The organism is Pseudomonas sp. 10B238 (genome assembly GCF_000970615.1).
Taxonomy (GTDB): Bacteria; Pseudomonadota; Gammaproteobacteria; order Pseudomonadales; family Pseudomonadaceae; genus Stutzerimonas.
In genome coordinates this window covers 1-57028 of sequence record NZ_KQ033938.1, presented here as the reverse complement: position 1 = coordinate 57028, position 57028 = coordinate 1, and the positions used below count along the sequence as shown (strand labels likewise).

50 protein-coding genes and 2 pseudogenes (1 of these 52 cut by a window edge) are annotated in these 57028 nt (G+C 59.7%); 26 read left to right on the top strand and 26 right to left on the bottom strand.

Annotation, left to right across the window (positions count from 1 at the left end; genetic code table 11):
• Window positions 1–751: the 3' portion of a lipid A biosynthesis lauroyl acyltransferase gene (locus tag RT21_RS17645; RefSeq protein ID WP_046163767.1), read on the top strand. Its footprint begins 200 nt before the window's first position; only the last 751 of its 951 coding nucleotides appear in the window; its start codon lies beyond the left edge, outside the window; its stop codon occupies window positions 749–751.
• Here RT21_RS17645 and RT21_RS17640 read toward each other — a convergent pair.
• The 4 genes from RT21_RS17640 to RT21_RS17625 form a co-directional block, all read right to left on the bottom strand.
• The gene (locus RT21_RS17640) at window positions 741–1586 is read right to left on the bottom strand and encodes a pirin family protein (protein ID WP_046163766.1); all 846 of its coding nucleotides are present in this window, start codon (window positions 1584–1586) and stop codon (window positions 741–743) included. The two genes, RT21_RS17645 and RT21_RS17640, sit on opposite strands and share 11 nt — an antisense overlap.
• 91 nt (window positions 1587–1677) lie before the next feature.
• Complete coding sequence (locus RT21_RS17635; protein ID WP_156155731.1) at window positions 1678–2421, bottom strand: MlaA family lipoprotein; 744 nt, start codon at window positions 2419–2421, stop codon at window positions 1678–1680.
• A gap of 19 nt (window positions 2422–2440) precedes the next feature.
• Window positions 2441–3733: an alpha/beta fold hydrolase family protein gene (locus RT21_RS17630; RefSeq protein ID WP_045428273.1), complete on the bottom strand. Its 1293-nt coding sequence runs from the start codon at window positions 3731–3733 to the stop codon at window positions 2441–2443.
• Window positions 3734–4165: 432 nt separating this feature from the next.
• Window positions 4166–4390, bottom strand: coding sequence for a DUF2061 domain-containing protein (locus tag RT21_RS17625; protein ID WP_045428270.1), 225 nt, complete (start codon window positions 4388–4390; stop codon window positions 4166–4168).
• Between the two features lie 268 nt (window positions 4391–4658).
• Here RT21_RS17625 and RT21_RS17620 point away from each other — a divergent pair, with 268 nt between their 5' ends.
• The 5 genes from RT21_RS17620 to RT21_RS17600 all read left to right on the top strand — a co-directional run bounded on the left by RT21_RS17620 (window position 4659) and on the right by RT21_RS17600 (window position 9434).
• On the top strand, window positions 4659–4973 hold the full coding sequence (locus RT21_RS17620; RefSeq protein ID WP_045428267.1) for a DUF485 domain-containing protein: 315 nt from the start codon (window positions 4659–4661) through the stop codon (window positions 4971–4973).
• Entirely contained in the window at window positions 4973–6628 is a 1656-nt protein-coding gene (locus RT21_RS17615) for a cation acetate symporter (protein ID WP_045428263.1), read from the top strand. Before RT21_RS17620 ends, RT21_RS17615 begins: the two co-directional genes overlap by 1 nt.
• 191 nt (window positions 6629–6819) lie before the next feature.
• Window positions 6820–7626, top strand: coding sequence for an SDR family oxidoreductase (locus RT21_RS17610; RefSeq protein WP_046163765.1), 807 nt, complete (start codon window positions 6820–6822; stop codon window positions 7624–7626).
• Between the two features lie 108 nt (window positions 7627–7734).
• Entirely contained in the window at window positions 7735–8880 is a 1146-nt protein-coding gene (locus RT21_RS17605; RefSeq protein WP_046163837.1) for an MFS transporter, read from the top strand.
• A 131-nt stretch (window positions 8881–9011) separates the two neighbouring features.
• On the top strand, window positions 9012–9434 hold the full coding sequence (locus RT21_RS17600; protein WP_046163764.1) for a hypothetical protein: 423 nt from the start codon (window positions 9012–9014) through the stop codon (window positions 9432–9434).
• A gap of 3 nt (window positions 9435–9437) precedes the next feature.
• Here RT21_RS17600 and RT21_RS17595 read toward each other — a convergent pair whose 3' ends face one another.
• The 5 genes from RT21_RS17595 to RT21_RS17575 all read right to left on the bottom strand — a co-directional run bounded on the left by RT21_RS17595 (window position 9438) and on the right by RT21_RS17575 (window position 17572).
• The gene (locus tag RT21_RS17595) at window positions 9438–9668 is read right to left on the bottom strand and encodes a YheU family protein (protein ID WP_046163763.1); all 231 of its coding nucleotides are present in this window, start codon (window positions 9666–9668) and stop codon (window positions 9438–9440) included.
• 10 nt (window positions 9669–9678) lie between these two features.
• A complete protein-coding gene (locus tag RT21_RS17590; protein ID WP_046163762.1) occupies window positions 9679–12444 on the bottom strand; it encodes a hybrid sensor histidine kinase/response regulator in 2766 nt (921 codons plus the stop codon).
• A 187-nt stretch (window positions 12445–12631) separates the two neighbouring features.
• Window positions 12632–13831, bottom strand: a complete 1200-nt coding sequence (locus tag RT21_RS17585) for an osmoprotectant NAGGN system M42 family peptidase (protein WP_045428247.1) — start codon at window positions 13829–13831, stop codon at window positions 12632–12634.
• Between the two features lie 142 nt (window positions 13832–13973).
• A complete protein-coding gene (gene ngg / locus RT21_RS17580; protein ID WP_046163761.1) occupies window positions 13974–15716 on the bottom strand; it encodes an N-acetylglutaminylglutamine synthetase in 1743 nt (580 codons plus the stop codon).
• 83 nt (window positions 15717–15799) lie between these two features.
• Complete coding sequence (locus tag RT21_RS17575) at window positions 15800–17572, bottom strand: N-acetylglutaminylglutamine amidotransferase (protein WP_046163760.1); 1773 nt, start codon at window positions 17570–17572, stop codon at window positions 15800–15802.
• A 221-nt stretch (window positions 17573–17793) separates the two neighbouring features.
• On the opposite strand from RT21_RS17575, the gene RT21_RS17570 reads away from it, so the two are divergent.
• On the top strand, window positions 17794–18267 hold the full coding sequence (locus RT21_RS17570; protein WP_045431930.1) for a MarR family winged helix-turn-helix transcriptional regulator: 474 nt from the start codon (window positions 17794–17796) through the stop codon (window positions 18265–18267).
• A gap of 28 nt (window positions 18268–18295) precedes the next feature.
• On the opposite strand, the gene RT21_RS17565 is transcribed toward RT21_RS17570, so the two are convergent.
• Window positions 18296–19150: a LysR substrate-binding domain-containing protein gene (locus RT21_RS17565; protein ID WP_045428240.1), complete on the bottom strand. Its 855-nt coding sequence runs from the start codon at window positions 19148–19150 to the stop codon at window positions 18296–18298.
• Window positions 19151–19245: 95 nt separating this feature from the next.
• Between RT21_RS17565 and RT21_RS17560 the strand changes: the two genes are divergently transcribed.
• A complete protein-coding gene (locus RT21_RS17560) occupies window positions 19246–19485 on the top strand; it encodes a DUF1127 domain-containing protein (protein WP_046163759.1) in 240 nt (79 codons plus the stop codon).
• A 52-nt stretch (window positions 19486–19537) separates the two neighbouring features.
• On the opposite strand, the gene mnmC is transcribed toward RT21_RS17560, so the two are convergent.
• On the bottom strand, window positions 19538–21511 hold the full coding sequence (mnmC, locus tag RT21_RS17555) for a bifunctional tRNA (5-methylaminomethyl-2-thiouridine)(34)-methyltransferase MnmC2/FAD-dependent 5-carboxymethylaminomethyl-2-thiouridine(34) oxidoreductase MnmC1 (RefSeq protein WP_046163758.1): 1974 nt from the start codon (window positions 21509–21511) through the stop codon (window positions 19538–19540).
• 183 nt (window positions 21512–21694) lie between these two features.
• On the opposite strand from mnmC, the gene pap reads away from it, so the two are divergent.
• A complete protein-coding gene (pap, locus tag RT21_RS17550) occupies window positions 21695–23176 on the top strand; it encodes a polyphosphate:AMP phosphotransferase (RefSeq protein WP_046163757.1) in 1482 nt (493 codons plus the stop codon).
• Between the two features lie 138 nt (window positions 23177–23314).
• A complete protein-coding gene (locus tag RT21_RS17545) occupies window positions 23315–24499 on the top strand; it encodes a thiolase family protein (protein WP_046163756.1) in 1185 nt (394 codons plus the stop codon).
• A gap of 394 nt (window positions 24500–24893) precedes the next feature.
• Here RT21_RS17545 and RT21_RS17540 read toward each other — a convergent pair whose 3' ends face one another.
• Window positions 24894–26285 carry a class II fumarate hydratase gene (locus RT21_RS17540; RefSeq protein WP_046163755.1) on the bottom strand — a complete coding sequence of 464 codons (1392 nt, stop codon included), beginning with the start codon at window positions 26283–26285 and terminating at the stop codon, window positions 24894–24896.
• Window positions 26286–26433: 148 nt separating this feature from the next.
• On the opposite strand from RT21_RS17540, the gene RT21_RS17535 reads away from it, so the two are divergent.
• From RT21_RS17535 to RT21_RS17505, 8 genes and pseudogenes are all read left to right on the top strand, one after another.
• The gene (locus RT21_RS17535) at window positions 26434–26943 is read left to right on the top strand and encodes a DUF2059 domain-containing protein (RefSeq protein ID WP_046163836.1); all 510 of its coding nucleotides are present in this window, start codon (window positions 26434–26436) and stop codon (window positions 26941–26943) included.
• A 13-nt stretch (window positions 26944–26956) separates the two neighbouring features.
• Complete coding sequence (locus RT21_RS17530; RefSeq protein WP_046163754.1) at window positions 26957–27256, top strand: BolA family protein; 300 nt, start codon at window positions 26957–26959, stop codon at window positions 27254–27256.
• Between the two features lie 134 nt (window positions 27257–27390).
• Window positions 27391–28326, top strand: a complete 936-nt coding sequence (locus tag RT21_RS17525) for an oxygen-dependent tRNA uridine(34) hydroxylase TrhO (RefSeq protein ID WP_046163753.1) — start codon at window positions 27391–27393, stop codon at window positions 28324–28326.
• Window positions 28327–28384: 58 nt separating this feature from the next.
• The gene (locus RT21_RS17520) at window positions 28385–29017 is read left to right on the top strand and encodes a DsbA family protein (RefSeq protein WP_046163752.1); all 633 of its coding nucleotides are present in this window, start codon (window positions 28385–28387) and stop codon (window positions 29015–29017) included.
• Window positions 29010–30791 (top strand): ABC transporter ATP-binding protein, encoded by a 1782-nt coding sequence (locus RT21_RS17515; RefSeq protein ID WP_046163751.1) that lies wholly within the window; start codon window positions 29010–29012, stop codon window positions 30789–30791. Before RT21_RS17520 ends, RT21_RS17515 begins: the two co-directional genes overlap by 8 nt.
• A 159-nt stretch (window positions 30792–30950) precedes the next feature.
• A pseudogene (locus RT21_RS24470) lies at window positions 30951–32042 on the top strand (methyl-accepting chemotaxis protein); the annotation flags it as partial.
• On the top strand, window positions 32028–32900 hold the full coding sequence (locus RT21_RS24465) for a methyl-accepting chemotaxis protein (RefSeq protein WP_371263624.1): 873 nt from the start codon (window positions 32028–32030) through the stop codon (window positions 32898–32900). The pseudogene RT21_RS24470 and the gene RT21_RS24465, both read left to right, overlap by 15 nt.
• A gap of 181 nt (window positions 32901–33081) precedes the next feature.
• Complete coding sequence (locus RT21_RS17505) at window positions 33082–34410, top strand: APC family permease (RefSeq protein ID WP_046163749.1); 1329 nt, start codon at window positions 33082–33084, stop codon at window positions 34408–34410.
• Here RT21_RS17505 and RT21_RS17500 read toward each other — a convergent pair.
• Window positions 34397–35437, bottom strand: coding sequence for a metal-dependent hydrolase (locus tag RT21_RS17500; RefSeq protein ID WP_046163748.1), 1041 nt, complete (start codon window positions 35435–35437; stop codon window positions 34397–34399). The two genes, RT21_RS17505 and RT21_RS17500, sit on opposite strands and share 14 nt — an antisense overlap.
• A 136-nt stretch (window positions 35438–35573) precedes the next feature.
• On the opposite strand from RT21_RS17500, the gene arfB reads away from it, so the two are divergent.
• A complete protein-coding gene (arfB, locus tag RT21_RS17495) occupies window positions 35574–35987 on the top strand; it encodes an alternative ribosome rescue aminoacyl-tRNA hydrolase ArfB (protein ID WP_045428199.1) in 414 nt (137 codons plus the stop codon).
• A 132-nt stretch (window positions 35988–36119) separates the two neighbouring features.
• Here arfB and RT21_RS17490 read toward each other — a convergent pair whose 3' ends face one another.
• The 3 genes from RT21_RS17490 to RT21_RS17480 all read right to left on the bottom strand — a co-directional run bounded on the left by RT21_RS17490 (window position 36120) and on the right by RT21_RS17480 (window position 41414).
• On the bottom strand, window positions 36120–37430 hold the full coding sequence (locus tag RT21_RS17490; protein WP_046163747.1) for an MFS transporter: 1311 nt from the start codon (window positions 37428–37430) through the stop codon (window positions 36120–36122).
• A gap of 836 nt (window positions 37431–38266) precedes the next feature.
• Window positions 38267–38674 (bottom strand): PA2817 family protein, encoded by a 408-nt coding sequence (locus tag RT21_RS17485; protein ID WP_046163746.1) that lies wholly within the window; start codon window positions 38672–38674, stop codon window positions 38267–38269.
• Between the two features lie 292 nt (window positions 38675–38966).
• Window positions 38967–41414 carry an acyl-CoA dehydrogenase gene (locus RT21_RS17480; RefSeq protein ID WP_046163745.1) on the bottom strand — a complete coding sequence of 816 codons (2448 nt, stop codon included), beginning with the start codon at window positions 41412–41414 and terminating at the stop codon, window positions 38967–38969.
• Window positions 41415–41673: 259 nt separating this feature from the next.
• Here RT21_RS17480 and RT21_RS17475 point away from each other — a divergent pair, with 259 nt between their 5' ends.
• The 3 genes from RT21_RS17475 (at window position 41674) to queF (ending at window position 44317) form a co-directional block, all read left to right on the top strand.
• Window positions 41674–42606 carry an ABC transporter ATP-binding protein gene (locus RT21_RS17475; RefSeq protein WP_045428189.1) on the top strand — a complete coding sequence of 311 codons (933 nt, stop codon included), beginning with the start codon at window positions 41674–41676 and terminating at the stop codon, window positions 42604–42606.
• Window positions 42603–43382, top strand: coding sequence for an ABC transporter permease (locus RT21_RS17470; protein ID WP_046163744.1), 780 nt, complete (start codon window positions 42603–42605; stop codon window positions 43380–43382). The genes RT21_RS17475 and RT21_RS17470 overlap by 4 nt, the downstream gene beginning before the upstream one ends.
• A gap of 104 nt (window positions 43383–43486) precedes the next feature.
• Entirely contained in the window at window positions 43487–44317 is an 831-nt protein-coding gene (queF, locus tag RT21_RS17465; protein ID WP_046163743.1) for an NADPH-dependent 7-cyano-7-deazaguanine reductase QueF, read from the top strand.
• A 58-nt stretch (window positions 44318–44375) separates the two neighbouring features.
• Here queF and RT21_RS17460 read toward each other — a convergent pair whose 3' ends face one another.
• Window positions 44376–44645 (bottom strand): DUF4404 family protein, encoded by a 270-nt coding sequence (locus RT21_RS17460; protein ID WP_045428181.1) that lies wholly within the window; start codon window positions 44643–44645, stop codon window positions 44376–44378.
• Between the two features lie 288 nt (window positions 44646–44933).
• Here RT21_RS17460 and RT21_RS17455 point away from each other — a divergent pair, with 288 nt between their 5' ends.
• The gene (locus RT21_RS17455; protein ID WP_231108069.1) at window positions 44934–45572 is read left to right on the top strand and encodes an MlaA family lipoprotein; all 639 of its coding nucleotides are present in this window, start codon (window positions 44934–44936) and stop codon (window positions 45570–45572) included.
• Window positions 45573–45661: 89 nt separating this feature from the next.
• Here the strand turns inward: RT21_RS17455 and RT21_RS17450 are convergent, their stop codons facing one another.
• Window positions 45662–45961, bottom strand: coding sequence for a PilZ domain-containing protein (locus tag RT21_RS17450; RefSeq protein WP_046163741.1), 300 nt, complete (start codon window positions 45959–45961; stop codon window positions 45662–45664).
• Between the two features lie 204 nt (window positions 45962–46165).
• Here RT21_RS17450 and rssB point away from each other — a divergent pair, with 204 nt between their 5' ends.
• Both rssB and rssC read left to right on the top strand, forming a co-directional pair.
• Window positions 46166–47350 (top strand): two-component system response regulator RssB, encoded by a 1185-nt coding sequence (rssB, locus tag RT21_RS17445; RefSeq protein WP_046163740.1) that lies wholly within the window; start codon window positions 46166–46168, stop codon window positions 47348–47350.
• Window positions 47347–47829 (top strand): anti-sigma factor antagonist RssC, encoded by a 483-nt coding sequence (rssC, locus tag RT21_RS17440; protein ID WP_045428169.1) that lies wholly within the window; start codon window positions 47347–47349, stop codon window positions 47827–47829. The genes rssB and rssC overlap by 4 nt, the downstream gene beginning before the upstream one ends.
• A 1-nt stretch (window position 47830) precedes the next feature.
• Here the strand turns inward: rssC and tal are convergent, their stop codons facing one another.
• Entirely contained in the window at window positions 47831–48757 is a 927-nt protein-coding gene (gene tal / locus RT21_RS17435; RefSeq protein WP_046163739.1) for a transaldolase, read from the bottom strand.
• Between the two features lie 123 nt (window positions 48758–48880).
• The gene (gene dusA, locus RT21_RS17430) at window positions 48881–49885 is read right to left on the bottom strand and encodes a tRNA dihydrouridine(20/20a) synthase DusA (RefSeq protein ID WP_082082175.1); all 1005 of its coding nucleotides are present in this window, start codon (window positions 49883–49885) and stop codon (window positions 48881–48883) included.
• 543 nt (window positions 49886–50428) lie between these two features.
• Between dusA and RT21_RS17425 the strand changes: the two genes are divergently transcribed.
• On the top strand, window positions 50429–50632 hold the full coding sequence (locus RT21_RS17425; protein ID WP_046163737.1) for a hypothetical protein: 204 nt from the start codon (window positions 50429–50431) through the stop codon (window positions 50630–50632).
• A gap of 117 nt (window positions 50633–50749) precedes the next feature.
• Here the strand turns inward: RT21_RS17425 and RT21_RS17420 are convergent, their stop codons facing one another.
• The 6 genes and pseudogenes from RT21_RS17420 to RT21_RS17395 form a co-directional block, all read right to left on the bottom strand.
• Window positions 50750–51838 (bottom strand): polysaccharide biosynthesis/export family protein, encoded by a 1089-nt coding sequence (locus tag RT21_RS17420; RefSeq protein WP_046163736.1) that lies wholly within the window; start codon window positions 51836–51838, stop codon window positions 50750–50752.
• Between the two features lie 580 nt (window positions 51839–52418).
• On the bottom strand, window positions 52419–53342 hold the full coding sequence (locus RT21_RS17415; protein ID WP_082082174.1) for a GDP-mannose 4,6-dehydratase: 924 nt from the start codon (window positions 53340–53342) through the stop codon (window positions 52419–52421).
• Window positions 53343–53628: 286 nt separating this feature from the next.
• Window positions 53629–54660: a GDP-mannose 4,6-dehydratase gene (gene gmd, locus RT21_RS17410; RefSeq protein ID WP_045428146.1), complete on the bottom strand. Its 1032-nt coding sequence runs from the start codon at window positions 54658–54660 to the stop codon at window positions 53629–53631.
• 160 nt (window positions 54661–54820) lie between these two features.
• Complete coding sequence (locus RT21_RS17405) at window positions 54821–55582, bottom strand: WecB/TagA/CpsF family glycosyltransferase (RefSeq protein ID WP_046163734.1); 762 nt, start codon at window positions 55580–55582, stop codon at window positions 54821–54823.
• Window positions 55572–56456, bottom strand: coding sequence for a glycosyltransferase family 2 protein (locus tag RT21_RS17400; protein ID WP_046163733.1), 885 nt, complete (start codon window positions 56454–56456; stop codon window positions 55572–55574). Before RT21_RS17400 ends, RT21_RS17405 begins: the two co-directional genes overlap by 11 nt.
• Window positions 56416–57000, bottom strand: a pseudogene (locus RT21_RS17395) (hypothetical protein); the annotation flags it as partial. The gene RT21_RS17400 and the pseudogene RT21_RS17395, both read right to left, overlap by 41 nt.
• Window positions 57001–57028 lie beyond the last annotated feature (28 nt).

Here is a 57028-nt window from a genome sequence, read left to right as displayed (position 1 = left end):
GGAGTTGAGCGAAAAGGAGCGTGAACGACTGCTGCGCGAGAACTTTGTCTCGACCGGGATTGCCTTCTTCGAAATGGCCATGAGCTGGTGGTGGCCCAAGTCGCGTTTGCAGCGACTGGCGCAAATCCAAGGGCTTGAGCATCTGCAGCAGGCGCAGGCAGAAGGGCAGGGCGTGATCCTGATGACGCTGCATTTCACCACGTTGGAAATCGGCGGAGCGCTGCTCGGCCAGTGGCACACCATCGATGGAATGTACCGTGAGCACAAGAATCCGGTGTTCGATTACGTGCAGCGGCGTGGCCGAGAGCGGCACAACCTGGATGCGACAGCGATAGAGCGTGAGGATGTGCGTGCCATGCTCAAGGTTCTGCGTGCGGGCCGGGCAATCTGGTATGCGCCAGATCAGGATTACGGCCGCAAGCAAAGCATCTTCGTACCCTGGTTCGGCATTCAGGCGGCAACCGTGACCGCAACGACCAAGTTCGCACGCCTGGGTAGGGCCAGGGTGATCCCTTACACGCTGGAACGCCTGCCTGAAGGAAGAGGCTACAGCCTGGTGGTGCATCCGCCATTGGACGATTTCCCCGGCGAAAGCGAGGAAGCTGATTGTCGCCGCATCAACGAGTGGATTGAAGACGCGGTCAGGCAGCACCCTGAGCAGTACCTGTGGGCTCACCGGCGCTTCAAGACCCGACCGGAGGGGGAGTCGAGTCTGTACCGCAAGCGCCCGAAGAAGCCGGTCAGCCTGTAAACACACCGTCGCGGAAATCGCGCAGCGCCTGTTCGATCTCTTCGCGGCTGTTCATCACGAACGGGCCGTATTGCACAATCGGCTCGCCGATCGGTCGGCCTGCCAGATAAAGGACGCGGGCGCCGCTGCTGGTTGAAAGCTCCAATTCACCCTGTTCGGAGAGTCGGGCGAGCTGATTCTTTGCAAGGCGTTGCCCACCCACCATCAGCTCGCCGTCAAACACATACAAGATGACTCGCTGCCCGTCGGACAGCTGCGGCCTCAGCCGCGTGCCGGCTGGAAGGCAAAGATCGAACAGCTGCGGCTCGGTATCTGGGCGTTGCACAGCGCCGGCTTGTGTGACGCCTTCGGCGCAGAGCCGGCCGGCAATCACCACTGCTTCGACACCGCTCGGCAGCGTTATTCGGGGGATTTCGGCGGGAGAGAAGTCGCGGTAGCTCGGTTCGTCCAGCTTGTTTTTCGCCGGCAGGTTGAGCCACAGCTGAAACCCGCGCATCGCGCCGTGTTCTTGCTGAGGCATCTCGCTGTGAATGACGCCGCGTGCGGCGGTCATCCACTGCACACCGCCGCTCTCTAGCAGGCCGACATTGCCGAGATGATCCTCGTGGCGCATGCGACCTTCAAGCATGTAAGTGATGGTCTCGAAGCCACGGTGCGGATGCGCCGGGAAACCGGCGATGTACACGTCCGGGTTTTCCGAGCCGAACTCATCGAGCATCAGAAAGGGATCGAAGCGCTCCGGCGCGGCGCCGCCGAACAGCCTTGTCAGGCTGACGCCGGCGCCATCGGAGGTGGCGCGCCCGGTGCTGACAGAAAGGATTTCACGCGTGGTCATAGCATCGCTCCTAGAACAGATGGGCTAAGACTACGACCAGCAGCTCGATGCGTTGACGCGAAATTCGAACCTTTCGTATCGATTCAGCCGATCATTCCTCGATCTGCAACTCCCGCGCGCGGGTGTAGACGTAGCGGACCTTCTCGTATTCGAACGGCGAATTGAGCTGGCCGTAGCGCAGGGGCGTCGTGTGACGGATATCGATCAATCGCAGCGCGGTGAGACCGAATTCACCACCGCTAGCTTCGGCATAGCTGAAGTAGTCGACCTGTCGCTCAACGCCAAAATCCACTGCCTGGCCAGCGGTGTCCCGCAGGTTCGACGGGCCGAGTGCGGGCAGGATCAGATACGGGCCGTGAGGTACGCCATAGAAGCCGAGGGTTTGGCCGAAATCCTCATTGTAGCGGGGCAGGCCCATACGCGTTGCAGGGTCCCAAACACCACCGACGCCCAGAATCGTGTTGAAGAGCAGGCGCGCGGTCGTGGTCATGGCTCGCTCGCCCTTAAGTTGCGCGATGCTGTTAAAAAGCGTCGGGATTTCACCGAGGTTATCGAAGAATTTGCTGACGCCGGTCCTCACGATCTTGGGCGTTACATAACGGTACCCGCGGACGGCTGGCAACATCACAAACTGATCCAGGCGGTAGTTGAAGTAGTACATGCGCCGGTTCAGCGACTCCCAGGGGTCGTAAATGTTCAGCGCGTCGAAGGTGGCGCGTTCAAATTCGCGCTGGTCAAGGCCGGGGTTGAACTCCAGGTTACGCAGCGGATGGGTGAAACCATCCTCATCGACAGTCCCCGTCTGGGCATGGGTCACGCTGCTGATTAGCAGCATGACGGCAAGCAAAGCGCGTTTAGCCACGGAAGAACTCCAACATATCGTGGGCGTTGACCCGGTAGGTGAGGTTGCCGCAGTGGCCACCGCGAGGATAGAGCGTCATGCGATCACCGAAGGTGCGGCGAAGGAACCCCAGATCTCCAGCGCCGAGAATGATGTCGTCGGCGTTATGCATGACGGCGATTTTCGGACTGTTGCGCATGTAATCCTCGAGCGCATACAGGCTCACCTGTTGCACCAGTTGCGCCATGCTGCCGCCGTCCTGCTGCGCGCGCCACATGGGAATCAGCTGCTCGGTGATATAGCAATCGAAATCACAGAGCAGCGCGCGGCGGAAGAACGGCTCGAGACTGGTGCCTTCATCGATTGGGTATTTCGGTGGCACGATCAGCCCGCGTCGGTTGATCAGGTCGGACGTGAAGGCAATATCGGCCGCCGAGAAGCGGAATACCGAGCCGATCAACATGGCCATCTGCTCGTCAGTAAGTCGCAGCGCCGATTGCTGGAAATCGAAAAGCATCGCCTCGTCCAGGTTGATCGTGCCTTGCTGGCGGTAGTACCGAGTGAGCTTTTCCAGGACGACTTCGTAGAAGGTAGTGGTGCTGTCGATGGCATCGACCTGTGTCTGCACAAGCTTGTCGAGGTTGCTAATCGAGGTGTAGAGGTTCACCGGCGGGTTGATCATCAGCACGCGCTTGAAGTTGAAACTCTGTCGCGTCTCGTCGAGCTTGCTGACGAATGCAGCGTTAAGCGCGCCCAGGCTATAACCGACCAGGTTGAACTCAGTGACCGGCAGCTCATGCTGCTGAGCGCGAACGGCTTGCATTACCCGATAGAGGTCTTTGGCGTCACCCGGACTGTAGCCTGGCGTTGCGTAGCGCGAGGCAGCGGCGATGAAGTCGAAGCTGGTGGGAGAGGACAGTTGCACCACGTGATAGCCGGCCCCGTAGAACAACCGCTTCAGCGACTCGGTCTTGCCGGCTGAGTAGCTCGCACCCGTGCCAGAGATGATAAACATCAGCGGCGCTGGACCAGGCTGTTTTGCTAGCCGATATGTGAGTCGTTTTACCGCCCAGAAGTTATCGGGCAGGGTGAACTCCCGCTCGGGACGTAGCCGCAGGCTGTAGTCTGCCTGATCAATGTCGTCATCTTCAGGCAAGTCGACGCGAAACGGCGCCGGTGTCGTGGCTATCGTCGCCTCGAATGGGTTGCTTAAGGGATAGCCATATTGCTCGACGCTGATGTCTGCCGCGTGGGCAGGCGTAACGACCAGTGCAAGCAGTGCGCTCAGGCACAGCAGCAATCGCATATGAGGTGATCTCCGGTGACTACGGTGGGGTTTGGCTGGTTGATATTCGGTTTTCCGGGGCCGGCGGCGGGGCCGCGGTCCGTTCGGTGCACTCGACGATGATTGCGACACCGGTTGGCGTGTCGGCAGCGAGTTTGGCCTGATCGCGGTGCAATGCATTTTCGCGCTCAGATAATGCCTGGAATTGCCCGCGCTATGTGGTTTCGCTAAGCATTGACCGCAATTAAGCCGGCAGGTTGCGTCGCTTTTAAGGAGTGATAGCAAAAAGCCGGTTGCGAACTGGCTGGTGTGGATTAGTGACCGCTTGGTCACCGATCGGCAAACGCCAAACGTTTGAGTCGAGAATCATTGCGCAAGGCTGCCGGGGCGCTTCTTAACGGCCCAGGTGCTTCGTGGGATTGCAGCCGTAGCGCTGGATGAGAGCGGTAGCGCTTACGCCTGGTGATGCAGCCAGGCGTGAGCGGGAATGTGCCTCTCGACAGCCTGACGCTTGTCCAGACGCTGCCAGACCTTCTCGTGAAAGTAAAAGCCCACCGAGTTGCACAGGGGCTCGATAGCGGCAACCAAGCCTCCTGCTGCTGCGCTGCCGGTCAAGGCGTAGGTGACCGAGAACGCGATGCAAAAGTGCATCAGGGTAAAGGTAACGGTCTTGGTCATGGTCGATTCTCCGCAGCGATCGAGAATTATTCTCTGTTGGTGTGAAGTGTGCTCATGGCTGAGGAGCGTAGGAAATCGCCGTGTTCGATGGATCAGATAGGCCAGCACTATAACCTTCCGTTTGCGTGGACCTGATCGGCACCAACGCGTCTGGCATGGGCCTCTAGCGAAATAAAAACAAGACCATGGTCGAGTGGCGTTAACACGGGCCGGCCCTAAAGTAGCCGCCCTGCCTTCATGTGTGGGCAGAGACCGTGTGGAGACCCCAATGAACAACGAGACAGTTATTCAGCAGATCAATGCTGATCCACGATTCCACGACCTGGTTGCCAAGCGTGGTCGTTTCGCCTGGATGCTGGCGACCATCATGCTGACCGCTTACTTCGCATTTATTCTTGTCATCGCGTTTGACCCTGCGGTGCTGGGAACACCTCTGAGCACTGGCTCCGTCACCACCTGGGGTATCCCGGCGGGTCTGGGCCTGATTTTCCTGTCGTTCGTGCTGACAGGAATCTATGTGCAACGCGCCAATGGCGAGTTTGATCGTATTACCCAGGACATTCTCGACGAGGCCCAGAAATAATGTTCGCTCGCCTGCTGACTGCAGCTGCTCTGATGGCAGTTGCTCCGGCGCTGTTTGCTGACGCCCTAACCGGCGATGTACAGAAACAGGCCACCAACTGGACCGCCATTTCGATGTTCATCGTATTCATCGTGTTCACGATGGGTATCACCAAGTGGGCGGCCAAGCGCAACACCTCCACTTCCGACTACTACACCGCTGGCGGCAGCATCACTGGTTTCCAGAACGGCCTGGCGATCGCGGGTGACTTTATGTCGGCTGCCTCGTTCCTCGGAATATCCGCGCTGGTCTTCACCAGCGGGTACGACGGCTTGATCTATTCGATCGGCTTCTTGGTGGGCTGGCCGATCATTCTGTTTCTGATGGCCGAGCGACTGCGCAACCTGGGTAAATTTACCTTCTCCGACGTAGCTTCCTACCGCCTGGGACAAACTCAGATCCGTATCCTATCTGCGTGCGGTTCTCTGATCGTGGTGGCCTTCTACCTGATCGCGCAGATGGTCGGTGCCGGCAAGCTGATCCAGCTGCTGTTCGGCCTGGACTATCTGGTCGCGGTGGTGATGGTAGGTGTGTTGATGGTCATGTACGTGATGTTCGGCGGCATGCTGGCGACCACCTGGGTGCAGATCATCAAGGCGGTGCTGCTGCTGTCTGGCGCAACCTTCATGGCGGTCATGGTGATGTACAACGTCGGCTTCGATTTCAGCCGTCTGTTCTCCGAGGCGGTGGCGCTGCATCCGAGCCATCAGGCGATCATGAGCCCGGGCGGCCTGGTTTCCGACCCGATTTCCGCGATCTCGCTGGGTCTGGCATTGATGTTCGGCACGGCTGGTCTGCCGCACATCCTGATGCGCTTCTTCACCGTTGCTGATGCCAAAGAAGCGCGTAAGAGCGTGTTCTATGCGACCGGCTTCATCGGCTACTTCTATATCCTGACGTTCATCATCGGTTTTGGCGCGATCCTGCTGGTCAGCACCAACCCGAGCTTCAAGGACGCCACTGGCGCCATCGTCGGCGGCACCAACATGGTCGCCATCCACCTGGCTTCGGCAGTCGGCGGCAATCTGTTCCTGGGCTTCATCTCCGCGGTGGCCTTTGCCACCATCCTCGCGGTGGTTTCGGGCCTGGCGCTGGCCGGTGCTTCCGCTGTCGCCCATGACCTCTATGCCTGCGTGATCATGAAGGGCAAGGCCAAGGAAGAGGACGAGATGAAGGTGACCAAGCGCACCACGCTGGCCCTGGGCGTGCTGGCCATCCTGCTTGGTGTGGCCTTCGAGAACCAGAATATTGCCTTCATGGTGGGCTTGGCATTCTCGGTTGCCGCGAGCTGCAACTTCCCGATTCTGTTTCTTTCGATGTACTGGAAGAACCTGACTACCCGCGGTGCGCTGATCGGTGGCGCGATGGGCCTGGGCACGGCGTTGCTGCTGACCATTCTCAGTCCGACGGTATGGGTCGATGTGCTGCACTTCGAGAAGGCCATCTTCCCGTACAAGTACCCGGCACTGTTCGCCATGATCGCGTCGTTCGCGGGCCTATGGTTCTTCTCGGTTACCGACAAGTCGAAAGCGGCTGCCGAGGAGCGTGCACGTTTCTTCCCGCAATTCATCCGTTCGCAGACCGGTCTAGGCTCGAGTGGTGCGGTCGCGCACTGACCTCACAGGTCACCCAAAAAAAGCAGCCTTCGGGCTGCTTTTTTTATGCGCCTTCGCCCGTTTATGGGCGGCTCAGAGGCCGGTCAATCGGGTGCGAGGTATGCCAGTCATTCAGCATTTCGATAGAGGCCGGAGCCTGCAGCGGCATTCGCTAGACTCGTGGCAACTCCACGAACAAAAGGTTACAAACGATGCAAAATCGGATGATGGTCACAGGGGCCGGTTCCGGCCTGGGTCGCGAAATTGCGTTGCGCTGGGCGCGCGAGGGTTGGCAGCTGGCATTGTCAGATGTCAACGAGGCCGGCCTGGCTGAAACCCTGAAGATGGTCCGTGAGGCGGGCGGCGATGGTTTCACTCAACGCTGTGACGTGCGCGACTACAGTCAGCTAACGGCGCTGGCACAGGCTTGCGAGAGCAATTTTGGCGGCATTGATGTAGTGGTCAACAACGCTGGCGTCGCTTCGGGTGGCTTTTTCGAAGAACTGTCGCTGGAGGACTGGGACTGGCAGATCGCGATCAACCTGATGGGCGTGGTCAAGGGCTGCAAGGCGTTCCTGCCATTGGTGCAGAAGAGCCAGGGCAAGATCATTAACATCGCGTCCATGGCGGCTCTGATGCAAGCGCCAGGAATGAGCAACTACAACGTCGCCAAGGCCGGCGTAGTGGCGTTGTCCGAAAGCCTGCTGGTGGAGCTGAAGCAGCAGGAAGTCGGGGTTCATGTGGTCTGTCCGTCGTTCTTCCAGACCAATCTGATGGATTCCTATCGTGGGCCGACGCCCAACATGAAAGCGCAGATCAGCAAGCTGCTCGAAGCGTCGCCTATTTCTGCTGCCGACATCGCCGACTACATCTACCGTCAGGTTGCCGAAGGCGTGTTTATGATCCTGCCGCATGACGAAGGCCGGGCGGCTTGGAAAATCAAGCAGCACAACCCTCAGGCTATCTATGACGAGATGGCGCTGCTGGCAGAGAAGAAACGTAGCAAGAGCAAAACCTGACCAGTCGGTCCGTTTTGCTTGCCCTGATCCAGGGGCGGGAGTAGGGTTGCCGGTCCTACCCAGTCTGCCTCTGGACTCACTGTGAAAAATCCGTCTCGCTGGCTGCTCATGCTGGCTTTAGTGCTGGCCGCGATCAATCTTCGGCCCGGTATTACCTCGTTCGCACCCCTGATCGAACGCATCGCCGAGGAGCTCAGTCTCAGCCGCAGCGTTATCAGCCTTACTACCGCCTTGCCGGTGCTGCTGATGGGGTTGCTCGCGCCGTTGGCGCCACGTCTGGCGGTGCGGTTCGGACTGGAGCGCACCATCAGCCTGTGCCTTGGCTTGATCGGCCTGGCGCTATTACTGCGTCTGTTCGGTAAAAGCGCGCCGGTGTTGATTGGCACGGCGGCCATGGTGGGTGCCGGAATCGCGGTCGCCGGGCCGCTGTTGTCAGGCTTCATCAAGCGTTATTTCCTCGAGCAGATGGGTAAGACGGCCGCCTACTATTCGTTGAGCATGGCTGTTGGCGGCACCATCGGCGTGGTGCTTACCGCACCGGCGGCCGAACTGCTGGGCCAGCGCTGGACCTGGGGGCTGGCGTTCTGGGCTATTCCCGCAGTGCTGGCACTGTTGATCTGGTGGCGCCTGCCGAACCAGTCGGAGCCGGCAGTCGAGAGCCGCGCCGGTCTGCCGTGGCGTGAGCCACGCGCCTGGTTGGTGAGCATCTATTTCGCCTTGCAGGCCGGTCTGTTCTACGCACTGGCGACTTGGCTGGTGGCGCGTTACCACGAGGTTGGCTTCAGCCTGCTGCAGAGCAATGCATTTTTCAGTGGCTTCATGCTGATCGGTTTACCCAGCGCCTTCATCATGCCTTGGCTGGCGCAGCGCTTCGGTCGGCGGCACCTGCTGATGGCTTGCTGCGGCGTACTGGCGACGGTGTGTCTGTTGGTCATTGCCTGGCTTCCTCAGGTCAACCCCTTGCTGGTCTGCATGCTGCTGGGTGTGGCCTTGAACGGGACATTTTCGATGTCACTGGTATTGCCGATGTACGAAGCGAACTCACCGCTAGCGGTCAGCCGCCTGACGGCAATGATGCTTTGCACCGGTTATTGCCTGGCCTGTTTCACGCCAGTGCTGACCGGCTTGGGCCGCGATATCGCCGGTGATTACCGTGAACCCTTCCTCGTACTCGCGACCATGTCAGCGGCAATGTCGCTGCTCGCCTTGCGGCTGGCGCCCCGCCGAGATCTGTCTGCTGCGACGACGCCCTGAAGGTGCCGCTATTACCTTAGGTTGTGGTCTGCGTCACCTCTGCGACTCGCGTGCGGGCCATGTCCGCACGGGGCGCTGGAAGGCCGAGCGGATTTGATCGAACATGTCGGACTTTCGCCTGGAGTGTTCCTGTGGAGCCGGAATCCATCGTCTACGGCAGCATTCGTGACTGGCCTTCGACCGACCCCGAGCAGTGTCGGCTGCGCCGTGCAGTCAACCGCCGTGCGCTGTACAGCTTGCCTCAAGGTGAGGGTTGGCCTTTTCTCGGAAGAGAAATGTTTTCCTGCTGCATGGATGAAGGCGTGTATCAGACCCAGATCATTCACTTCGGCGCCAGCTACCGCGCGGTCGAATATGAATGGGCGCTCTGGGTGCGTCACTTCGAGGCACTGCTGAACGAACTCTACTGGACCAGCGCGGTGGTTCACCTAGAGACCGAACTCAACGGCATTCATACCTTCCGCTGGGAAACCGAAAGCGGTTCGCACAGCCCCCATCAGCGCGATTTGCGTATGCGCTGTGCCTGGGAGCGTGACGGCGGGGTATTCAGCTGAAATCTAGTCTTCCAGCCATTCCTTCGGCACCTCGCGCCTGAGCGCGAGCTGGCACTGCTGATGATCAACATCGAACACGATGACCGCGGTGCCTTTGCGCAATGCCTGGCGTACCCGCTCGACGCGGGTTTCCTGCGGCGTCTCGTCGCCATTATCGGTGCCCTCGCGGGTGACGAAGTCTTCGATGAGGCGGGTCAGGGTGTCAGGTTCGAGCTGGTCGTAAGGGATGAGCATCGGCGTCGGATCAAGTGGGATGGTGCAGGTCAGGTTCGCTGATCGGCGCGTTGAGGAACCGATCCAGGTAAGCATACAGCTGCTCACTGTCCAATGGCTTGCCAATGAAATCGTCCATGCCGGCCTCGCTGCCAGCGCGGCGATGCTCCTCGAGCACATGGGCGGTCAGTGCGATGATCGGCACGGGTCGCAACTGCAATTGCGCTTCGAGTCGGCGGATCTGACGGCTGGCCTCGAATCCGTCCATTTCCGGCATCTCGCAGTCCATCAAAATCAGCTGCACAGCGGCCGGGTTCTCGCTGTACGCACTGATTGCCCTGTGCCCGTTTTCAGCAACCATGACCTCATAGCCGCGTTTACGCAGCAGGCTGGACACGACCATCTGGCTGACCGGGTTGTCCTCGACTACTAGGATGAGCGGCTTGCGGCCTGTCAGGCTGTCGGCGGCCACCATCGCAGCGCCATTAGGCGTTCGGGTTCCCTGATAGAGGCGATGCAGTGCTTCGCGCAAGGGGCCGAGCAACAGGGGCAACGGCAGGCTTGCCAGGTGCAACGATGACGACGCAGGTGAGGGCTCGCTTTGTGGCGGGTAGAGCAGCATTACGCGTTGATTTGGTTCGAGCTGGTCGGCCACGGCGTTGAGCCATGCCTGTGGTTTGCCAGGCCAGGGTGCCATGATCACCAGCAGCGGGGCTGAAGCCTGATCGTCGAGGTAGCGGCGCAGTCGTTGCGGCTCCTCGCAACGGACGATTCGCATGCCCCAACGGTGGAGCAGATTGCCCATCGCATCCAGTGCACAGATATCCCGAGACGCGATCACGGCGGTTCGGCCTTCGAGCAAGGTCGTGAGTGGGTCAGAGTTGTCGCTCGCCTCCCGCAGCGGAATGTCGAAGCTGAATTGGCTGCCCTGGCCAGGCGTGCTCTGCACTTCGATCTGGCCGCCCATCATTTCCACCAGTTCCTTGCTGATGACCAAGCCCAGGCCGCTGCCACCGTAGCGTCGGGTTGTACTGGAATCACCTTGTGCGAAGGACTCGAACAGCTGGGCCAGCACCTCGGCGCGCATGCCGATGCCGCTGTCGGTGATCGAAAAGACCAGGCTTCGGCCGCCCTCCGGTCCCTGACAGACGACCTGCAGCACCACGCAACCCTGTTCGGTGAACTTCAACGAATTGCTCAGCAGGTTCATCAGGACCTGCTTGAGACGGGTCGGGTCGCCGCGAAGACGGCGTGGCACACCGGGCGCAAGGCTGAGATGCAGGTTCAGCTGCTTCTGCAGCGCTTGGGCTGTGAACAGGCTGATGGTTTCGGAGGCCAGCGCTTCCAAGTCGAACTCGATGTCCTCCAAGACCAGTTTGCCGGCGCCGATCCTTGCGTAGTCGAGGATGTCGTTGATGACCGTCATCAGCGAGTTGCTGGAGCTGGCAACCGTATCGAGGTAGAAGCGCTGGTTACGATCCAGCGGGGTTTCACGCAGCAATTGCAGCATGCCCAATACGCCGTTCAATGGCGTGCGGATCTCGTGGCTCATTTTCGCCAGAAAGCGACTTTTTGCCTGGTTCTCGCTTTCTGCCCGCTCGGCTGCCTGGCGCGAACGGAAGCCTTCTTCCTTAAGCAGGTTGATACGGTCGGCGAGCCCGATCGACAGCGTGATCAATTCGAAGGCGATGCCAACTTTGACAATCGACGCGCCATACAGGCCCAACAGGTTGAAGCCCAGTGAACCAGCTGTGACGATGACGAACGTCGCCAGCAGGACGCCCCAGGCCAGCGTGTAATAAAGGCCATAGCGCACGCCGCGGCTCCAGACGAAAGCGCCAGTCAGCAACAGGCCGATCGAAGAGCCGATGACCATCACACTGGCGAGCACGCTCCAGACCTGCGTTTCCAGAACGAATCCGGACAGCAGCGCACCCATCGACAGGATCAGCACCACACGCAGGGCGAAGTCCAGGCGCGGGAAGTACTCTCGGGTATGCAGAAAATGGCGGCTGAATTGGACCGACACCAGGCAATGGCTGAACATCAGTGCGTAGATGCCTAACGCGACCACGCCGCCGGCATCGTTCAGCCATTTGACCAGCAAGCCATCGAAGCTGAGTGCGAACAGGCCCACGTTGAGGTTGTAGATCAGATACCAGAAATACGCTGGCTCACGCAGCGAGAGGAACAGGAAGAAGTTGTAGCAGAACATCGCAAACAGCACGCCATAGAAGGCCCCGGCCAAGCCCATTGAGTCTTCGGTTGCTTCGGCGTTAGCTGCGTAGGTGCTGAAATACAGCGGGACGTACAGGGTGCTGGTGCTTTGCACACGCAACAGCAAGGTCGAGGTGCCGGGCGCGAGCTCTACTGGAAACAAGAAGTTGCTGACCCTGACCGAGCGCTCACTGAACGGATGGTTGTCCCCCGAGTGCTGTCGGCTGATACGACCGTCCGGGTGACGGAGATACAGCTGAATATCGTCAAGCAGCGGGTAGTTGATTTCGACGAAGCCGCCGAGAGGGTCGTGGAGTTGGTTGTCCAACTCGACACGGAACCACCAGACCGAATCGTTCTTCCCCTTATTGGGGTGTAGGCCTGACACTGGCTCGAAGGTTTTTTCGGGTAGCGCGAACACCTCGGCCACGCTCAGTTCGGCGGCAGGGTCTCTCAGAAAGTAACTTGAGCTGCCCAGTGCTTGGCGAAAATGCTGTGAATCCACAGGCACGGGCTCAAAGGCCGATGCCTGAGCGGTCAGACAGAATAGGAAGACGGCCAGAAAAAGACGCGGCAGCATGTTATTGACCCAAGGCGTGCAAACTCGCAAAACGCAGTTTCCAGTCGCGCGAAGGACAAATCCCCTCGCTTCATGCCTGACTGGCCAAGCATCCATATATTTCAGAGGTTTGCGACTTTGCCCGGATCAGCGCCGCCCCGCAATCGGCAATTGCCTCAAGTTGGCGGCGCATCATGAAACGTGGCCATCAACCGGACGAATCATCGGTTTGCTTGTCGAAGATCGAATCGACTGCCGGCACGCGCGTGTCGTTCTCCATTTGAGTCACGTGTTCCAGTTGATGGCTGAAGTTTTCCAGCGAATCTTTGCTCGTATGGGCGTCACTGGTGAAGACCGGTGGGCTCAGCAAGTAGGCCGAAATCAAGCGGCTCATGGCCGCCAGGCTGTCGATGTGGGTGCGCTCATAGCCATGCGTCGCGTCGCAACCAAAGGCCAGCAAAGCGGTGCGGATGTCGTGACCGGCTGCAATCGCCGATTGCGCATCGCTGTGGTAATAGCGGAACAGATCCCGACGCACCGGTACCTCATTGGCTTCCGCCAGTTTCAACAGGTGCCGCGACAGGTGGAAATCATAAGGCCCGCCTGAATCCTGCATGGCTACGGTGACGGCGTGTTCGCTGGATTCCTGACCCTTGGCCGTCGGCGCGATGTCTATGCCGACGAACTCGCTGACATCCCAGGGCAGGGCGCCGGCTGCACCAGAACCGGTTTCCTCGGTAATGGTAAACAGCGGATGGCAGTCGATCGGCGGCTCACGGCCGCTTTCAACCACGGCTTTGAGCGACGCTAGCAAGGCTGCCACTCCGGCCTTGTCGTCCAGATGGCGGGAGCTGATGTAACCGCTGTCGGTGAACTCGGGCATCGGGTCGAACGCGACGAAATCGCCCACATTGATTCCTAGCGCAAGCGTGTCGGCGCGGCCAGCGGTGTATCCGTCCAGGCGCAGTTCGACGTGGTTCCAGCTGATCGGCATCTCATCAACCGCAGTATTGAATGCATGTCCCGAGGCCAGAAGCGGCAGCACGCTGCCCCGGACCACACCGGTGTCGGTGAACACGCTGACGCGGCTGCCTTCGGCGAAACGACTGGACCAGCAGCCCACCGGGGACAAGCCAAGTCGGCCATTGTCCTGGATCTCCCGGACGCTGGCGCCAATGGTATCCAGGTGTGCGGCGATGGCTCGATCCGGGCTGTACCGACGGCCTTTGAGTGTGGCGCGGATGGTCCCGCGACGGGTCAGCTCGAAAGGAATGCCAAGCTCCTTCAGCCGCTCCGCCACGTAGCGAACGATGGTGTCGGTGAAGCCGGTGGGGCTGGGAATGGCGAGCATTTCCAGCAGCACACGCTGCAGGTAGTTGAGGTCTGGTTCTGGAAGCTTGGCAGTCATGATCATTCCTTAGCGGCAAAAAACCGGCTGCCGCCATTCAGGTGAGTGAAGTTGAGCTGCGGTAGTGCCGCAAGCGAGGCGGCTGGGCCATTCCGGCACCTGAGGGTGCCGGAGCCAGGCCATCAACGGCCTGGTTGCCCCGCTAATGGGTGCCGTAGCTGAGTGGAAAGAGCAGGTCGACGAAGCGTTCGGCGGTCGGCTGCGGATGATGATTAGCCAGGCCGACTCGCTCATTCGCTTCAATGAAAACGTACTCAGGCTGGTCTGCCGCCGGCACCAACAGATCGAGACCAACCACCGGGATATCCAGCGCACGGGCCGCGCGGACTGCAGCGTCGATCAGCTCGGGGTGCAGCTGATCGGTTACATCGTCCAGCGTGCCGCCAGTATGCAGATTGGCGGTACGACGAACCGTCAAATGCTGGCCACGTGGCAGCACGCTGTCGTAATCGAAGCCGGCTTCACTGATGCACCGATGGGTTTCCTCATCCATCGGGATTTTGCTTTCGCCACCCGTCGCGGCCTGGCGACGGCGACTCTGGGTTTCGATCAGTTCTTGGATGGAGTGGCTGCCGTCGCCAACCACTTCAGCCGGACGTCGAATTGCCGCAGCAACCACGCCATAGCCGATCACCACGATGCGCAGATCAAGGCCGGGATGGAAGCTTTCGAGCAAGACGCGTTGATCGAAGTGACGTGCTCGGGTAATCGCCTCCTCCACGTCCTCAGGGCTACGAAGATCGACCGAGACCCCGTGGCCCTGTTCGCCATCGAGTGGCTTGACCACGACACTGCCATGCTTTTCCAGAAACGCCTCGTTATCCTCTGGTGTCCCTGCGAGCTGCTGCGCTGGCAGTTTGAGCCCAGCGCGGGCGAGGGTGCGGTGCGTCAGGCTCTTGTCCTGGCACAACGTCATGCTCACCGCTGAAGTGAGGTCCGACAATGACTCGCGGCAGCGTACCTTTCGGCCGCCCTGGGTCAGGGTGAACAGGCCAGCTTCGGTGTCGTCGATGGTGATTTCTATGCCGCGACGCCGTGCCTCGTCGACGATGATCTTGGCATAGGGATTCAGCTCGGCTTCCGGGCCAGGCCCTAGAAACAAGGGTTGGTTGAAGGTGTTCTTGCGTTTGACCGTGAAGGTCTGCAGGTCACGGAAACCGAGCTTGGCGTAGAGCGCCTTGGCCTGCTTGTTATCGTGTAGCACCGACAAATCGAGGTAGGCCAGCCCGCGCCCCATATAGTGTTCGATCAAATGGCGAACCAGCGCTTCGCCAACGCCAGGGCGGGTGCAGGTTGGCGCGACCGCCAGACACCAGAGGCTGGATCCGTTCTCCGGATCGTTGAAAGCCTTGTGGTGATTGATGCCCATCACGCTGCCGATGATCTGGCCGGAGTCGTCGTCTTCGGCCAGCCAATAAACCGGACCACCTTGCTCTCGTGGGGTGCACAGCTCCGGGTTGACGGGCAGCATATGGCGGGACTGGTACAGGCTATTGATCGCTTTCCAGTCCTCCTCGCTCTGGGCGCGCCGAATGCCGAAACCGCGGAAGCTGCGGCGGGCCGGGCGGTAATCGGTGAACCAGATGCGAGAGGTGTCCGAGGGGTCAAGGAACAGCTGCTGCGGCGCATAGGCGAGCACCTGGTGCGGCGCGGCAACGTACAGCGCAATGTCCCGCTCCCCGGCCTGTTCATGGAGCAGGTCGGCAGCGAGCTTTTCAGGGTCGGAGTAGGTGTGTCCGATCAGGATGCGGCCCCAGCCACAGTGCAGGGTTACGGGCGCCTGAGGTTCCGCCTGGCCATCTTCCGCGAGTCGTTGCTGCAGGCGCTCGTAGGTCGGTGTCTGGCCGCGTAACAGCCGCTGTCCATAGGCTTGAGACTTCTGCATGGTACGTTCCTTGGAGCTTGTCACGACGTCACGGCATTTTTTGTATCAACTGGCCTTGGCGCCGTGCCGTCATGATCGGGTTCTTAGAGGCCTTGTTCGCTCAACCATAGATTGACCGCTGCCAGCTGCCACAATTTCGAGCCGCGCAGGGGCGTCAGTTGGCCCTCGGGGTCGTTGAACAGCTTGTCCAGCATTGCCGGGTTGTACAGCCCGCGATCCTGGCTCGGGTCCGTCAGCAGCTCGCGCACCCAATTCAGTGTGTCACCCTGCAGGTGCTTGAGGCCCGGCACCGGGAAATAGCCCTTGGGGCGGTCGATGACCGCGGCTGGGATGACCTTGCGCGCGGCTTCCTTGAGCACATATTTGCCGCCATCGGGCAGCTTGTACTTCGCAGGAATTCGTGCGGAAAGCTCGGCCACGTTGTGATCGAGAAACGGCACCCGTGCCTCTAGGCCCCAGGCCATGGTCATGTTGTCGACGCGTTTGACCGGGTCGTCGACCAGCATCACCGTACTGTCGATTCGCAGGGCCTTGTCGACGGCCGCATCAGCGCCCGGCTGCGCGAAGTGCTGACGAACGAAATCACCGGAGAAGTCGCCCTTGACCCACTGCTGCTGCACGGTGTCGGCGTACTCCTCGAAGCTGCGGTCGCGGAAGGCGCTGAGATAAGCCTCGACAGGGTCCTCGGCACCGTCCACCTGCGGATACCAGTGATAGCCAGCGAACAGCTCATCGGCACCTTGACCGCTCTGAACCACCTTGCAGTGTTTGGACACTTCCCGTGAGAGCAGGTAGAAGGCGATGCAGTCGTGGCTGACCATCGGTTCGCTCATAGCGCGAAAGGCAGCAGGCAGCTGTTCGAGGATTTCTTTCTCCTGAATCCGCAGCTGGTGATGGCGCGTCCCGTAATGCTGTGCAATCAGATCCGAATACTTGAATTCGTCGCCACGCTCGCCACCGGCGTCCTGAAAGCCAATGGAGAAGGTCTGCAAGTTGTCCGCAGCGCCGGCTTCGCGAAGCAGGCCGACCAGCAAGCTGGAGTCGACACCACCGGAAAGCAGCACGCCCACGTCAACCGCCGCGCGATGGCGCAAGGCGACGGACTCGCGCAAGGTTGTCAGGGTGCGCTCCTGCCAGTCTTCGAAGCTATAGCCTTGCTCCTCTTCTGATGCCCCGAACTCCAGCGTCCACCAGCGGTGTTGGCTGGTCTTGCCGCTGGCATCAACACGCATGAAGGTGCCGGGAGGCAGCTTCTCGATGCCCGCAATCAGAGTGTCCGGTGCCGGCACCACGGCATGGAAGCTCATGTAGTGGTTCAGTGCCACCGGGTTCAGCACACCGGCAATGTCACCGCCCTTGAGCAACGCCGGGAGCGTCGAGGCGAAGCGCAGGCGCTCGCCGGTGCGTGACAGATAGAGCGGCTTGATGCCGAGACGATCACGGGCGATGAACAGTTCCTGTACGTCGCGCTGCCAGATGGCGAAGGCGAACATGCCGTTGAGGCGCGGCAATAAGGCTTCGCCCCAGGCATGAAAGCCCTTGAGCAACACTTCAGTGTCACCCTCGGAGAAGAAGCGATAGCCCAGTGCCTCGAGCTCGGCGCGCAATTCCGGATAGTTGTAGATGGCGCCGTTGAAAACCATCGACAAACCGAGTGCCGAATCGACCATTGGCTGACCCGAGGCCTCGCACAGGTCCATGATTTTCAAGCGTCGGTGACCGAGCGCCAGAGGGCCTTGGCTGTTGAAGCCACAGGCGTCTGGGCCGCGAGCAGTCAGGGATTGAGTGATGCGTTCAACCGCGGCCAGATCGGCCGGTTGATTATCGAAGCGAAGTTCGCCAGCTATGCCGCACATAAGATCCTTACCGGTGTTGCCGTTGGGGAGTGTGACTGATGCTCGGATCGCGAAGTTCAGGTTTTCAGACCAGCGTATAGCGCTCTGGCTCGCCGGCTGCGGTGATCATTCAGGTGCGTCCCGCACAGGCTGAATCGCGCCCTGCTGCGTCAGTCAGGTTTTACAGGGAAACAAAGGAAGTGCTTTCATGTCAAACCGTGACCCAGCTGATTATGTTGTTTATGAACGAAGAAAATATTCGAGCTGAAACTATCGAAAAGCCGGAGAGCAGGCTTGAATTGTCGCTGTTTCAGGCTCTGCGCCGGTTGCAGCAGGACGCCGAAATGCATGCCAAGCGGCTGGCACGTTACGGTGGACTGAGCCCGGTGCAGCTAATGATTCTGCAGGTGCTTGCGAGCGAGCGACAGCTCACCGCCAGTGCGCTGAGCAAGCGCGTCAGCCTTACGCCTGCAACCCTGTCCGGGCAGCTCGACCGGCTCGCCGAGCGCGGACTTCTGTCGCGCCAGCGTGATGATCAGGACCGCCGCCGCCAATGGTTGCTGTTGACTGAAGAGGGCCGCGCACTGCAGCAACAGGCCCCGTCTTTGCTGCCGCCGGAGTTCGTTGCACGTTTCGCGGCGTTGCCGGAATGGGAGCAGCACGGAATCACTGCGGCGCTGCTTCGCGCCGCCTCGATATGCGGTTCGAGGGAATAGTCAGCAGCCCGGCTGAGCCTGCCGTCTGCTATAGGCGAAAGCCCTCGACGATATGCTCGGCCAGTGTTTCGCTGACTTGCGACTGACTACGTTCGTTGCGCAGCAGGACAATGCTGCTCAAGGGTAGCTCCGGCATGCCTTCCGCTTCGCCCAGCAAGCGCATGTCGGCCGTGACCAGGCTCTGCAGCTGCGCGGTCACCGCGAGCCCGGCGTTGACCACGGCCATCAGCGCTGAAAGGCTCGGGCTGGTATAGGCGACCCGGTAGGGAACGTCCAGGCTGTCGAGTGCGTTGCAGGCCCAGGCGCGGCAGAAGCAATCGGTATTGAACATGGCCAGTGGCATGGGCCGTTGTTCATGGGTGTTGAAGCCCGGCGCTTCAGCCCAGACGAAACGCTCGCGGCGCAGTAACTGCCCGATCTCGGTACCCGGCTCGCGGGTGACGATGGACAGATCCAGGTCGCGTCGCTGCAGCAACTGGTAAGACGGTTCGCAATGCACCTCCACCTGCACCAGCGGATAGGCCTGGGCGAAGCGCGACAGGATGCCGGGTAGGAAGCGCATCACATAATCGTCTGGAGTGCCGATGCGCACCGAGCCGACCATGTGCGGCTCACGCAAGGTGGTCAGCACCTCACCGTGCAGCTTGAGAATTCTTCGCGCATAACCAAGCAGGATCTGGCCTTCTGCGGTGAGCTTGACCTGGCGCCCGTCGCGCTCGAATACCGAACGTTGCAGTACGTCCTCTTCCAGCCGCTTCATCTGCATGCTGATTGCCGACTGCGTGCGATTGACGGCTTCCGCAGCACGGGTGAAGCCGCCGTGGTCGGCAATTGCCACAAAGCTGCGCAGCAGCTCGGCATCGATACTCGGGTAGTTGGCCATTCATCAATCTCCGAGATGGACATCATCATAAACATTCGTTGGATTGATCATAAGCCCGGCGGGACACTGGCGCCATCCACTCGGAGGTGTACCCGATGAAAAGCCATGCTGAGTTCGTTCAATCTTGCGCCCGGAGCGCAACGCCCCATTTCTCGCTCGGACGGTCGCTGCGTGCGGCCTGGCAGCAGTTCGGCCGCTGGCACGCGCTGTATCGCCAGCGCCAGCAACTGGCCTCGCTGAGTGATGAGATGCTCAAGGACATCGGTTTGAGCCGGGCCGATATCGAAACCGAAATCACCCGGCCATTTTGGGATGAGCCGTTTCGCCGAGGCTAATCTTTGGCAGCTTGGTCACGAGGCTCGAATAGGCAGGCGCTCGATGAGACGCTCAGTCGATCCGTCGAATGAGCTTGCGCAGCAGGAATCGATTGGGGTGGCAGGCTTCGGCGATGGCGCGCGGTACGGGCAGCGGTTCGTCATTCAGCCACGCGGCGAGCAGCTCGCCCGACAGTGGCGCGGTGATCAGGCCGCGCGAGCCGTGTGCGGTATTGACGTACAGCCCATCAAGCCAGGGACACGGAGTGTCAGGCACTTGCCGAGCATCCTTCGCCAGCACGGCATAGGCTTCGGCGAAGCGTGCTGGATCGGCCAGCGCGCCGATGATGGGTAGATAGTCAGGGCTGGTGCAGCGGAACGCGACGCGTCCATGCAGTTGGTCGATATCGACGGTGTCGGCCTCGAGGCGCTGATGCAGATCAGCGGAAATCTCCGCCAGCATCTCCAGGTTGGAGTGATGTTCCGCTGCGCTTGGAGCCGGGTCGGTTTCGGCGAAATTGAAGCTCGCACCCAACGTGTGCTGACCCTCACGGGGCGGGGCGACGTAGCCCTTGGCGCAGAGCACGGTGCGCAATGCGCTGCTTCGTTCGGTCACCGTCAGGGCGGTGATCTGTCCGCGGATTCGCTTGAGCGGCAGCCAGGCACTTTGGCTGAACCGCGCAGCGTCGGCGGCGCCAGCCAGAATCACTACCGGCGCCTCGGCCAGCAGCTCATCGCCGATCAGTGCCTGCCACTGCTCGCCGGCGCGACGCAGCTCGACCGGGTGCTGGTGGCGAAGCAGCTCGATGTCGGGGTGCGCGATCAGCCAGCGACACAGCGCTGGCGGGTGCGCCCAACCCGCGTCCGGATAGAGCAGCCCGCCATGGTTCAGCGCCACGCCCGCCAGCTGCTCAGCTTCCTCGCGCTGCACCGCGCGCAGCAGACTGGGCGGAAAGGCATCGGACAGTGCTGCTTGGCGGGCGCTTTCCTTGTGGTCGAAGGCAAGCTGCAGCACGCCACAGGCATCCCAGTCCTGGCCTTGCTGCAGGTTCTGCAACAACCGACGGGTGTAGCCAAAGCCGCTGGCGACAAGCTGCGAAAGCGCGGTGCCGTGCGCTGACAGCTTCAGATAGAGCACACCCTGTGGATTGCCAGAACCCTCTTGGGCGACGTCGTCATGCCGCTCCAGCAGTGTCACCTGCCAGCCGCGCGCCGCCAGGCTGGCAGCGCTGGCGCAACCCGCGAGGCCTGCGCCGATGATCAGTGCCTTGCGCTGCGTTGGTTTATATGACGGGCGCGCGAACCACGGGCTCTCCAAGGTTTTTGGCGATGCGGCAAGGTGACCCTGGATGTTTTCCCACTTCTGGCCGAAGCCCGGTATCCGCTTGATCTCAAAGCCCGCCTCTTTGAGGGCTCGTCGCACACTGCCGGCGCTGCTGAAAGTCGCCAGCGTGGCACCCGGGGCGGACAGCCGCGCCACCTGCTCAAATAGCTCGGGCTGCCACATGTCCGGGTTCTTCGGCGGAGCAAAACCATCGAGAAACCAGGCGTCTACCTGGGCATCCAGTTCTTTCAGCTGGTCGAGCGCATCGCCTACCAATAGCGTCAGCGTCACCTGACCGAAACGAAATTGCTGGAATCCCGGATTGACCGCCACATACTGGTCCAGCAACTGGCGCGCCTGCAGCTGCAGCTCGGGCCACAACGTCAGCGCGCGACGAAGGTCGTCGCGCGTGAGTGGATGCTTTTCAACACTGACGAAGTGCAGGGCGCTATTGGCAGGCGCAGTGCGCTCGAACAGCGCCCAGGCGCAAAGGAAACTGAGGCCGGTACCAAAGCCCGTTTCGCCAATCACCAGGCGCTCCCCAGCCTGAAGAGCGGCGAAACGTTCGGCCAATCGGTTGGGTTGCAGAAATACGTGGGTGGTTTCGGCCATGCCTGAGCCGCGAGAAAAATATACGTCACCATAGCGCCGCGATTGCGGTTGGCCGTTCTCGTCCCAGTCGAGCTCGGCATGTTCAAAACCGGGTGAGATCGCGGCGGACATCGACGTTTCCTGCGGAGAAAAATCGCGATTCTAGCAGCAGCGCGAAACCTGCTGCGGGCGCGCTTTGTCGCATCGGTAAGCGCGCAGGCCAGCGCACCATGCGCTAACAGACGGAGCTGCATCAGTACTGCAGCTACCTTGGCCTGCTAGGGTTCATCACAGCATCCATTCTTGGAGTACACGATGTTCGAGTCCGCAGAAATCGGCCACACCATCGACAAGGACACCTACAACAAAGAAGTGCCCGTTCTGCGTGAAGCGTTGCTGCAAGCGCAGTACCGCCTCAAAGAGCAGGCGCGGTTTCCAGTGCTTATCCTGATTAATGGCATCGAGGGTGCCGGAAAAGGCGAAACGATCAAGTTGCTCAGCGAGTGGATGGACCCGCGGCTAATCCGGGTCGACAGCTTCGATGTGCCGACCGACGAAGAACTCTCGCATCCGCCCGCCTGGCGTTACTGGCGTCGCCTGCCCCCGAAAGGACAGACCGGTATCTTTTTCGGTAACTGGTACAGCAAGTTGCTGGAGGACCGGGTCCATGGGCGCATTAAGAAAGCTGAGCTGGAGCTGGCGATCGACCGTGCTCAGCGGTTCGAACGCATGCTCTGCGCTGAAGGCACGCTGATCTTCAAATTCTGGTTTCACCTGTCCAAGGACCGCATGCTGCAGCGCCTTGAGTCGCTAAAGGATGATCCGCTGCACAGCTGGCGCATCAGCCCGCTGGATTGGCAGCAGTCGAAAACCTACGACCGGTTCGTCAAGCACGGTGAATTGATCCTGCGCCGCAGCAGCCGGGACTTTGCACCCTGGTACGTCATCGAGGGCAGCGACGAACGATACCGCAGCCTGACCGCCGGCCGGTTGCTGCTCGAGGGGCTCAATGCTGCGCTGGACGCTGCGGACCAACCGCTCTCGCAGCCGCACACGGCGACGATCGAGCTGAAGCTCGATCAGGCGAGCCTGCTTGGCAGTCTCGACATGCAGCAATCGCTCAGCAAGGACCATTACAAAGAGCAGCTGGGACATGAACAGGCAAGGCTGAGTCAGCTGCTGCGTGATCCGCGGCTGCGCAAGCGTGGGGTGCTGGCCCTGTTCGAGGGCCACGACGCGGCGGGCAAGGGCAGCGCCATTCGCCGGGTCACGGGTGCGCTGGATCCGCGGCTGTATCGCACCATACAAATCGCCGCGCCCAGCGAGGACGAACTGGCGCAGCCATGGTTGTGGCGATTCTGGCGCAACGTCCCGGCGCGCGGGCAGTTCATCATTTTCGATCGATCCTGGTACGGCCGCGTGCTGGTCGAGCGTGTCGAGGGCTTCTGCTCGCCAGACGAGTGGCTGCGGGCCTATACCGAGATAAACGAGTTCGAGGAACAGCTGGTCGACGCAGGCGTAGTGGTGGTCAAGTTCTGGCTCTCCATCGACAAACAAACGCAGCTGGAGCGTTTCAAGGAGCGGGAAGATACGCCGCACAAACGCTTCAAGATCACCGAGGAAGACTGGCGCAATCGCGAAAAATGGGACGACTACAGCAATGCCGTGGCGGACATGGTCGATCGCACCAGCACCGAAATTGCGCCCTGGACGTTGGTTGAGGCCAACGACAAGCGCTTTGCCCGGGTCAAGGTATTGCGCACGCTCAACGACGCGCTGGAAGAAGCGATCAGCTGAGTTTCAAGGAACGGCGGACAATGGCCAGCCATATCCCTGCTGAATGTTCGTCGCCTTTGGTGAAGGGCCGGAACTATGCTCGGTCCATCGTCAACAGGCCGGCCGCCGCAGCGGCCGCCCAACCATTCGAGGTATGCCATGCGTGAAGTAGTGATCGTCGACAGCGTACGGACCGGCCTGGCCAAGTCCTTCCGCGGCAAGTTCAACATGACCCGTCCTGACGACATGGCGGCTCATTGCGTCAACGCGCTGCTGTCGCGTAACGGGCTGGACCCAAAGCTGGTAGAGGACTGCATCGTCGGTGCCGGCTCCAACGAGGGCGCACAGGGCTACAACATCGGTCGTAACGTGGCGGTGCTGTCGAACCTGGGCATCCAGTGCGCGGGCATGACACTCAATCGCTTCTGCTCGTCCGGCTTGCAGTCCATTGCCATCGCGGCCAATCAGATCGCTTCCGGCTGCAGCGACATCATCGTTGCCGGTGGCGTCGAGTCGATCACCATGACGGCCAAGAGCCGCAACAGCGATAACCTCTTCAACCCGGTTTTGCAAGAGCGGGTGCCGGGTCTATATCACAGCATGGGCCAGACCGCCGAGCTGGTTGCGCGCCGCTACAACGTCACCCGTGAACAGCAGGACATCTACTCCCTGCAGAGCCAGCAGCGCACTGCACGAGCTCAGGCGGAAGGCCTGTTTGACGATGAGATCGTTCCGATGAACGTTCGCTACTTCACCGAGGACAAGAACGCCGGTGAGCGCACCGAGCATGAAGGCGTGGTCGATCGTGACGACTGCAACCGCCCGGACACCACACTGGAAAGCCTGTCGGGTCTCAAACCTGTGTTCGCCGATGATGGTTCGGTGACCGCTGGCAACGCTTCGCAGCTGTCCGACGGCGCCTCAATGACCTTGGTCATGAGCCTGGACAAGGCCATCGAACTGGGCCTCAAGCCGCGTGCCTTCTTCCGAGGCTTCACCGTGGCCGGGTGTGAACCGGAAGAGATGGGTATCGGCCCGGTGTTCTCGGTGCCGCGCCTGCTGCAGGCCCGAGGGCTGCAGGTCAACGACATTGATCTCTGGGAGCTCAACGAAGCCTTTGCCTCGCAGTGCCTGTATTGCCGCGATACGCTGGAAATCGACAATGAGAAGTTCAACGTCAATGGCGGCTCGATTTCGATCGGCCACCCATTCGGCATGACCGGTTCGCGCACCGCGGGCCATCTGGTTCGCGAGCTGCAACGCCGCAACCTGCGTTATGGAGTCGTTACCATGTGCGTTGGTGGCGGAATGGGTGCGTCTGGGCTGTTCGAAGCCGTGCGCTGAAGCAGTCGTCGCAGGGACGCCTAATAGAAACCCGCGCCAGATGGCGCGGGTTTTTCATGCCTGATCATTATCTGGTCGCTCCTTGGCTGGGCTTCAGCTCGTGCGCCAGGCTATCCGGTCTGCGTCTGGCTCCAGGCTAGCGATGCAAAGGTGCAGCATGTGCCAGAGACGACTGAGTTGCTCTGCGGTGAAGTTTTCGGTGGGCTGAAGCCCACCCTACGACGTAACCTGGCCTGTAGGGTGGGCTTCAGCCCACCGTATATATGGCGGAAGCAGTCAGCTAGATAGATAAAAACCCGCGCTTGGCGCGGGTTTTTTATTGCCACAGTCTGGCCACTGAGGCCCGTAGGGTGGGCTTCAGCCCACCACCCCGCGGCTAGGTTGCTACCTCAGCTCAGCTGCGGCTGGACTCCAGCATGGTTTCAGGTCGCACCCACTGGTCGAACTCCTCATCGGTCAAATAGCCGAGCGCCAGTGCCGCTTCGCGCAAGGTAGTGCCTTCGGCATAGGCCTTCTTGGCGATCTCGGCCGCCTTGTCGTAACCGATGTGCGGGTTCAGTGCTGTCACCAGCATCAGCCCCCGCTCCAGATGCTCGGCCATGCGTGCCGCGTCCGGCTCGAGGCCGACGATGCAATGCGCGTTGAAGTTGCGGCAACCATCGGCCAGCAGTCGGATCGATTCGAGCATGTTGTGCACGATCACCGGCTTGAACACATTGAGCTGTAGATGGCCCTGGCTCGCGGCGAAGCCGACCGTCACGTCGTTGCCCATCACCTGGCAGGCAAGCATGGACAATGCCTCGCACTGCGTCGGGTTGACCTTGCCTGGCATGATCGAGCTGCCCGGCTCATTGGCTGGCAAACGCACTTCGGCGAAACCACCGCGCGGGCCCGAGCCGAGCAGCCGCAGGTCGTTGGCGATTTTCATCAGCGCCGTGGCCAATGTTTTCAGGGCGCCGGAGAGTGCGACCAGCGGCTCATGGCCGGAAAGGGCGGCAAACTTGTTCGGCGCAGACACGAACGGAAGACCGGAGAGTGCCGCCAGTTCAGCAGCAATCGCTTCGGCGAAGCCATGCGGGGCGTTGAGACCAGTGCCCACTGCGGTGCCGCCCTGGGCCAGTTCGTAAACGGCGGGCAGCGAGTGTCGAATTGCCTGTTCGGCGATATCCAGCTGGGCCACGAAGGCCGACAACTCCTGGCCGAAGGTCACGGGGGTTGCATCCATCATGTGGGTGCGCCCGGTTTTGACCAGCTGACCATAGCGTGCCGCCTGTTCGGCGATGCCGCCAGACAGCTCGGCGATGGCGGGCAACAGATCGTCTTGGATCGCTCGCGCAACGGCGATGTGCATGGAGGTGGGGAAGCAATCGTTGGAGCTCTGTGCGCGGTTGACGTGGTCGTTGGGGTGCACCGGGCTCTTGCCGCCACGTGCTCCGCCGGCCAGTTCATTGGCGCGCCCGGCAATAACCTCGTTGACGTTCATGTTGCTCTGGGTGCCGCTGCCCGTCTGCCAGACCACCAGAGGAAACTGATCGTCGTGCTGGCCGTGGAGTATTTCGTCGGCGGCCTGTTCGATTAGACGCGCGATGTCCGGCGGTAGATCGCCTATGCGGTCGTTGACCCGCGCCGCGGCTTTCTTGATCAGCGCCAGCGCATGGCAGACGGCAAGGGGCATGCGCTGGTCGCCGATGGCGAAATTGATCAGCGAGCGCTGTGTCTGGGCGCCCCAGTAAGCCTGTTCCGGGACTTCCACTGGACCCAGGCTGTCGGTTTCGGTGCGTGTCATGCCGTGCTCCATCGATGAGGTATCCCTGTTAGGTTGCTGGCTGTGGGCACAGGTTCAATCTGGCCTGCAGCTGTTCCTTGAGCGCCGGGAACTCCGCGCGCAGAATGTGTCCATTGAGGCTCACTTAACGATCGCCAAGGATCATCTCATGCACATTCTTCGTACATTCGGCCTTTGTAGCGTTCTGTCGATGGCGCTCCTCAGCGGCCAGGCCAACGCTGACAGTGCGGGTCACCAGGCCCAAGCCGAGCGTTTCCTGGAGCTGGTCAACGCTGATCGACTCGCTGTGCCGGTGTATGCCCAGGTGCAGCAGATGTTCGCCGAGCGCTTCGAGCAGACCCAAGCGCCCGCGAGCAAGCGCGCACTGCTCGAACGCTACCAATCGAAGGCCGATGCTGCGCTGGACAAGGCCATCGGCTGGGAGCAGGTCAAGCCGGACCTGATCACGCTCTATACCGAAACCTTCACCGAGCAGGAGCTCAGCCAGTTGAACGACTTCTACGAGTCGGCGCTTGGCAAGAAGATGCTGACCAAACTGCCGGAGCTGAATGCGCGTTCGGCGCAGGTTACCCAGGCCAAGCTGCAAAGCGCTGTGCCCCAGGTCAACAAGCTGCTGGCAGAGATGACTGCCGAACTCGATACTCAGAAAAAGCCCTGACGGAGCCGCCCGGATGTCCAAACTCGAATCCATCGAACAGACGCTGCAAAGCGCACTGCAACCTCAGCATCTGCAAGTGCTGGACGAAAGCCACACGCACAGCCGCGGCCAGGAAACCCATTACAAGGCGGTGATCGTCAGCGAGCAGTTCGCCGGCCTGAATGCGGTCAAGCGCCACCAGCGCGCCTACGCTGCAATGGGCGATCTCATGCAACAGATTCACGCCCTGGCACTGCACACCTACACCCCGGAAGAGTGGACCGAGCAGGGCGTCGCGCCTGCGTCACCGGTCTGTGCCGGGGGGCACAAATAACAAGCTGTCTGGCGGCTTTAGGCCTGATCAAGATTTGTTGCTAGAATGCGCGCCGCGCCGGCTCACGCCGGCGTTGTCGTTTTCGCATTCCCGGTCCGCCCTTTGCGTGGGCGACCACTGGAGGAAGTACCCGCATGACCCAGAAGATCGTCGTTGCGGCGCTGTACAAGTTCGTCTCTCTGCCGGACTACGTCGCGTTGCGTGAACCCCTGCTCGAAACCCTCGATGCCAACGGCATCAAAGGCACGCTGTTGCTGGCCGAAGAAGGCATCAACGGCACTGTGTCCGGCAGCCGTGAAGGGATCGATGCCTTGCTCGCCTGGTTCGGGACTGATGCCCGCCTGGCCGACATCGATCACAAGGAATCCTACTGCGACGAGCAGCCCTTCTACCGCACCAAGGTCAAGCTGAAGAAGGAAATCGTCACCCTGGGGGTGCCCGGCGTCGATCCCAACCAGCGCGTCGGCACCTACGTCGATCCGAAGGACTGGAATGCGCTGATCGAAGATCCGGAAGTGCTGTTGATCGATACCCGCAACGACTACGAAGTGGCCATCGGTACCTTCGAAGGCGCAATCGACCCGCAAACCAAATCCTTCCGCGAGTTTCCCGATTACATCAAGGCGCACTACGACCCGGCCAAGCACAAGAAGGTCGCGATGTTCTGCACCGGAGGCATCCGCTGCGAGAAGGCTTCCAGCTACATGCTTGGCGAGGGCTTCGAGGAGGTTTATCACCTCAAGGGCGGCATCCTGAAATACCTCGAACAAGTGCCGCAAGCAGAAACGCGCTGGCGCGGCGACTGCTTCGTGTTCGACAACCGGGTGACCGTCCGTCATGACCTCACCGAGGGCGACTTCGACCAATGCCACGCCTGCCGTACACCGATCTCGCTGGAGGACCGCCAATCGGAGCACTACGCTCCAGGCATCAGCTGCCCCCACTGCTGGGATAACCTCAGCGAGAAGACGCGTCATAGTGCGCGTGAGCGGCAGAAGCAGATCGAACTGGCGCTCGAGCGCAACCAGCCACACCCCATTGGCTACAACTATCGCAAGGCGGGTGTGTAACCGAGTACAGCCATGAAGCGCGCTACACGCGCTTTACCCTGATAGAACCGGAGCGCCGATGAGCAGCCGACTGATCTATGTGATGGACCCGATGTGCTCATGGTGCTGGGGCTTCGCGCCGGTCGTGCAGGCACTGATCGAACAGGCCCAGGCGCGCGGGGTGGGTTCGGAGCTAGTGGCTGGTGGGTTGCGCCAGGAACGTACCGCGATGGATCAAGCCGCTCGTGACCGAACTGCCTCCTACTGGCACGCAGTACATGAGGCGAGCGGCCAGCCTTTCAACTTCGAGGCGGGCTTGCCCGACGGGCTGGTCTACGATACCGAGCCGGCTTGCCGTGCGCTGGTTGCTGCACGTGATCTCGACAGCCAAGCCGCGTGGCGACTCGCTGGGCTGATCCAGCGGGCCTTCTACGTTGAGGGGCGCAACGTCACGCTGCCTCCGGAACTTGTCGAGCTGGCCGAGACCGCTGGAATTCCGCGTATCGAGTTCGCCGACCGCTTCGATTCCCAGGCCGCACGTGATGCCACCGTTGCGGACTTCGAGTGGTCGCGCAATCTTGGTATCGCGGGGTTTCCTACCTTGCTGGCTGAACACGATGGCCAGCTAGCATTGGTGACGAACGGATTCCAACCGCTCGAAGCGCTATCACCGCTGCTGGCGCGCTGGCTGGATCACAATATCAATGCCTGATCAGCTCAGCTGGGCCGAAATCCGCCGCCTCGCCCTTCACCATCGCAAAGCCCTGGTGCTGGCCAATCTGGTCGCGGTGCTGGCGACGCTGTGCAGTGTGCCGATTCCCTTGTTGTTGCCGTTGCTGGTCGACGAGGTGCTGTTGAAGCAGGGCGACGCAGCCCTGGAGGTCATGAACAACTTTCTTCCGGCGGAGTGGCAGACCGCCGTAGGCTATATCGGCCTGATGCTTTGCATAACGCTGTTGCTGCGCGCATCGGCTCTGATTTTCAACGTTCTGCAGGCGCGTCTGTTTGCCCGATTATCGAAGGATCTGGTCTATCGCATCCGTGTACGGCTGATCGAGCGGCTCAAGCGTATTGCGCTGAGCGAATACGAAAGCCTGGGTGGAGGGACCGTTGCGGCACATCTGGTCACCGATCTCGAGACTATCGATAAATTCATCGGCGAGACCCTCAGCCGGCTGTTGGTCGCCGTGTTGTCCATTGCCGGTACGGCAGCGATCCTCCTCTGGATGCATTGGCAGCTGGCGCTGTTGATCCTGCTGTTCAATCCTCTGGTGATCTACGCCACGGTGCAGCTGGGCAAGCGCGTCAAACACCTGAAGAAGCTGGAGAACGACAGCACGTCGTTATTTACCCAGGCGCTCACCGAAACGCTAGATGCGATTCAGGAAGTGCGCGCCGGTAACCGCCAGGGGTTCTTTCTCGGACGCCTCGGCCTGCGGGCGCGGGAAGTGCGCGATTTCGCGGTGGCCTCGCAGTGGAAGACAGACGCCTCCAATCGCGCCAGTGGGCTGCTGTTCCAGTTCGGTATCGACATCTTTCGTGCCGCGGCCATGATCACGGTGCTGTTTTCGGACCTGTCTATCGGACAGATGCTCGCGGTGTTCAGCTACCTGTGGTTCATGATCGGCCCGGTGGAGCAGCTGCTCAATCTGCAGTACGCCTTCTACGCGGCGGGCGGTGCGCTAAGCCGCATCAACCAGCTGCTGGCGCGTGCCGACGAGCCGCAATATCCCGGTGGTCAGGATCCGTTCGTTGGCCGCGATACCGTCGACATTCAAGTCCAGGGGCTGCGTTTCTCCTATCAGGATGAGCCGGTCCTGGAAGGGCTGGATTTGTCCATCGGGGCGGGTGAGAAGGTGGCTATCGTCGGTGCCAGCGGCGGCGGCAAGAGCACCCTGGTGCAGTTGCTGTTGGGGCTCTATCAGCCGCAGGCCGGACATATTCGTTATGCAGGGGTCGAGGTGCAGGATATCGGGCTGCCAACGGTTCGCGACAACGTCGCCGTAGTGCTGCAGCATCCGGCCCTGTTCAACGACACGGTGCGCGCTAATCTGCTGATGGGGCGCGAACGGGACGATCAGGCATGCTGGCGTGCGCTGGAAATAGCTCAGTTGGCCGACACGATCCGGCAGCTGCCAGCCGGACTGGACAGCATCGTTGGTCGTTCCGGTGTTCGCCTCTCAGGGGGACAACGACAACGACTGGCGGTGGCGCGCATGGTGCTGGCTGAGCCCAAAGTGGTCATCCTTGATGAAGCTACGTCGGCTCTGGATGCCGCCACCGAGTATGCCTTGCATCAGGGACTCAACCGCTTCCTGCAAGGGCGCACGACACTGATCATCGCTCACCGTTTGTCGGCGGTGAAACAGGCCGATCGGGTGCTCGTTTTTGACGGCGGGCGCATTGCGGAGCAGGGCGATCACCAGCAGCTGATTGCTGACGGCGGGCTCTACGCCAAGCTTTACGGGCATCTTCAGCAACATTGAGGCTGGCATCGGGCACAACCCTGAGCGCGCAGTGCCAGCCGGCTCAGTGCGCGCTGGCAAATTGACGTCAATTCCTGATTAAATTGCGACGCTTTCGCATTCAACTTTAGTCGCAACCTGCCGACTCCATAAGCGCGCTTACTTTTTAGGGATTCTCTGATGCAATCCGTCGATTTTTTCGCCAACCTTTCCGTCGGCAAGAAGCTGCTGCTCGGCTTCGCCATGGTCCTGCTGCTGACTTTGGGTGTCGCCGGGACCGGCTTTTACGCCGTGGACTCGATCCTGAATCGCTCATATCAGATGAATCAGCTGTTACGGATCAACGCTGCGATTCTGGAAGCCCGTGGCCTGGAGCGCGACTTTGCACTGACTCGCAGTGACGAATCCGCCGCGGCCTTGCGCAGCACGCTGGCCAAGCTCAATCAAGAGCTGGACGAGCTTGCGCAAAGCTCGTCTGAAGAAGACCAGCAGAAGCTGCAGCAGATTCGCAGCGATGCGGCCGTCTATGCCGATAATTTCACTCAGTACGGTGAGCTGATCAGCAAAGGTGTGGCGCTTCGCGAGCGTATGGCCGATGCCGCACAAAAAAGCCGTGAAGAGTTTGAATACATCGAACTGGATATGTACGACGCCGTGCGCGTATTGCGTCTGGAAGGTGACCACTTGAAGGGCAGCGACCCGCTGACCATCGCCGAAGCGGCGTCCGGGCTGACCAAGCGCATCCTCGATCTGCGTACCTTCGAAAGCATGTTCATCGCCCATAGCGCGCAAGCCGCGGTGGACAGCTGGAACGAGTCCTATGCGGACGTGACCACCATCGGCAGCAGTCTGAAAACCTGGCTCAACGACGAGCAGAAAGCCACCATGGATGGTGCGCTCAACGCTCTAGCGGCCTATCAGCAGGCGTTTGGTGAGTTCCGCAACAACCGCGCCGAGCGCATCGCGCTCGAGCAAGCGATGGTGGGCCAGGCTCAGCGCATCCTGGATACGGCCGATCAGGCATTGGCGGGTGCGACCGAGGCCATGCAGGAGCAGCGCCGCAGTGCCTACACGTGGCTCGGAATCATCAGCGTTCTGGCCGTGGTAATTGGGCTGGTGGCCGCGACGGCGATCTCCCGCATGATCGTCGTACCGCTGCGCTACACCGTACAGCTGGCGCAGCGCGTGGCCGAGGGCGACCTGACCCAGTCGCAGAAGGTGACCCGTCGCGACGAACTCGGCCAGCTGCAGAAAGCGATGTCCGACATGACTGAGAGCCTGCGCACCTTGATCGGCCGCATCGGCAGTGGTGTCGGTCAGATTGCTACCGCCGCGGAGCAGTTGTCCGCGGTGACGGCGCAGACCAGTGCTGGCGTCCAGAAGCAGCGGGTCGAGACTGAACAGGTCGCTACCGCCATGCACGAGATGGCAGCGACCGTTCAGGAAGTAGCACAAAACGCCGAGCAGGCATCGCATGCAGCCCGCGAGGCCGACCAGCAGGCGCGCCAGGGCGATCGCGTCGTTCAGGAGGCTATCGGTCAGATCGGCAGCTTGTCTGGCGAGGTCGAACATTCCGCTCATGCCATCGAAGAGCTGAATACCGAAAGCGGTCGTATCGGCACCGTGTTGGAAGTGATTCGTGCGGTGGCTGAACAGACCAACCTGCTCGCACTCAACGCGGCGATCGAAGCCGCCCGCGCCGGTGAACAGGGCCGCGGTTTCGCCGTGGTGGCTGATGAGGTCCGCGCCCTGGCTCGCCGCACCCACGACTCCACGGAGGAAATCGAAGGCCTGATCGCCAACCTGCAGCGCGTAGCGCAAAAGGCCGTTGAGCAAATGCAGACCAGCCGTAACCTGACCCAACGCACCGTCGACCTGGCCAGCGAAGCAGGCATCGCGCTGGGTCGCATCACCGAGTCGGTTTCGACCATCGAGCAGATGAACCAGCAGATCGCGGCGGCAGCCGAGCAGCAGAGCGCCGTCGCTGAGAACATCTCCGAGAGCGTGACCCGTGTTCGCGACATTGGCGAGCAAAGCGCCAGCGGCAGCGAGCAGACCGCCGCGGCCAGTGCTGAGCTGGCGCGCCTGGGCGTCGAACTGCAAGGGCTGGTGGCGCGCTTCCGCACCTGAGTTTTTCTCTGCAACCCCAAAGCCCCGGTTCTTGCCGGGGCTTTGTCGTTTATAGCGCTGAACTCCAGCGAGACTCCACCTATCTAGAAAGGTGACGCGGCTGCGGCTGCATGCTCGGGAGAAGAAGATTGAACGCCTTGTCGCTCGCCGGTTTCTGCCTCGAAATCGAGGCTGCCCAACGATGAAAACCAACGTATTCGCTGCGGGCGAGTCCCGGCTGAAGCAGGCGATCACTGGCCCAGCGCTGTTTCTGTTCATCCTCGGTGACGTGCTGGGTGCCGGCGTTTATGCGCTGGTCGGCAAGATTGCTGGTGAAGCGGGCGGGGCGGTCTGGGTGCCGCTGGTGGTCGCGCTGGGTTTCGCCATGCTCACCGCGGCGTCTTATGCAGAGCTGGTCACTAAATATCCAAAGGCTGGCGGCGCGGCGGTGTTCGCCGAGCGGGCATTTGGCAAGCCATTGGTGTCCTTTCTGGTGGGCTTTTGCATGTTGGCTGCGGGTGTGACAAGCGCGGCGGGATTGTCCCTGGCGTTTGCTGGCGATTACCTCGGTGCCTTTCTCGACACCCCGGCGGTGCCGACTGCGCTGGTGTTTCTGGCGATCGTTGCGCTGCTGAACGCTCGTGGCATCAAGGAGTCGCTGGGAGCCAACACGGTAATGACAGTGATCGAAGTGTCCGGCCTGTTGTTCGTGGTGGTGCTGGCCGCACGCTTCCTTATGAGCGGGCAGGGCGAGCCGTCGCGGGTATTGGAGTTCGCGCCTGGCGTGTCGCCTGCGATCGCCGTACTTGGCGCGGCGCTGATCGCTTTCTATTCATTTGTCGGCTTCGAGGTGTCAGCCAACGTGGCCGAAGAGGTCAAAGATGTGCGCCGCAACTATCCGCGCGCGCTGTTCGGTGCGTTGTTGGTGGCGGGGCTGGTCTACGTGGGGGTTGGTATCGCAGCCACGGCGATACTTCCGCCAGCGGCCTTGGCGGAATCATCCGCACCCTTGCTCGACGTGGTGCGCGCCACCGGTTATGCCGTTCCGCACTGGCTATTCGCGGCGGTAGCGCTAGTGGCGGTCGCCAATGGCGCGCTGCTCACCATGATCATGTCCAGCCGGTTGGCCTACGGTATGGCCGACGAGGGGCTGCTGCCCTCTGTTCTGACCCGCGTACTGCCTGAACGGCGCACGCCTTGGCTGGCAATCGTGCTGACCACATTGTTAGCGATGATTCTGACCGTAACCGGTACGCTGACAGCCTTGGCGGAGACAGTAGTGCTATTGCTGTTGTTCGTATTCATGAGCACCAATGTCGCGGTGCTGGTGTTGCGCAAGGACAAGATCGACGCGCCGCATTTTCGCACGCCTACCCTTCTGCCTGTCCTGGCGATCCTCTCCTGTCTGGTGTTGCTGTCCCAGCAAGGCGCCGGCACCTGGTTGCGTGCCGGGTTGTTGATGGCGCTGGGTGCCTTGCTCTATGGAATCGGGCATTGGCGTAAAGGGCGCGCGGCGGTTAGCGTCGATTGAGCTCAGCGGCCCATTCAGCCAAGGGCAGCCCCGGCTGTTGATGCCAGATGCGCTGCCAGATCTGCTTGAGTCGGCTCATATCGCCGCGTTCGGCTGGGAGTCGGTCGACAAAAGGGATCAGCCTCCAGTCAGCGCTGTTTCGCTCGGCCAGGGCGAAGCGGAAGGGGTGGAAGCCGGTCATGCCGAGGCGCACGTCGGTTACCAACAGCTGGCCCGCAACTTCGTCGTAGCGCAACACGCCGCCCGTGAACCATTGCAAACGAGCATGCTGCGGCGACTCGCTCAGTACCGCGGCGAGCCGTTTGCCACGTGGAATGGCTACCAGTTCGGGTGGTCGGTCATCGAACCAGCTCACCAGCGCTTCATGGTAGCGATCATCGCCGATGACGATGACCCGCCATAGCAGGCTGTTGAACGGTGTCGGTGTGCTGAATATCTGACTCGCCTGAATGTCTTGCTCCGCCATCACCGTTTCCACGCGCTGCTCGGCCATTTGCTTGCCTGTCAGGGTGAAGCCGAGATACGCCGTCGACAACGCCAGCGCGACACCCGCCAAACGGGGGCTGCGACCCTTCAACCCCGCAATGGCACCGACCAACACCACCAACAGCAACGGGATGCTGTAGAGAGGGTCAATGATAAATACGCTGGACCAGGCCACCGGCGGTGTGGCCAGCGGCCAGAATAGCTGGGTGCCATAACTGGTGAAGGCGTCCAGCAACACATGCGTCACCAGCACCAGCCAGACCGTGAGGAACAGGCGCATACCGCTGTAAGCCGGATCAGGTCGTATTCGTCGCGCCAGCCAGGCCAGCACAACGGCCAGCGTGCTGAGCACGAAGAGTGAGTGGCTGAAGCCTCGGTGATAGGTCATGTCGGCAATTGCATCGCCATAATCGATGACCACGTCAAGGTCGGGCAGCGTGCCGAGCACTGCACCATAGAGCAGGGCCTTGCGGCCTTGCCAACGGCCCAACATTGATGCCTGAACCGTGGCGCCGAGAAGGGCTTGGGTTATCGAGTCCATGCAGGGTTCCATCTGTTTCGAGTGCGCTACGGTAGCCGAACCGGCTGACCCGTAGCGGCTCCAAATCATATAAAAACATGTCCGCAACGCTCCGGTTGTGGACAATGACCTTTCCATCCCGATTGTTGAAGGACCGATGCTCGACATATCCAGCAATGTGCAGCTAGCCGACAGCGAGATCGAACTGACCGCCATCCGCGCCCAGGGTGCCGGCGGGCAGAACGTCAACAAGGTGTCCAGTGCGTTGCACTTGCGCTTCGATATCAACGCGTCGTCATTGCCACCGTTCTACAAGGAGCGCTTGCTGGCGCTGCGCGACAGTCGCATCACCAGTGACGGTGTAATCGTGATCAAGGCGCAGCAGTACCGGACTCAGGAGCAGAATCGCGCCGATGCCTTGGAGCGTCTGGCCGAGATCATCCGTAGCGTGACGAAAGTGGAAAAAGCGCGTCGCCCAACGCGTCCCACGCTGGGCTCGAAAAAACGGCGCCTGGAAGGCAAGACCAAGCGCGGTGCGATCAAGGCTGGGCGTGGCAAAGTGGATTTCTGAGACCTGCCAGCGGCATTGCACCGCTGGCAGACACGACTCGCCTGGTTCGGGCTTGCCCTGCAAACCTGTAATCGCGAGTCGCTAAGAGCTCAACAATGTAGCGAACGCCAGGATCAGCCCAGCATCGCTCGCCTAAGAATGCGTGCCGGTCCGCGGTTCGACGGCCTCTTCTTCGTCGACGGGCTGCTGGCCTTCGTCGAGGATGTCCGCCTCGGCGATCTCGCCCTCCGGCGTATCGGGCATCAACTCGAGCACGGTATGGCTGGTGCGCAACATCGGTGTGAAATGGCCGTGCGGCTCGGTTACCAGATCGAATACGCGGCGCGAGCGGAAGTAGGAATAGAGGGCCAGAAACGCCAGGGTAACCGCGAAGAACACCGGCAGCGCCTTGGGTCCGAAAAAGCTCATCAGGCCGCCTGCTATCACCGGGCCAAAGGCCGCGCCGAAACCGTTTGCCAGCAACAGGCCGCTGGAGCCCGACAGGATCTCGTCCGGGTGCAGCTGGTCAACCATCTGAGCCACGGCGATCGAATAGATGGAAAACGCCAGACCACCCCAGACGAACATCATCCCCAGCAGCAGGGGGCCGGAGGTCAGGGGGGTAATCAGACCGCCAATCACCGCAGCGATTGCCACAACCCAGAGCAAGACCAGTCGACGATCATGCTTATCGGAAAACAGCCCGATGGGCCATTGCAGAACGGCACCCCCGAGAATGGTGATACTCATCAGCAGACCTACGCCCGAGGCGTCGAAACCGCTCTGCGAGGCGTAGACCGGCGCCAGCCCCCAGAATCCTCCAAGCGTCAGGCCGGAGATCCCGGCGGCCATCAGCGGCAGCGGGGCGATTCGAGCCAACTGCAACAGGTCGGTCGCCGGCATGTCGGGCTGCGCGGGTTGTGCCTGGCGTGTCAGGGTAATCGGCATCAGCGCGGCGCAGATCAAGATTGCAGCCAGCGCAAAAAGCGTGAAGTTCATGGGGCTGTCCAGGCTCAGCAATTGCTGAGCGGCGGCCAGCGAGCCAAGGTTGACGGCCATGTACAGCGCAAACACCTGACCGCGTTTTTCTCCACTGACCTGCGCGTTGAGCCAGCTTTCGATAACCATGTACAGCGTGACCAGGGCGACGCCATACATCACGCGCAGCACCAACCACACCCATGGATTCACGATCAACACGTGAAGCAGCACGGCGATCGAGGCAAGGGCGGCGTAGAAAGCGAAGGTCCGGATGTGGCCGATGCGCCGGATAAGCGAAGGCGCCAGCCAAGTGCCGACGAGAAACCCGGCGAAGTAGCCGGACATCAGCAGGCCGATCAACCCAGTGGAGTAGCCTTCTTCGATGCCGCGCAGCGTCAGCAGCGTGTTCAGCAATCCATGGCCGAGCAGGAGAAATGCAACTCCACCCAGCAGCGAGCTGATGGGGGCTAGTAACGACGTCATAACAAAACAACCTTGAGCAAATTTATCCGTGAAGGCAGGCTGCCATGTCGCGGGCGGCGTACCGTTATATCCATAAGTGACTGAATCACTTGAGTATCTGATTGTCGACGCATTGGCCTATGCAGCTTGGGCAGCATCTTTGGCCGAGGATTCAAAACGAAGCGGAATTTCCTTGAAGCGCCCGTGTCGGCTGCTCGTCCAGCCTGAAACCGGTACCCCCGGCCGTGCTGAGTGACGCTCTGGTCAGCCAAACACAAACGCTGAGCTACAAGCTTGGCCCAAAGTTTCCGTTTTGTCCCGGCATCATCCCCGCGACCAATGCCCGCGCATTACCGAGCAGGGCGTTTGGACGATGCACAGCAATTTGGCGGGCTTTTCACAAGCGTCACGCCGTCCAGCGTTGGCCGGGTCGATCCATTTCGTAAACCGGAATGCTGCGCTCGCGAACTGCCGAGGGTTAGCCCTGCGTCACCAACGCTGCCGCATGGTACCGCTATGTCGGAATACAGCCGATTCGGGATGCTGCGGACGCCGGCTTCGATCATCCGGCACACGACTTCGAAACTTGAAAGCCAGATGCGCAGCGATAACTGGCGGCGGCCGGCAAGACCGAAACCATCACAGCAGTGCGGCGAGTGGCGCCGTGGCCGATGTCTAGGGCGTCTGGGCTGAATTCGGTGCAGATCGAACATGGCTGCCGTGGCCGCCAACCAGCCTTAACCAGCTCGGGTCGAGCACTCTAAGCGGCAGCTGGGAAGGGTGGCACCAAGGGGGCGCTAACCCTTCCCGGCAGTAGTAGGCCCCGTCTTACGGGACGCCGAACGACTGCTAGCGGTTCAGTGCCGTGGGCTCTCTTCCGGCATGCTCATGAGTTGTCTTTCCATATTCCAGTCGAACGGTTCGTCGTTCTGCTCCGCTTCATAGCGACGCTCTTCCAGCCGCTGGAAGATTTCGATCTCTTCGTCCGGCATGAAGTGAAGGCAGTCGCCGCCGAAGTACCAGAGCAGATCACGCGGAACCAGATGTGCAATCTGCGGGTAGCGGTGAAAGACCTGGCAGATCATGTCTTGGCCCATGTGCCGTTCTTCCGGCACGTTCTGAAGGTTCATGATCAGCTCGTCGAACCGCTCGAGAAACAACGCATGGCTTTCTTCCGAAACCTGTTCGGTTTCACCCATGGCAAGCAGGATGCCACGCAGATGGGCCAGAAGCGCCAGGTTGTGATCGTGATAAGGGTTGGCCATGGTTCACCTGAGTCGATTGGGCGCGCGATTATAGAGGTGCGCGGGTTAATTGGGGACGTGTCTAGTTGACTCGAGCCATGGGACTGGGTTCGGTACGCAGGTCGGATTGCTGCGGCGGGGTCACGTGCCTTGAAGAAGGCGGGGCGCTCGCACGTGGAGCAGGCATTAGCTGACGGTGCTGCCTCCAGGACGACAGACATCGGTTGGAACGGTGGCTTGCCAAGCGCCGCGTGTTGCGCGCGACGCTTGGCAGAGACCATCGGGTCGGTAGTAAACGAGTCGCCAGCAGTTGCTAGCGAACCTTGCCTTCGGTTAGCTCCAACGGCTCCTTGTCGAAATCATCCACGCTGATGACCTTCCGGCGTGCCGCCTCTGCAGCGGTGAGCTGCTGCGCTTCGGCGGCATCCAGTACGCCAGCCGCGAGGGCGGCGCTGATCGGATCCTCGCCTGCAGTGGGCTTGAAATCGCCCGCCTTGAGCGCTTTGTGCAGCTTCTTCTGCAGTGGCTGCGCGGCCGCCAGGGTGTCGAACGCGTCTCGTAGCGCCCCCAAGGCTTCGTCGCTACCCTGTGGACGGTAAACGCCCTCCAGGATCTGCTCCAAGGCGGGATCGCCTTCCGGGCGCCCGAGAATGCCAGCGACTTCGGTATCCAGCTCATCTGACGGTCCTTTGTGGCGAGCGCCAAAGGGAAACACCAATACCTTCAATAGACCGCCAAGCAGGCGGTTGGGGAAGTTTGACAGCGTGTCGGCGAGGGCTTGCTCGGCTTTGCACAGGCAGTCTTCCATCGCCCAGCGCAGTAGCGGCGCTTGCTCAGCCGGATGACCAAGGTCGTGGTAACGCTTGAGCGCTGCGGATGCCAGATACAGGTGGCTGAGCACATCACCCAGGCGCGCCGAGAGCCGTTCACGGCGCTTGAGCTCGCCGCCGAGCAACATCATGGACAGGTCGGCGAGCATGGCGAACGCCGCTGCAATCCGATCTAGGGAACGGAAATACGGGCGGGTCAGTTCGTTGCCCGGCGCCTTCCCGAACAGTCCGAAGGTCAGGCCAAGTACCAGTGTGCTAGCCGTGTTGCTGACGGCGAAACCGATGTGCTGCATCAGCAGCGTATCGAACTTCTTGATGGCAGCATCGCGGTCAGGCTCATGAACCAGCTCCATTTCGCGAAGCACGAATGGATGGCAGCGGATTGCGCCTTGGCCGAAGATCATCAGGTTACGCGAGAGAATATTTGCCCCTTCGACCGTAATCGAAATGGGCGCCGACAACCACATGCGGCCGAGGTAGTTGTTCGGTCCCATGATGATGCCCTTGCCGCCGTGGATATCCATGGCGTCGGTTATGCACTCGCGGCCGCGCTCGGTGAGGTGATATTTGAGGATGGCCGAAAGCACCGACGGCTTTTCTCCCAGGTCGACCGCGTTGGCGGTCAGAATCCGCGCGCTGTCCATCAACCAGGCATTGCCGCCGATTCGCGCAAGCGGTTCCTGGATACCTTCGAATGCTGACAGCGGTACGTTGAATTGCTCGCGGATCTGCGCGTATCGCCCGCTGACGTAGCTGCAGGTTTTGGCCGCACTGGCACCGGTAGCCGGTAGTGAAATCGAACGCCCGACCGAGAGGCAGTTCATCAGCATCATCCAGCCTTTGCCGATCATGTCGCGCCCGCCAATGATCGCTTCCAGAGGCACGAACACATCTTTACCCCAGTTCGGGCCGTTCATGAACGCGGCGCCAAGGGGCAGGTGACGGCGGCCGATTTCGACGCCAGCGGTATCGGTCGGAATCAGCGCCAGGCTGATGCCCAGTTCTTCCTCGTCCCCTAGCAGGTGCTCCGGGTCGTAAGTCTTGAAGGCGACACCGAGTAGCGTGGCGACCGGACCGAGGGTGATGTAGCGCTTCTCCCAGTTCAGACGCAGCCCGAGCACTTCTTCGCCTTCCCATTGGCCGCGACAGATCACGCCACTGTCGTTCATCGCGCCGGCGTCGGAGCCGGCGTAGGGCCCGGTCAGGGCGAAGCAGGGTATGTCAGTGCCATTGGCCAGACGTGGCAGGTAATGGTTGCGCTGCTCGTCGGTGCCGTAGTGCATCAACAGCTCGGCCGGGCCGAGAGAGTTCGGCACCATTACGGTGGTCGCCAGGTCGCCGCTGCGGGTGGCCAGCTTCATGACGATCTGTGAGTGGGCGTAGGCTGAAAAGCCTTTGCCGCCGTATTCCTTGGGAATGATGAGCGCAAAGAAGCCTTCTGCCTTGATGTAATCCCACGCTTCCTGAGGGAGGTCCATGCGCTGGCCGATCTCCCAGTCGCTGACCATGGCGCATAGGGTTTCCGTCGGACCATCGACGAAGGCTTGTTCTTCCTCGGTAAGCACCGCCTTTGGATAGCCGAGCAGCACGTCCCAATCCGGTTTGCCGCTGAACAACTGTCCGTCCCACCAGACCGTGCCAGCGTCAATGGCATCACGCTCGGTGTCGGAGATAGGCGGCAGGACCTTCTTGAACCAGTCGAACATGGGGCCGCTGAAATACTTGATGCGCAGATCGGCCACCAGTAAAGGCACCGCGAAGGCAATCAGCACCAGCCAGAGGATGACCATCAGCCAGGCCGGCGTCTCCTCGGCCGCGCCCATAAGAACCAGATAAGCCGCAACGATAGCCAGCGCGGGGGCGGGGGAAACCCGTAAGTGAGCGATCACGGCGATGCCGATGAGTAACACGAGCAGCCAGAGCAGGGTCATGTGGTTTTCCTTGTTAGTCGAATGGCGTCCTTCTTGAGCATAGGCTTTCGAGGAGTGCAGGGTGAAGGGACAGGGCGACGCGTTTGGTTTCAGATAATGACCGGACTGCAACAGGGGAGTTCGAATGTGACCGCTCCGCGCGACCCTGTTTATTCGCCAGTGCGCATTGGCTACCGACCGCCGTTTTGGTTTCGGCGTTGCAATTACCCCGGTGTGCCCTTATCTATTCTGAATCTCTCTGCGTTGTGTGCATTCTTATATGACTACTGCTCTGTCCATTCGGCAGTTGACCAAGGTTTACGGAAACGGCTTCGAGGCCCTCAAGGGCATTGACCTGGACGTGGCTGAAGGCGATTTTTTTGCCTTGCTGGGCCCCAACGGCGCCGGCAAGTCCACCACTATCGGCATCCTGTCCACGCTGGTGAACAAGACCGGCGGCACAGTCAACGTGTTCGGTCACGACCTTGACCGCGACCCGTCCGGGCTCAAGCGTTGCCTGGGTGTGGTGCCACAGGAATTCAACTTCAACCAGTTCGAGAAGGCATTCGACATTCTCGTCACCCAGGCCGGTTACTACGGCATTCCGGCAAAAGTCGCCAAGGAACGCGCCGAGCAGTACCTCAACCAGCTGGGGCTGTGGGACAAGCGCGATGTGTCCTCGCGCATGCTGTCTGGCGGCATGAAGCGGCGCCTGATGATCGCCCGCGCGCTGATTCACCGGCCGCGGCTGCTGATTCTCGACGAGCCGACCGCGGGCGTCGATATCGAGCTGCGCCGCTCTATGTGGTCGTTCCTCACCGAACTGAACCGTGAAGGCATCACCATCATCCTCACCACGCATTATCTGGAAGAGGCTGAACAACTGTGCCGCAATATCGGGATCATCGATCGCGGCAATATCGTCAGGAACACCAGCATGCGCGAGCTGCTCAAGCAGCTGCATGTCGAAACCTTTCTGCTCGATCTCAAGGAATCACAGCTGGTGCCGCCCGAGTTGGGCAACTACCCGGCACGCCTGGTCGATCACCACACCCTTGAGGTGCAGGTGGACAAGAGCCAGGGCGTGACCGATCTGTTCCGTATGCTTTCAGCGCAAGGGATCGAAGTGTTGAGCCTTCGCAACAAGACCAATCGGCTTGAAGAACTGTTCGTCTCCATGGTGGAAAACAACCTGCCGCAGGGGGCCAAATGAACGCAGAATTTCGGCCCAATCTGGTTGCCCTGCAGACCATCGTCCATCGCGAAATCCGCCGCTACACACGCATCTGGCCGCAGACGTTATTACCCCCGGCGATCACCATGATCCTGTACTTCGTCATCTTCGGAAATCTCATCGGGGCGCGAATCGGCGAGATGGATGGCTTCACGTACATGGAGTACATCGTGCCGGGGCTGATCATGATGTCGGTGATCACCAACTCTTATAGCAACGTGGTTTCCAGCTTCTTCAGCAGCAAGTTCCAGCGATCCATTGAAGAGCTGCTGGTTTCGCCGGTGTCACCTCACGTGATTCTGATCGGCTTCGCCCTCGGCGGTATTACCCGCGGGCTAGCGGTTGCGTTTATCGTGACGCTGCTGTCGATGTTCTTCACTGATCTGCAGGTGCATCATCTAGGCGTCACGCTTCTCGTGATTACGCTGACCTCGACGATCTTCGCGCTGGGTGGCTTCATCAATGCGGTGTTCGCGCGCAACTTCGATGACATTTCGATCATTCCAACCTTCGTGCTGACCCCGCTGACCTATCTGGGCGGCGTGTTCTATTCGATCAACCTGCTCTCGCCGTTCTGGCAGACCCTATCGCTGGCCAACCCCATCCTGCATATGGTCAATGCGTTCCGTTACGGCATTCTGGGCGTCTCGGATATCCAGATCGGCATTGCCATCAGCTTCATGGCTGTGGCGGCAGCATGCATGTACCTGTGGTGCATTCACTTGCTCAAGAGTGGCCGAGGCATGCGCCAGTAGTTTTACGTTAACGGCCGACCGTTCGGGAGCGAACGGCGGCCGGGCCATGATAAACCGGGCGGGAACCGATACACTTGCGGCCGTTTTTCGCACAGGTTTCCGCCATGCAGCACCCCGCCGAACTATCCCCGCTGGGCAAATCCAGCGCCTATGTTGCGACCTACAGTCCTGAGCAACTCTTTCCCATCCCCCGCGCACCGAAGTGGGCCGAGCTGGGGCTGACAGCCGAAACCTTGCCCTATGGTGGCGTCGATATCTGGAACTGCTACGAGCTGTCCTGGCTGTTGCCGTCTGGCAAACCAGTGGTAGCCATTGGTGAGTTCAGCATTCCTGCCGACTCGCCCAACATCATCGAATCCAAGTCCTTCAAGCTCTATCTGAACTCTCTGAACCAGTCGGTTTTTGAGAGCCGGCAGGCGCTCGTGGACGTTATGGCGCGGGATTTGTCAGCCGCTGCGGGTAAACCCGTCGGCGTTCGCCTGCGGAAGCTGGACGAAGTGGCTGAAGAGGGGATTGCAGCGCTAGACGGGCTCTGTATCGATGATCTGGATGTCACCATCGAAGACTATGATTCACCGCGCCCCGAGCTACTACGCAGCGACTCAGGGCGTCAGGTCGAAGAGCGCGTCTACAGCCACCTGCTGAAATCCAACTGCCCCGTCACCGGGCAACCGGACTGGGGCACAGTGGTGATCGAATATCGGGGCGCCGCGCTGGACCACGGCAGCCTGCTTGCCTATCTAGTGAGCTTTCGCCAACACGCGGACTTTCATGAACAGTGCGTTGAACGGATCTTCCTCGACTTGCAGCGCGTGCTGAGACCTGATCGACTGAGCGTTCACGCACGCTATGTGCGTCGCGGCGGGCTGGATATCAATCCGTACCGCAGCACTCACGACGTATTGCCAGACAATGGTCGGCAGGTTCGGCAATAAACGCTGCGGTCGGAGAGCGTGGACCCATCCACGCTCTGATAGCTTGAGCAGGTTTCGCTCAGATACCCATGTTCGCCAATGTTTGCATGATGTTGCGCAGCGTCATGGCGGTGTTGGGATGGCTGACTTCGAAACGCTCGACCGCCAGGTTGACGCCGTCGACCAGTGAGTCGTTCTGGTGATCGACTACGCCCTGGTTGGCCAGGCGCAGCTCGATGTCCTGAGCAATCAGTTGGAGCGACGCGCGCTCTTCTTCTGTAAGCGGAGCGTCCGAGGCTAGTTGACTACGCAGCTCCGCAAGCTGTGACTGCAGATCATGTTCCGGCATATTTCATCCCTCTGTGATTTTTTCGGGGCCAGCTTCCGCCAAGGCACGATGAGATCAGGTTAAACCAGCGGCCCAGCCTTGTCGTTGATTTGATTGGGTAGAATGCGGTGAAGTTCGCCGCTACTGATCCGCATGTCTGCCTGCTGCCGGGAGCGGTGTGATTAGATTTATACTGCTGCGCTTTGATGGGCAGCCACCCGCATACGAATAAAGGAGAAGCCTGCGATGCGATTGATCAGCAAGGATTGGGTAGAGAACTTCACTGTTGCCTTCGTCGTTGTGCTGGGGATGTTCGGCGCTTCGTCAGTGCAGGCAGCCGAGGAGGATCCTTGGGAAGGCGTCAACCGGGCGATCTTTACCTTCAACGACAAGGTCGATACCTATACGCTCAAGCCGCTTGCGCAGGGCTATCAGAAGATCACGCCAAACGTCCTCGAGGATGGCATTGGCAACATATTCAGCAATCTAGGCGACGTCGTGGTGCTGACCAATGACCTGCTGCAGGGCAAGGTCCGTGACGCTGGGATCGATACCAGTCGCATCCTGTTCAACAGCACCTTTGGCGTACTGGGTTTCTTTGACGTCGCGACCCGTATGGGCTTGCAGAAGAATGATGAGGACTTCGGGCAGACGTTGGGCGCCTGGGGGCTGGGCAGTGGGCCGTATGTGGTTTTGCCCCTGCTGGGGCCGAGCACCGTGCGCGATGCGGCAGGACGCGTACCCGATTCGTTGCTGCAGCCATATCCGTACATGGACCATGTGCCGACACGCAATGTGACGCGAGCCGTCAACGTTGTCGACCTGCGTGCCGATTTGCTCTCGGCAGAAAAAATGATCACTGGCGACCGGTATATCTTCGTGCGCAACGCTTATCTGCAGAACCGCGAATTCCGCACGCAGGATGGTCAGGTCGAAGACGACTTCTAACCGTCGCTCGGACCGCATTGGCTCGGCCAGTGCGGTCCGTCCGCCTCGTCACGCCACGGCCATGCCAAGGCGTTCGCGTCAAACAATTCTCAGCTCATCGAAAGGATGGCCAGGCCTAGACTTTGCCGTCCATCCTCCTGCATGCCGACCCGCACCACTTCTGCTTCAGCGTCCAGGCCCTTCAGTTCGCTGTGCTCCGAGGGGATGTGCACATGGACTTTGTCACCCATCTGCAAGCGGGTCGCTGCGACCACCTGCATCCCCGTGCTGGAAAGGTCCAGGCAGGTTGCCTCGTAGTGCTGGTCACCCTGCGTCAGGGTGATTGCGGTCTCGACATTCATGCGAATGAAGTCGCGTTTTTCACTGTAGTCTCGATCTCGCTGAGTCATTGTTTCGTCCTCTGAGTTCTTGTTTCGTCGGTTCTTATAACGCCCGTCAATTCCGCCTGTAAAGGACAGACGCAGGGACCGCGCCTGGCTTGAAACACAGATCGTATGGGAGTACCGTCTGCGCCTTGAAAAGATCCCATGCCCAGCGCGCGCGCAGGGCCGATGCTTTCGCCAATCATCCTGGCGATACCGCCTGGTAGGAACATGCATAACCCAAGCGCGACGCTGCTGATCATAGATGACGACGATGTGGTACGAGCCAGCCTGGCTGCCTATCTGGATGACAGCGGTTTCAAGGTCCTGCAGGCGCCTAACGGACCGCGTGGAGTGGAGCTGTTCGACGCGGAACACCCTGACCTGGTAATTTGCGATCTGCGCATGCCGCAAATGGATGGTCTTGAGCTGATCCGGCTTATCAGTGAGCGCCAGGCTGACCTTCCGGTCATCGTGGTCTCAGGTGCAGGTGTGATGAGCGATGCCGTCGAGGCTCTGCGATTGGGCGCAGCTGATTATTTGATCAAGCCCCTCGAAGATCTGGCGATGCTCGAACACTCTGTCCGTCGAGCGCTCGATCGTTCGCGCTTGCGTCTGGAGAACAGGCGCTACCGCGAGCAGCTGGAAACGGCTAACCGCGACCTGCAGGCGAGCTTGCATCTGTTGCAGGAAGATCAAGATGCCGGCCGGCAGGTGCAGATGAACATGCTGCCGGTCACGCCCTGCAACCTCGACGAATTTCAGTTCGCCCATCAGATCATCCCCTCGCTCTACCTCTCAGGTGATTTCGTCGATTATTTTCGCGTCGACGAGCACCGCATTGGCTTCTATCTGGCGGATGTGTCTGGCCATGGCGCCTCCTCTGCATTCGTCACGGTCCTGTTGAAGTTCATGACCACGCGCCTGCTCTACGAATCCCGGCGGGGCAGAGCGCTGCGCGCGTTCAAGCCGTCCGAGGTGCTTGACCACATCAATCGTGGGCTGATCAATTGCAAACTCGGCAAGCACGTCACGATGCTGGGCGGCGTGATCGATCAGGAACGCAACCTGCTGCATTACAGTATCGGTGGCCACCTTCCGATGCCGGTGATATACGCTGACGGCGTCGCCAAGTATCTCGAAGGGAAAGGTCTACCGGTCGGTTTGTTCGTCGAAGCGACCTATGATAATTACGAGATAGAGTTGCCTGAATCTTTCAGCCTGACGCTACTTTCCGATGGCATTTTGGACCTTTTGCCGGGCGACACCCTCAAAGATAAAGAGGCTGGGCTGCCCGGTTTGATTCGCGAAGCAGGCGGCACGCTGGGCGGGCTACAGCGGGTTTTGGGCCTAGCCGATCTAGAGGACATGCCCGATGACATCGCGTTGTTGGTACTGAGCAGGAACCTTGCATGAGCACTGGTAAAATCCAGTTTGCTGAGCAGAACGGTACATTCGTTCTTAAGTTCGTCGGTGAGATTCGCCTGACACTTTGCTCGGCGCTGGACGCAACGATCGAGAAGATCTTTTCGTCACGCAATTTCTCATCGATCGTTATCGACCTCACCGAAAGCCGTAGCATCGACAGCACGACGCTAGGCCTGCTCGCCAAACTTTCCATACTTTCGCGGCAGAAGATCGGCATGCTGCCGACATTGGTCACCACTCACGCAGACATTACGCGTCTTCTGCAATCGATGGGCTTCGATCAGGTCTTCAACATTGTCGACCAACCGTTGCCGTCGCCTGAGCAACTGGCCGACCTGCCAAGCCAGGATCAGTCTGAGGAAGTCGTGAAAGACAAGGTACTTGAGGCGCACCGCATTCTGATGAGCCTCAACGAATCCAACCGCGAGGCCTTTCGCGACCTCGTGACGGCGTTGGAGCGGTCCTGAACTACAGCTTCGTTGGTAGGAGCGCTTCGAGCTTTTCCTGATCCCTCGCGAACTGCCGAATCCCCTCGGCCAGCTTCTCAGTCGCCATTGGATCTTCGTTCAATCCCCAGCGGAAGCTGCGTTCATCCAGCGTAATGCGTGGCTCGGACTTGCGGCCCGGTGACAGCTTGCGCTCCAGAGTGCCTTCCTCCTGCGCCAACTGGCTCAGCAGCTCGGGACTGATGGTCAGTCGATCACAGCCGGCAAGCGCTTCGATCTGCCCCGCATTGCGAAAGCTGGCGCCCATCACGACGGTCTCGTAACCGTGTGCCTTGTAGTAGTCGTAAATCCGGCTGACCGACTGTACGCCTGGATCTTCGTCACCGACGTAATCACGCCCTTCGGATTTTTTGTACCAGTCATAGATACGACCGACGAAGGGTGAAATTAGAAATACACCGGCCTCGGCACAGGCGACTGCCTGGGTGAAAGAGAACAGCAGCGTCAGGTTGGTCTGGATTCCCGACTTTTCTAGCTGCTCTGCGGCACGAATGCCCTCCCAGGTCGAGGCCAGTTTGATCAATACGCGGTCGCGGGATACACCGGCCTCCTCGTACAGGCCGATCAGGCGTTCGCCGCGCTGAACCATGGCCTGTGAATCGAAGGAAAGCCTTGCATCGACTTCCGTGGAGATCCGACCCGGGATCAACTTGAGCACTTCTTGACCAACCGCGACGGCGAACAGATCGCAGCCCAGGCCGATGTCGCCCTTGCAGTTGGACATAGCCGCCTGCAGGTGATCGGCGTAGCGGGGCAGGGCGGCGGCTTTGAGCAGAAGCGATGGGTTGGTGGTCGCATCAACCGGTTGGAGGCGGGCGATGGCATCGAGGTCGCCGGTGTCGGCAACCACGGTGGTGAATTGCTTGAGTTGTTCCAGCTTGGACGTCATATGGGCGCTCTATCCTTTGGTTGACGTAACTTGAATCCGTGGCCATCGCGCCATTTGGATCGGATGGTCCGGGTGGGGCAGCTGTTGGATCAAAAATGCGGTCGCGTGTTCCCGGCGACCGATTCAGTGTCCTTCGAGCAGCGCGGTCGCTTGATCGAGCAGCGCCAGTGGCTCCTTGGTTTTGTGGATGTCGACCGATAGCAACTGGCGAAAACGTCTAGCTCCTGGGAAACCCTGGCCCAGGCCTAGAACATGACGGGTAACGTGATGCATCGAGCCGCCGCTATCAAGATGATTCTGGATATAAGGGCGCATCCGTCGCAGTGCATCGGCGCGGGTGATAATCGGCTCTTGGCTGCCAAACAGCCTGGCATCAACCTGCGCTAGCAGGTAAGGATTCTGATAAGCCTCGCGTCCGAGCATTACCCCATCGAACTGCTCAAGGTGGGCTTCACATTGGTCCAGCGTCTTGATGCCGCCGTTGAGGATGATTTCCAGATCCGGGAAGTCGCGCTTCAATTGCTGCGCAACGTCATAGCGAAGGGGCGGCACCTCCCGATTCTCCTTCGGTGAGAGTCCTTCCAGAATCGCAATACGGGCATGAACGGTAAAACTGCGGCAGCCTGCCTCTCGGATCCGTCCAACGAAATCACAAAGTTCGGCATAGCTGTCGCGTCCGTTGATACCGATGCGGTGCTTGACTGTTACATCGATATCCACCGCATCTCGCATCGCTTTCACGCAATCGGCGACCAATGCCGGATAGCCCATCAGGCACGCGCCGATCAGGTTGTTCTGCACGCGGTCGCTGGGGCATCCGACGTTGAGATTCACCTCGTCATAACCAGCCGCTTCGGCCATCTTTGCGCAGATAGCGAGATCACCGGGCACGCTGCCGCCAAGCTGTAGCGCCAACGGGTACTCCGCTTCATCATGACGGAGGAAGCGGTCGGCATCGCCGTTGATCAATGCGCCGGTGGTGACCATCTCGGTATAGAGCAGGGCGTGGCTAGAAAGCTGGCGTAGAAAATACCGACAGTGCCTGTCAGTCCAATCCATCATTGGCGCAACGGAGAATCGGCGCGGTAGTTGAGAGGGTCTGGTAACGGGCTTGTAGCTAGCGTTCATGCGGCTTTCCGGCTGAGTCTTTCGGACGCGCTCTAGCTGTTTCAACACGTTTATGCCGGGTGGCTGTGGCGAAATAGCGACCATCAGAGCGCGTTGCAGGCCGACTGGAGTATCTGCTCAACCAGTCGCCTCGAAAAAAGGCTGGCAAGTTTATCAGGAGAGCGAGCGCTTCGTGCGCCAGGCTGCCCTGCGGCGTTATCGATTGAGCTCTGCAAAGGGCTGGACGCCACGGCATTGTCCCGTATGTCTTTACTGAGCCGTTGTTCTGCGATGCATTTGAAAGTTGAACACCGACCCTGCTGAGGTCACTGAATGGTGGCGGTGGGGCGTAGGAGGTGACCGAGAAGCTCTGCGAGAAAGCCCGTCGATTAACGGGAGCTTTTCATTCCTGACGGGACATCCGAGCCTGATCAGTTTCTGCGCTGCGCCAGCACCTTTAGAACGTTACGCAGCCGCTGGTGGGGGCCGACTGGCGGACACGCACGATCCGCGCTTGTATGGCTCGAAACTCTAGGTCACTGACGGCCTGTAGCGAGGTGAGTCATGCGAGACGAAATCTTGTGGGGAACACAGGGCAATATTGGAAGGCTAGTAGCTGCGAATGATGCGAGCAGCGACGAGCCCCTTCCGGGCGATCCGGACGGTGCTAGCATCAACGATGCGCCGATGTCCGATCCAGAAGAAACGGAAGTCAACGATGACGACATCGATATGTTCGAAGACGACCCGACGATCCCAACTGAGTAGTTGAAGGAGGGTTAGGTATGGCGGCTCGGGCGGGTTCGATAGCGTAAAAAAACCGCAGTCGCTCTGGGGCTGACTGCGGTTTTGATCAGGCCGATTCAGACCTGATGATCACTTGTGTTACCGGTTGAACGCAGCGCCGGTACCGATGACGCTAGCTGACGGCAGCAGCTGGCTGATGAAGCGGTTCCAGCGAGTAATACCGGCCGGTCCAACGAACACGACGTCCTGCGGTTGCAGTGGGAAGTGTTGAGCCAGAGCGAAGGCCGCAGGGGATTCGGCATTCAGCTGGAACACTGTGGCTTTTTCAGTGGCGATATTCTCTGCGCCACGAATAACGTAAACCGCTTCGCCATCGGCGGTGTCCTGACGGATGCCGCCTGCGGTGCCGATAGCATCCATCAAGTTGAGACTGGTTGCCTTGAATGTCATGGCTTGCGGATTCACCACCTCGCCCAGAACGTAGACCTTCTTCTGATCGTTGTACGGCAGATGGAGCTGGTCGCCGTCCTTCAGATAAACCTTGTGCAGCCAGGAGTCCGGACGGTTCAGATCGTCGAGATCGAGCATGTACTCACGGCCGTCACGCTTGAGCATCAGACCGGACAGATCCGCCGTATCGGTATCGACACCGGCCTGACCAATAGCCTGCATGATGGTCATCGGAGCGGTAGTCACTTCGACTTCGCCAGCCGTATTGAATGCGCCGGAAAGCACGATGCGCTGGCTACCGAAACGCAGCAGGCTGACGTCGACTTGAGGGCTGTCGATGTAATTGGCCAGCCTTTTGGAAATATCGGAGCGAAGTTGCTCGATCGTCTTGCCAGCTGCTTCGATGTTCCCGATGTAGGGGTAGAACAGGGTGCCGTCGGGACGAACCAGGCGACCGTTAGCATCCAGTTGCTGTTGCGGGCCCGAAGGAGCGGTCAGTTCAGGATGGTCCCAGACGGTGATGTAGAGAAGGTCATTGGCGCCGATGCGGTAAGCCTCGGGCTTGAAGCTCAGTAGCTCTTGCTTGCTGGAGGTGCCTTGGTCGGAAGAGACTTCGCCCTTGAGCATTTCAGGGGTAATGCGCATCAGCTGGACGGTGCCATCTTCCGTTTCTGCGCCGTCTTTGAACTGATCGGGATCCAGGTGCTGTCCAGGAGAGAATACGCATCCCTGCAACACCAGCACGGAAGAGAAAGCGAGAGCAAATAGTGGTTTCATGGTTTCTTCATCCTTGACGGAATAGTTGTTTTTACGAAGTGAAACAGCGCAATTCACCTTTAGCTGAAGGAGCGAGCCGACACTGACTCGTCTATCGACAATCGCCAAAGCTCTTTCGGCGGTGCAACAAACGCATCCAGTCTCTGCTGTTCCTGATGCCGCTACTGCAAGCTCTGAGAGGTATACCTTCAGACTCTTTGTGAGATCGGTGCTGGATGAGCCACTGAATAGGTTCCGCTCAACCTTGGGTTAGCGTCTTTCCCGTATAGGAAGAAGGCGCTGCGTTGCTCACAGTAGCCATAGACCGCTCCGTTTCTCTGCGGTTCACGACGGATGTGCATAAATGAGGCGGGGCTGCAACGCTGCCGTCGCCAAGCGAAATAGAAAATTAAAAAAGCATGCCAGTGACGGTTTCCGACATTGGTTATTGCCTGGCCAGATAAGGTTAATTGGCCACACTAAGCACGGTAGGTCGCCGAGCGAGGCACTTTTTAAACTCACTGTTTTGTGCACTTAGGGGCGAGTACCGCCATAGACCGAGATCCGCCACCTCGATGCTGGTAGTAAAAAGCTGATTAGGTCATGCGCTCGCTGCGGAGGGATGCTCGATCATCCAGCGCAGCGTCTCCTTCAATTCGATTCGGGACATGTCGCCAATCAACGAGTCCAGCTTGGCTCTGCTGCCGAACAGGTTCTTCACATCCGCGCTGCGCACGAACGCTGGGTTGACCCGGACCTCCATGCGGTGACCGGAGATGGCCGCTGCCTGTTCGAGTACGTACTCCAGCGTATAGGCTGATCCAGAACAGATATTGACGGTTTGGCCAATCGCAGCCGGTGTTTCGAGCAAGCGTCGATAGGCTTGGACAACCTGACGGACATCGCAGAAATCGCGGGCGATATCCAGATTGCCGAGCTCGATGACCGCGGCCCGACGGCGCGTGTGCGTCACGATTTTCGGAATGAGAAACTGCTCAGCCTGTCCGACGCCCGTGTAGTTGAACGGGCGGCTGACTATCAGCGGCAAACGATCCTGGTAAAGCCTCGCGAGGAACTCCATGGCAGCTTTGCTCACAGCGTAATCATTGGCGGGAGCAAAGGGCGACGACTCATCCAGGACGCCTTCGGTAGCGTTTCCATAGACGTTTGCGCTGCTGGCTAGCAGCACGCCTTCGAGTTCGGTCGCAGCGGTGGTACGTAACGCTTCCAGCAGATGGCGAGTGCCGAGCAGGTTGGCTGTGTAGATTGCATCCGCATCGCTGTGTGCGACGAACGAGACCGCCGCCAAGTGCACAACATAGGTTGGGCGTATTTCCGTCAGCAAAGCTCGTAGCAGCTCTGCATTGTTCAGTGCGCAGCAATGGACGGCTGAAATAGCCGCAGGCAGTTCGCCGACGGGTTGACGATAGCTGAGGCCATGGACCTCGTAGCCGCAGCCTGCCAGCTCTTCTGCCATGTAGCGGCCAGTAAAACCAGTGGCGCCGGTAATCAGCACTTTACGCATGATCTTCCCGATAGGATGAAATTCCAGTTTCTACGGCGATGCAAAGCCTTGGTATAGGCGTGGGATATGGCGTTACGGTTACCGTTAACGGCTCCATTTAGGGCGAGCGGTGCCGTAACGCCAACGCGGGCTCGGTGTGCCAGCAGAGCCGGCCCCAACCGCTGGGACCACGAACAGGCCGCTCCGGATCGGGTATCGGCTGGCTATCCTGCGTGGCTACCCCATCTGGGTAACCTGATCCCAGCCGAGTGCCTGATCAAGAGCGGTAAGCCGCCGGTCGAAGGCCTTAGAACGAAAAGCCCTGCTGATTGCGGCGCATATCGGCGTCAACCATCATGCGGCACAGTTGCTCGAGTGTCGTTTTAGGCTCCCAGCCCAGCACGTCCTTGGCCTTCTGCGGATCGCCGATCAGCAGGTCGACTTCTGCCGGGCGATAGAACTTCGGATTGACCCGTACAACGACCTTGCCGGTCGCTGCGTCGGTGGCTTGCTCCTGTTCGCCGGAGCCTTCCCATTGAAGTTCGACATCAACCGCCTTGAATGCCAGTGTCACGAAGTCACGCACGGTTTCGGTTCGGTTGGTTGCAAGCACGAAAACATCGGGTTCGTCCGCCTGCAGCATGCGCCACATACCTTCGACATATTCCTTGGCGAAGCCCCAATCACGTTTCGCATCGATGTTGCCGAGCTCTAGCACGTCGAGTTTGCCCAGTTTGATCTTGGCCACCGAATCGGTGATTTTCCGAGTCACGAACTCACGTCCGCGCAGGGGCGATTCATGATTGAACAAGATGCCGCTGCAGCCGAATATTCCGTATGACTCGCGGTAGTTGATCGTCATCCAGTGCGCATAGAGCTTGGCAACGCCATAAGGGCTGCGGGGATAGAACGGTGTGGTTTCGGCTTGCGGAATGGCCTGCACCTTGCCGAACATTTCCGAGGTCGAGGCTTGGTAGAAGCGGATCTTAGGATTGACGATCCTGATGGCTTCCAGCAGGTTCACGGCGCCCGCACCGGTGATGTCCAGAGTGGTCAGCGGCTGCTCGAAGGAAACCCCTACGAAGCTCTGGGCGGCGAGGTTGTACACCTCGGTTGCGCCAGTGTTCTGAAGCAACCGGATGCTGGAAGACAAGTCGGTCAGGTCATACTCAACAAGATGCAGGTTGGGGTGCTTATCGATGCCCAACTCTTCGATTCGCCAGAAATTGACTGAACTGGTGCGACGAAACGTGCCGTAGACGGTATAGCCTTTTTCCAGCAGAAGTTCTGCCAGGTAGGCGCCGTCTTGTCCTGTGATACCCGTGATGATTGCTTTCATTTTCTTCCCTGTTCGAAGATTAGTTTTCTTAGGTGCTCTTGCTTCGCTCCTGCCTGGCACGTGGCGCTGAACGGCAGCGAAGTTTTTCAATACGCTTCCAGAACTGCCGACCACTGCATTCAGTGCCCGGTGTGCTCGTAAGATGGCTTGCAATAGTTGGTCAAGACTCCTGTTTTGCTGGGCTGCCTTTCTGCCTAGAGCTTTTTTCCCGCAAAAATGCTGGCACGATATACACCGCATCCGCCCAATAGCGTTTGGCGAGCCTGCGCGGTTCCATGCACATGCGATGAAGCCATTCGAGTTTGTATTCGCGCATCCACTTCGGGGCCCGCTTGATGGTCCCCGTCGCGAAAGAAATGGAGGCGCCGATACTGAAGCCCATACCCGTGCGCTCATAGGGCTGAGTGGCTGCGGCCAGGACTTCTCCGCGCGGCGTACCCACGGCATACAGAACCAGCTCCGATGGATTTTCACGAATGAACTGCAGGCAACGCTGCACTTCTTCCGGCTTCTTTATGAAGCCCATCGGCGGGTTGTAGTGATAGAGGGAAATGCCGGGATAAAGGGCTCTGAGTTTGTCGGCTTCGGATGCCGCCGAGCCGATCAGTACAATTCGCAGCCGATCCCGGTCCGCCCATTTGAGCAGATCGAGTGTCAAATCACTGCCGGGAATAGCTTCATCCAGATGCACGCCCAGGCGACTCAACAGCGACAGCAGAATTCGGCTGTCGCAGACTCTCCAGCGCGCTTTCAAATAAGCATCACGCAGCTGTTCGTCATGTTCCAGTTGAACGAGGTGGTCAACGTTTGGCGTCACCACAAACGAATAGGGTTGCTTGACTCCCTCGCGTATGCAGGTCAATAAAGTCTTCTTATTGCCGGAAAAGAAATCTATTCCGAACGCATTAGTATCACTTGACACTCATTGCTACTCCCTTAAAGGCGCCCTTGATACCTGACCAGGCGAGGGTGGGATTTTTGTATTCCTTGACAGTTGTAACGGCCGAAAGCAGGAACGCGGAGACAATCGCGAATGCCGGGCCGTAGAAACGCTTGTTGAAACGGGTGGCTGCTCGGTTGCGGTAGTAGTGATAAAACGCTGAGCGGTTGCCCAGACTGAGTGAGCCGTAGTGATATAGGCGGCTTTCAGGGATCACTCTCGTCGAAACACCAAAGCGTTTCGCACGGTATTGCCAATCCACTTCTTCGAAATACATGAAGTAATCTTCATCCATCAAACCGATTTCTTCAGTCAAAGCGGCCGAAAACGCCAGGCTGCAGCCCATGATGTAGTCTGGAACGTGCTGAGGATTCTGTCGCTGAGACGCTTCGATGCTCTGGTCTTTTCCGAGTAATCGAGCCTTGCCAAGAATCGGATAGAGCTTTCCGCCTCCGTAGCACTCCAGTCGGCCTGTGTCCGCGCTCAATACGAGCGAGCCAACAAACTGGCGATCATTGCGCTGCAATGCTTCCAATAGCGGTGAGAAGGCATCACTGTCTACATAGGTATCGTTATTGATAACCCAGAAATACTCGGGCTGCAGGTGCTCCATTGCCCAGCGCAACCCGTAATTGTTGCCACCCGCATAACCGCTGTTGTCTGGATTACAAAGCAAAGTCACATTTGAATAAGCTTTTTCATCCAGCCAGTTTTGAAGAGCGATGGCGGAACCGTCCTGCGAATCATTGTCGATGATGACGATATGGCCAATCGTCGTGCAATGCTCGAGCAGGCTTTCAGCGCAGCTGATCGTCTCAGTAGCAGCTTTGTAGTTGAGAATAAGTGCGACGTTCATGTACTCGTTCCTTGCTGCGAAGATGGCGTGCCCGTAGAGCATGTAATACGAAAAGCATACAAATAACTGGTTGGGTATATTCGAATAGACCGTTAAGTGGCCATATCACGAAGAAGGCAAGCATCACTGCGTAGGTGAACTCCATTTCGGTGTTGATACTGCGGGCGATCCGTCGGTAGACAAACAATGTCAGCGGGACCAGCAGGAAAGTGAGAAAACCGAAGCGAAACAGCGTCCCAATGATGCCAATATCGGACAGGAAGAAGTGCTCACCGAAATAGGGGATAAAGCCGTCCTGCCACATAAGCGACAAAGATCCGCTGGGTAGCCAGTTAACCAGGCTCAAATGACTGAAGACGGAGGCGATCGTATGGGGGCGCACGCCATCCTCCACGTCGCCGTCTAGGCTGTTCTCATAGAACTCGATGTTTAGGCCGAGGACTTCAAGAAGCTCTGGATAAAAAAACAACGGCGACAACAGCACGCAAAGCGAGGCAGCCCAGATAATTGCCTTGGCCCTCAATGAGAACAATGTGAATGCTAGGGAACGTCTGAAAAAGACTTTCTAAAAC

Coding starts and splice junctions, on each gene's coding strand:
- RT21_RS17535 (WP_046163836.1), top strand. CDS start 26,434: ATGCACATTCTTCGTACATTCGGCCTTTGTAGCGTTCTGTCGATGGCG.
- pap (WP_046163757.1), top strand. CDS start 21,695: ATGTTCGAGTCCGCAGAAATCGGCCACACCATCGACAAGGACACCTAC.
- RT21_RS17610 (WP_046163765.1), top strand. CDS start 6,820: ATGCAAAATCGGATGATGGTCACAGGGGCCGGTTCCGGCCTGGGTCGC.
- RT21_RS17605 (WP_046163837.1), top strand. CDS start 7,735: ATGCTGGCTTTAGTGCTGGCCGCGATCAATCTTCGGCCCGGTATTACC.
- RT21_RS17565 (WP_045428240.1), bottom strand. CDS start 19,150: ATGGCCAACTACCCGAGTATCGATGCCGAGCTGCTGCGCAGCTTTGTG.
- queF (WP_046163743.1), top strand. CDS start 43,487: ATGCAGCACCCCGCCGAACTATCCCCGCTGGGCAAATCCAGCGCCTAT.
- RT21_RS17595 (WP_046163763.1), bottom strand. CDS start 9,668: ATGCTCATCCCTTACGACCAGCTCGAACCTGACACCCTGACCCGCCTC.
- tal (WP_046163739.1), bottom strand. CDS start 48,757: ATGACGTCCAAGCTGGAACAACTCAAGCAATTCACCACCGTGGTTGCC.
- RT21_RS17570 (WP_045431930.1), top strand. CDS start 17,794: ATGAACGAAGAAAATATTCGAGCTGAAACTATCGAAAAGCCGGAGAGC.
- RT21_RS17635 (WP_156155731.1), bottom strand. CDS start 2,421: ATGCTGCTAATCAGCAGCGTGACCCATGCCCAGACGGGGACTGTCGAT.
- RT21_RS17615 (WP_045428263.1), top strand. CDS start 4,973: ATGTTCGCTCGCCTGCTGACTGCAGCTGCTCTGATGGCAGTTGCTCCG.
- RT21_RS17585 (WP_045428247.1), bottom strand. CDS start 13,831: ATGACTGCCAAGCTTCCAGAACCAGACCTCAACTACCTGCAGCGTGTG.
- dusA (WP_082082175.1), bottom strand. CDS start 49,885: ATGAACGCTAGCTACAAGCCCGTTACCAGACCCTCTCAACTACCGCGC.
- RT21_RS17590 (WP_046163762.1), bottom strand. CDS start 12,444: ATGCTGCCGCGTCTTTTTCTGGCCGTCTTCCTATTCTGTCTGACCGCT.
- RT21_RS17575 (WP_046163760.1), bottom strand. CDS start 17,572: ATGTGCGGCATAGCTGGCGAACTTCGCTTCGATAATCAACCGGCCGAT.
- mnmC (WP_046163758.1), bottom strand. CDS start 21,511: ATGTCCGCCGCGATCTCACCCGGTTTTGAACATGCCGAGCTCGACTGG.
- RT21_RS17480 (WP_046163745.1), bottom strand. CDS start 41,414: ATGACCCTGCTCTGGCTGCTCGTGTTACTCATCGGCATCGCCGTGATC.
- RT21_RS17560 (WP_046163759.1), top strand. CDS start 19,246: ATGAAAAGCCATGCTGAGTTCGTTCAATCTTGCGCCCGGAGCGCAACG.
- RT21_RS17425 (WP_046163737.1), top strand. CDS start 50,429: ATGCGAGACGAAATCTTGTGGGGAACACAGGGCAATATTGGAAGGCTA.
- RT21_RS17455 (WP_231108069.1), top strand. CDS start 44,934: ATGTTCGGCGCTTCGTCAGTGCAGGCAGCCGAGGAGGATCCTTGGGAA.
- RT21_RS17625 (WP_045428270.1), bottom strand. CDS start 4,390: ATGACCAAGACCGTTACCTTTACCCTGATGCACTTTTGCATCGCGTTC.
- RT21_RS17525 (WP_046163753.1), top strand. CDS start 27,391: ATGACCCAGAAGATCGTCGTTGCGGCGCTGTACAAGTTCGTCTCTCTG.
- RT21_RS17545 (WP_046163756.1), top strand. CDS start 23,315: ATGCGTGAAGTAGTGATCGTCGACAGCGTACGGACCGGCCTGGCCAAG.
- RT21_RS17540 (WP_046163755.1), bottom strand. CDS start 26,285: ATGACACGCACCGAAACCGACAGCCTGGGTCCAGTGGAAGTCCCGGAA.
- RT21_RS17420 (WP_046163736.1), bottom strand. CDS start 51,838: ATGAAACCACTATTTGCTCTCGCTTTCTCTTCCGTGCTGGTGTTGCAG.
- RT21_RS17620 (WP_045428267.1), top strand. CDS start 4,659: ATGAACAACGAGACAGTTATTCAGCAGATCAATGCTGATCCACGATTC.
- ngg (WP_046163761.1), bottom strand. CDS start 15,716: ATGCAGAAGTCTCAAGCCTATGGACAGCGGCTGTTACGCGGCCAGACA.
- RT21_RS17530 (WP_046163754.1), top strand. CDS start 26,957: ATGTCCAAACTCGAATCCATCGAACAGACGCTGCAAAGCGCACTGCAA.
- arfB (WP_045428199.1), top strand. CDS start 35,574: ATGCTCGACATATCCAGCAATGTGCAGCTAGCCGACAGCGAGATCGAA.
- RT21_RS17485 (WP_046163746.1), bottom strand. CDS start 38,674: ATGGCCAACCCTTATCACGATCACAACCTGGCGCTTCTGGCCCATCTG.
- RT21_RS17460 (WP_045428181.1), bottom strand. CDS start 44,645: ATGCCGGAACATGATCTGCAGTCACAGCTTGCGGAGCTGCGTAGTCAA.
- RT21_RS24465 (WP_371263624.1), top strand. CDS start 32,028: ATGTCCGACATGACTGAGAGCCTGCGCACCTTGATCGGCCGCATCGGC.
- rssC (WP_045428169.1), top strand. CDS start 47,347: ATGAGCACTGGTAAAATCCAGTTTGCTGAGCAGAACGGTACATTCGTT.
- RT21_RS17500 (WP_046163748.1), bottom strand. CDS start 35,437: ATGGACTCGATAACCCAAGCCCTTCTCGGCGCCACGGTTCAGGCATCA.
- RT21_RS17470 (WP_046163744.1), top strand. CDS start 42,603: ATGAACGCAGAATTTCGGCCCAATCTGGTTGCCCTGCAGACCATCGTC.
- RT21_RS17415 (WP_082082174.1), bottom strand. CDS start 53,342: ATGCGTAAAGTGCTGATTACCGGCGCCACTGGTTTTACTGGCCGCTAC.
- RT21_RS17515 (WP_046163751.1), top strand. CDS start 29,010: ATGCCTGATCAGCTCAGCTGGGCCGAAATCCGCCGCCTCGCCCTTCAC.
- RT21_RS17450 (WP_046163741.1), bottom strand. CDS start 45,961: ATGACTCAGCGAGATCGAGACTACAGTGAAAAACGCGACTTCATTCGC.
- RT21_RS17630 (WP_045428273.1), bottom strand. CDS start 3,733: ATGCGATTGCTGCTGTGCCTGAGCGCACTGCTTGCACTGGTCGTTACG.
- RT21_RS17520 (WP_046163752.1), top strand. CDS start 28,385: ATGAGCAGCCGACTGATCTATGTGATGGACCCGATGTGCTCATGGTGC.
- RT21_RS17475 (WP_045428189.1), top strand. CDS start 41,674: ATGACTACTGCTCTGTCCATTCGGCAGTTGACCAAGGTTTACGGAAAC.
- RT21_RS17640 (WP_046163766.1), bottom strand. CDS start 1,586: ATGACCACGCGTGAAATCCTTTCTGTCAGCACCGGGCGCGCCACCTCC.
- RT21_RS17490 (WP_046163747.1), bottom strand. CDS start 37,430: ATGACGTCGTTACTAGCCCCCATCAGCTCGCTGCTGGGTGGAGTTGCA.
- gmd (WP_045428146.1), bottom strand. CDS start 54,660: ATGAAAGCAATCATCACGGGTATCACAGGACAAGACGGCGCCTACCTG.
- RT21_RS17505 (WP_046163749.1), top strand. CDS start 33,082: ATGAAAACCAACGTATTCGCTGCGGGCGAGTCCCGGCTGAAGCAGGCG.
- rssB (WP_046163740.1), top strand. CDS start 46,166: ATGCATAACCCAAGCGCGACGCTGCTGATCATAGATGACGACGATGTG.
- RT21_RS17400 (WP_046163733.1), bottom strand. CDS start 56,456: ATGAACGTCGCACTTATTCTCAACTACAAAGCTGCTACTGAGACGATC.